Origin of the sequence: Robertmurraya dakarensis (genome assembly GCF_900156875.1) — a bacterium.
In the GTDB taxonomy this organism is placed as follows: Bacteria; Bacillota; Bacilli; order Bacillales; family Cytobacillaceae; genus Robertmurraya; species Robertmurraya dakarensis.
On the sequence record NZ_LT707409.1, the window covers coordinates 2212995 to 2270665 of the forward strand.

63 protein-coding genes and 1 other annotated feature (2 of these 64 cut by a window edge) are annotated in these 57671 nt (G+C 37.8%); of the genes, 12 read left to right on the forward strand and 51 right to left on the reverse strand.

Annotation, left to right across the window (positions count from 1 at the left end; genetic code table 11):
- Nucleotides 1–126: the 3' portion of a DUF2626 domain-containing protein gene (locus tag CZ487_RS19545; protein WP_077213959.1), read on the forward strand. The gene continues 117 nt to the left of window position 1, outside the view; the window shows 126 of its 243 coding nt (coding positions 118–243); its start codon lies beyond the left edge, outside the window; it ends in the stop codon at nucleotides 124–126.
- 69 nt (nucleotides 127–195) lie between these two features.
- On the opposite strand, the gene CZ487_RS19550 is transcribed toward CZ487_RS19545, so the two are convergent.
- Both CZ487_RS19550 and CZ487_RS19555 read right to left on the reverse strand, forming a co-directional pair.
- Nucleotides 196–1269: a class I SAM-dependent methyltransferase gene (locus CZ487_RS19550; protein ID WP_077213960.1), complete on the reverse strand. Its 1074-nt coding sequence runs from the start codon at nucleotides 1267–1269 to the stop codon at nucleotides 196–198.
- A gap of 156 nt (nucleotides 1270–1425) precedes the next feature.
- Nucleotides 1426–2058 carry an MBL fold metallo-hydrolase gene (locus tag CZ487_RS19555; RefSeq protein ID WP_077213961.1) on the reverse strand — a complete coding sequence of 211 codons (633 nt, stop codon included), beginning with the start codon at nucleotides 2056–2058 and terminating at the stop codon, nucleotides 1426–1428.
- 132 nt (nucleotides 2059–2190) lie between these two features.
- Here CZ487_RS19555 and CZ487_RS19560 point away from each other — a divergent pair, with 132 nt between their 5' ends.
- Together CZ487_RS19560 and CZ487_RS19565 are read left to right on the forward strand one after the other, a co-directional pair.
- Nucleotides 2191–2673 carry a hypothetical protein gene (locus tag CZ487_RS19560; protein WP_077213962.1) on the forward strand — a complete coding sequence of 161 codons (483 nt, stop codon included), beginning with the start codon at nucleotides 2191–2193 and terminating at the stop codon, nucleotides 2671–2673.
- 100 nt (nucleotides 2674–2773) lie between these two features.
- A complete protein-coding gene (locus tag CZ487_RS19565; RefSeq protein WP_077213963.1) occupies nucleotides 2774–2947 on the forward strand; it encodes a DUF2759 domain-containing protein in 174 nt (57 codons plus the stop codon).
- A gap of 35 nt (nucleotides 2948–2982) precedes the next feature.
- Here CZ487_RS19565 and CZ487_RS19570 read toward each other — a convergent pair whose 3' ends face one another.
- The 15 genes from CZ487_RS19570 to CZ487_RS19640 all read right to left on the reverse strand — a co-directional run bounded on the left by CZ487_RS19570 (nucleotide 2983) and on the right by CZ487_RS19640 (nucleotide 17421).
- Entirely contained in the window at nucleotides 2983–3300 is a 318-nt protein-coding gene (locus tag CZ487_RS19570) for an MTH1187 family thiamine-binding protein (RefSeq protein WP_077213964.1), read from the reverse strand.
- A gap of 65 nt (nucleotides 3301–3365) precedes the next feature.
- Nucleotides 3366–4460 (reverse strand): YqgU-like beta propeller domain-containing protein, encoded by a 1095-nt coding sequence (locus tag CZ487_RS19575; RefSeq protein ID WP_139339594.1) that lies wholly within the window; start codon nucleotides 4458–4460, stop codon nucleotides 3366–3368.
- 238 nt (nucleotides 4461–4698) lie between these two features.
- Nucleotides 4699–5889 carry a M14 family metallopeptidase gene (locus CZ487_RS19580; RefSeq protein ID WP_077213966.1) on the reverse strand — a complete coding sequence of 397 codons (1191 nt, stop codon included), beginning with the start codon at nucleotides 5887–5889 and terminating at the stop codon, nucleotides 4699–4701.
- Between the two features lie 181 nt (nucleotides 5890–6070).
- A complete protein-coding gene (locus tag CZ487_RS19585; RefSeq protein WP_077213967.1) occupies nucleotides 6071–7954 on the reverse strand; it encodes an LTA synthase family protein in 1884 nt (627 codons plus the stop codon).
- Between the two features lie 276 nt (nucleotides 7955–8230).
- A complete protein-coding gene (locus CZ487_RS19590) occupies nucleotides 8231–9205 on the reverse strand; it encodes an ROK family glucokinase (RefSeq protein WP_077213968.1) in 975 nt (324 codons plus the stop codon).
- A gap of 11 nt (nucleotides 9206–9216) precedes the next feature.
- A complete protein-coding gene (locus CZ487_RS19595; protein ID WP_077213969.1) occupies nucleotides 9217–9417 on the reverse strand; it encodes a YqgQ family protein in 201 nt (66 codons plus the stop codon).
- A 134-nt stretch (nucleotides 9418–9551) separates the two neighbouring features.
- Entirely contained in the window at nucleotides 9552–11012 is a 1461-nt protein-coding gene (locus CZ487_RS19600) for a spore germination protein (protein WP_077213970.1), read from the reverse strand.
- A 157-nt stretch (nucleotides 11013–11169) separates the two neighbouring features.
- The gene (locus tag CZ487_RS19605) at nucleotides 11170–12705 is read right to left on the reverse strand and encodes a rhomboid family protein (protein ID WP_139339595.1); all 1536 of its coding nucleotides are present in this window, start codon (nucleotides 12703–12705) and stop codon (nucleotides 11170–11172) included.
- 174 nt (nucleotides 12706–12879) lie between these two features.
- On the reverse strand, nucleotides 12880–13071 hold the full coding sequence (locus CZ487_RS19610) for a hypothetical protein (RefSeq protein ID WP_077213972.1): 192 nt from the start codon (nucleotides 13069–13071) through the stop codon (nucleotides 12880–12882).
- A gap of 74 nt (nucleotides 13072–13145) precedes the next feature.
- Complete coding sequence (locus tag CZ487_RS19615) at nucleotides 13146–14096, reverse strand: L-lactate dehydrogenase (RefSeq protein ID WP_077213973.1); 951 nt, start codon at nucleotides 14094–14096, stop codon at nucleotides 13146–13148.
- A gap of 30 nt (nucleotides 14097–14126) precedes the next feature.
- On the reverse strand, nucleotides 14127–14915 hold the full coding sequence (locus CZ487_RS19620) for a DUF92 domain-containing protein (protein ID WP_077213974.1): 789 nt from the start codon (nucleotides 14913–14915) through the stop codon (nucleotides 14127–14129).
- Nucleotides 14908–15477 carry a 5-formyltetrahydrofolate cyclo-ligase gene (locus CZ487_RS19625; RefSeq protein WP_077213975.1) on the reverse strand — a complete coding sequence of 190 codons (570 nt, stop codon included), beginning with the start codon at nucleotides 15475–15477 and terminating at the stop codon, nucleotides 14908–14910. Before CZ487_RS19625 ends, CZ487_RS19620 begins: the two co-directional genes overlap by 8 nt.
- Before the next feature lie 58 nt (nucleotides 15478–15535).
- Nucleotides 15536–15685, reverse strand: coding sequence for a 50S ribosomal protein L33 (gene rpmG, locus CZ487_RS19630; protein WP_019154508.1), 150 nt, complete (start codon nucleotides 15683–15685; stop codon nucleotides 15536–15538).
- An 87-nt stretch (nucleotides 15686–15772) separates the two neighbouring features.
- Complete coding sequence (locus CZ487_RS19635; RefSeq protein WP_237562919.1) at nucleotides 15773–16975, reverse strand: glycosyltransferase family 4 protein; 1203 nt, start codon at nucleotides 16973–16975, stop codon at nucleotides 15773–15775.
- The gene (locus CZ487_RS19640) at nucleotides 16975–17421 is read right to left on the reverse strand and encodes a DUF4912 domain-containing protein (protein ID WP_077213977.1); all 447 of its coding nucleotides are present in this window, start codon (nucleotides 17419–17421) and stop codon (nucleotides 16975–16977) included. The genes CZ487_RS19635 and CZ487_RS19640 overlap by 1 nt, the downstream gene beginning before the upstream one ends.
- A gap of 144 nt (nucleotides 17422–17565) precedes the next feature.
- On the opposite strand from CZ487_RS19640, the gene CZ487_RS19645 reads away from it, so the two are divergent.
- Nucleotides 17566–17943: a hypothetical protein gene (locus CZ487_RS19645; RefSeq protein WP_077213978.1), complete on the forward strand. Its 378-nt coding sequence runs from the start codon at nucleotides 17566–17568 to the stop codon at nucleotides 17941–17943.
- 33 nt (nucleotides 17944–17976) lie between these two features.
- On the opposite strand, the gene phoU is transcribed toward CZ487_RS19645, so the two are convergent.
- The 8 genes from phoU to sodA form a co-directional block, all read right to left on the reverse strand.
- Nucleotides 17977–18636, reverse strand: a complete 660-nt coding sequence (gene phoU, locus CZ487_RS19650) for a phosphate signaling complex protein PhoU (protein ID WP_077213979.1) — start codon at nucleotides 18634–18636, stop codon at nucleotides 17977–17979.
- A 19-nt stretch (nucleotides 18637–18655) separates the two neighbouring features.
- Entirely contained in the window at nucleotides 18656–19420 is a 765-nt protein-coding gene (gene pstB / locus CZ487_RS19655) for a phosphate ABC transporter ATP-binding protein PstB (protein WP_237562971.1), read from the reverse strand.
- Between the two features lie 94 nt (nucleotides 19421–19514).
- The gene (gene pstA, locus CZ487_RS19660) at nucleotides 19515–20399 is read right to left on the reverse strand and encodes a phosphate ABC transporter permease PstA (RefSeq protein WP_077213981.1); all 885 of its coding nucleotides are present in this window, start codon (nucleotides 20397–20399) and stop codon (nucleotides 19515–19517) included.
- Between the two features lies 1 nt (nucleotide 20400).
- Complete coding sequence (gene pstC, locus CZ487_RS19665) at nucleotides 20401–21354, reverse strand: phosphate ABC transporter permease subunit PstC (protein ID WP_139339596.1); 954 nt, start codon at nucleotides 21352–21354, stop codon at nucleotides 20401–20403.
- Between the two features lie 160 nt (nucleotides 21355–21514).
- Nucleotides 21515–22525, reverse strand: coding sequence for a PstS family phosphate ABC transporter substrate-binding protein (locus CZ487_RS19670; RefSeq protein ID WP_077213983.1), 1011 nt, complete (start codon nucleotides 22523–22525; stop codon nucleotides 21515–21517).
- 256 nt (nucleotides 22526–22781) lie between these two features.
- Nucleotides 22782–24866: a peptidoglycan D,D-transpeptidase FtsI family protein gene (locus tag CZ487_RS19675; protein ID WP_077215398.1), complete on the reverse strand. Its 2085-nt coding sequence runs from the start codon at nucleotides 24864–24866 to the stop codon at nucleotides 22782–22784.
- A 196-nt stretch (nucleotides 24867–25062) separates the two neighbouring features.
- Nucleotides 25063–26280 (reverse strand): MFS transporter, encoded by a 1218-nt coding sequence (locus tag CZ487_RS19680; protein WP_077213984.1) that lies wholly within the window; start codon nucleotides 26278–26280, stop codon nucleotides 25063–25065.
- A gap of 130 nt (nucleotides 26281–26410) precedes the next feature.
- Complete coding sequence (sodA, locus tag CZ487_RS19685; protein WP_077213985.1) at nucleotides 26411–27019, reverse strand: superoxide dismutase SodA; 609 nt, start codon at nucleotides 27017–27019, stop codon at nucleotides 26411–26413.
- A gap of 357 nt (nucleotides 27020–27376) precedes the next feature.
- Here sodA and CZ487_RS19690 point away from each other — a divergent pair, with 357 nt between their 5' ends.
- Nucleotides 27377–28078, forward strand: a complete 702-nt coding sequence (locus CZ487_RS19690) for a Crp/Fnr family transcriptional regulator (RefSeq protein ID WP_084783338.1) — start codon at nucleotides 27377–27379, stop codon at nucleotides 28076–28078.
- A gap of 55 nt (nucleotides 28079–28133) precedes the next feature.
- Here CZ487_RS19690 and CZ487_RS19695 read toward each other — a convergent pair whose 3' ends face one another.
- Entirely contained in the window at nucleotides 28134–29762 is a 1629-nt protein-coding gene (locus CZ487_RS19695) for a Na/Pi cotransporter family protein (RefSeq protein WP_202617859.1), read from the reverse strand.
- Nucleotides 29763–30002: 240 nt separating this feature from the next.
- Here CZ487_RS19695 and CZ487_RS19700 point away from each other — a divergent pair, with 240 nt between their 5' ends.
- Nucleotides 30003–30770 carry a DUF1189 domain-containing protein gene (locus CZ487_RS19700; protein WP_077213986.1) on the forward strand — a complete coding sequence of 256 codons (768 nt, stop codon included), beginning with the start codon at nucleotides 30003–30005 and terminating at the stop codon, nucleotides 30768–30770.
- A gap of 47 nt (nucleotides 30771–30817) precedes the next feature.
- Here CZ487_RS19700 and CZ487_RS19705 read toward each other — a convergent pair whose 3' ends face one another.
- Nucleotides 30818–31564, reverse strand: a complete 747-nt coding sequence (locus CZ487_RS19705; RefSeq protein WP_077213987.1) for a methyl-accepting chemotaxis protein — start codon at nucleotides 31562–31564, stop codon at nucleotides 30818–30820.
- A gap of 1 nt (nucleotide 31565) precedes the next feature.
- Nucleotides 31566–32321 (reverse strand): CHASE3 domain-containing protein, encoded by a 756-nt coding sequence (locus CZ487_RS19710; RefSeq protein ID WP_077213988.1) that lies wholly within the window; start codon nucleotides 32319–32321, stop codon nucleotides 31566–31568.
- Between the two features lie 184 nt (nucleotides 32322–32505).
- On the opposite strand from CZ487_RS19710, the gene CZ487_RS19715 reads away from it, so the two are divergent.
- Nucleotides 32506–32862 carry a hypothetical protein gene (locus CZ487_RS19715; protein WP_077213989.1) on the forward strand — a complete coding sequence of 119 codons (357 nt, stop codon included), beginning with the start codon at nucleotides 32506–32508 and terminating at the stop codon, nucleotides 32860–32862.
- A gap of 210 nt (nucleotides 32863–33072) precedes the next feature.
- Nucleotides 33073–34176 (forward strand): flavodoxin-dependent (E)-4-hydroxy-3-methylbut-2-enyl-diphosphate synthase, encoded by a 1104-nt coding sequence (gene ispG / locus CZ487_RS19720; RefSeq protein WP_161949691.1) that lies wholly within the window; start codon nucleotides 33073–33075, stop codon nucleotides 34174–34176.
- Between the two features lie 66 nt (nucleotides 34177–34242).
- Here the strand turns inward: ispG and CZ487_RS19725 are convergent, their stop codons facing one another.
- Complete coding sequence (locus tag CZ487_RS19725) at nucleotides 34243–34737, reverse strand: DUF4190 domain-containing protein (protein ID WP_337189759.1); 495 nt, start codon at nucleotides 34735–34737, stop codon at nucleotides 34243–34245.
- A gap of 117 nt (nucleotides 34738–34854) precedes the next feature.
- Between CZ487_RS19725 and CZ487_RS19730 the strand changes: the two genes are divergently transcribed.
- A complete protein-coding gene (locus CZ487_RS19730; RefSeq protein ID WP_077213991.1) occupies nucleotides 34855–35421 on the forward strand; it encodes a 5' nucleotidase, NT5C type in 567 nt (188 codons plus the stop codon).
- Nucleotides 35422–35447: 26 nt separating this feature from the next.
- Here CZ487_RS19730 and CZ487_RS19735 read toward each other — a convergent pair whose 3' ends face one another.
- The 3 genes from CZ487_RS19735 to CZ487_RS19745 are packed head-to-tail and all read right to left on the reverse strand — an operon-like array spanning nucleotide 35448 to nucleotide 37503.
- Entirely contained in the window at nucleotides 35448–35861 is a 414-nt protein-coding gene (locus CZ487_RS19735; RefSeq protein ID WP_077213992.1) for a Fur family transcriptional regulator, read from the reverse strand.
- A gap of 14 nt (nucleotides 35862–35875) precedes the next feature.
- On the reverse strand, nucleotides 35876–36718 hold the full coding sequence (locus CZ487_RS19740; protein WP_077213993.1) for a metal ABC transporter permease: 843 nt from the start codon (nucleotides 36716–36718) through the stop codon (nucleotides 35876–35878).
- The gene (locus CZ487_RS19745; protein ID WP_077213994.1) at nucleotides 36715–37503 is read right to left on the reverse strand and encodes a metal ABC transporter ATP-binding protein; all 789 of its coding nucleotides are present in this window, start codon (nucleotides 37501–37503) and stop codon (nucleotides 36715–36717) included. Before CZ487_RS19745 ends, CZ487_RS19740 begins: the two co-directional genes overlap by 4 nt.
- Nucleotides 37504–37688: 185 nt before the next feature.
- On the opposite strand from CZ487_RS19745, the gene CZ487_RS19750 reads away from it, so the two are divergent.
- Nucleotides 37689–37943 carry a DUF2624 domain-containing protein gene (locus tag CZ487_RS19750; protein ID WP_077213995.1) on the forward strand — a complete coding sequence of 85 codons (255 nt, stop codon included), beginning with the start codon at nucleotides 37689–37691 and terminating at the stop codon, nucleotides 37941–37943.
- Between the two features lie 106 nt (nucleotides 37944–38049).
- Here CZ487_RS19750 and CZ487_RS19755 read toward each other — a convergent pair whose 3' ends face one another.
- Both CZ487_RS19755 and CZ487_RS19760 read right to left on the reverse strand, forming a co-directional pair.
- Nucleotides 38050–38943: a deoxyribonuclease IV gene (locus tag CZ487_RS19755; protein WP_077213996.1), complete on the reverse strand. Its 894-nt coding sequence runs from the start codon at nucleotides 38941–38943 to the stop codon at nucleotides 38050–38052.
- A 22-nt stretch (nucleotides 38944–38965) separates the two neighbouring features.
- Nucleotides 38966–40276, reverse strand: a complete 1311-nt coding sequence (locus tag CZ487_RS19760) for a DEAD/DEAH box helicase (RefSeq protein ID WP_077213997.1) — start codon at nucleotides 40274–40276, stop codon at nucleotides 38966–38968.
- A 194-nt stretch (nucleotides 40277–40470) separates the two neighbouring features.
- Here CZ487_RS19760 and vrrA point away from each other — a divergent pair, with 194 nt between their 5' ends.
- Entirely contained in the window at nucleotides 40471–41091 is a 621-nt protein-coding gene (gene vrrA, locus CZ487_RS19765) for a VrrA/YqfQ family protein (protein WP_077213998.1), read from the forward strand.
- Nucleotides 41092–41233: 142 nt separating this feature from the next.
- Nucleotides 41234–42175 carry a 4-hydroxy-3-methylbut-2-enyl diphosphate reductase gene (locus tag CZ487_RS19770; RefSeq protein ID WP_077213999.1) on the forward strand — a complete coding sequence of 314 codons (942 nt, stop codon included), beginning with the start codon at nucleotides 41234–41236 and terminating at the stop codon, nucleotides 42173–42175.
- Between the two features lie 38 nt (nucleotides 42176–42213).
- Here the strand turns inward: CZ487_RS19770 and CZ487_RS19775 are convergent, their stop codons facing one another.
- From CZ487_RS19775 to ybeY, 17 genes are all read right to left on the reverse strand, one after another.
- The gene (locus CZ487_RS19775; RefSeq protein ID WP_077214000.1) at nucleotides 42214–43329 is read right to left on the reverse strand and encodes a Nif3-like dinuclear metal center hexameric protein; all 1116 of its coding nucleotides are present in this window, start codon (nucleotides 43327–43329) and stop codon (nucleotides 42214–42216) included.
- A complete protein-coding gene (locus tag CZ487_RS19780; RefSeq protein WP_077214001.1) occupies nucleotides 43307–44038 on the reverse strand; it encodes a tRNA (adenine(22)-N(1))-methyltransferase in 732 nt (243 codons plus the stop codon). Before CZ487_RS19780 ends, CZ487_RS19775 begins: the two co-directional genes overlap by 23 nt.
- A gap of 160 nt (nucleotides 44039–44198) precedes the next feature.
- Nucleotides 44199–44564: a cytochrome c550 gene (gene cccA, locus CZ487_RS19785; protein ID WP_077214002.1), complete on the reverse strand. Its 366-nt coding sequence runs from the start codon at nucleotides 44562–44564 to the stop codon at nucleotides 44199–44201.
- Nucleotides 44565–44841: 277 nt separating this feature from the next.
- A complete protein-coding gene (locus tag CZ487_RS19790) occupies nucleotides 44842–45366 on the reverse strand; it encodes a hypothetical protein (protein WP_077214003.1) in 525 nt (174 codons plus the stop codon).
- 81 nt (nucleotides 45367–45447) lie between these two features.
- Nucleotides 45448–46572, reverse strand: a complete 1125-nt coding sequence (rpoD, locus tag CZ487_RS19795) for an RNA polymerase sigma factor RpoD (protein WP_077214004.1) — start codon at nucleotides 46570–46572, stop codon at nucleotides 45448–45450.
- A gap of 137 nt (nucleotides 46573–46709) precedes the next feature.
- On the reverse strand, nucleotides 46710–48527 hold the full coding sequence (gene dnaG, locus CZ487_RS19800) for a DNA primase (protein ID WP_077214005.1): 1818 nt from the start codon (nucleotides 48525–48527) through the stop codon (nucleotides 46710–46712).
- A gap of 31 nt (nucleotides 48528–48558) precedes the next feature.
- Nucleotides 48559–49017, reverse strand: coding sequence for a YaiI/YqxD family protein (locus tag CZ487_RS19805; RefSeq protein WP_237562921.1), 459 nt, complete (start codon nucleotides 49015–49017; stop codon nucleotides 48559–48561).
- A 271-nt stretch (nucleotides 49018–49288) separates the two neighbouring features.
- Entirely contained in the window at nucleotides 49289–50107 is an 819-nt protein-coding gene (locus CZ487_RS19810) for a pyruvate, water dikinase regulatory protein (RefSeq protein ID WP_077214006.1), read from the reverse strand.
- A gap of 49 nt (nucleotides 50108–50156) precedes the next feature.
- Nucleotides 50157–50792: a transcriptional regulator CcpN gene (locus CZ487_RS19815; RefSeq protein WP_077214007.1), complete on the reverse strand. Its 636-nt coding sequence runs from the start codon at nucleotides 50790–50792 to the stop codon at nucleotides 50157–50159.
- A gap of 364 nt (nucleotides 50793–51156) precedes the next feature.
- A complete protein-coding gene (glyS, locus tag CZ487_RS19820) occupies nucleotides 51157–53229 on the reverse strand; it encodes a glycine--tRNA ligase subunit beta (protein WP_077214008.1) in 2073 nt (690 codons plus the stop codon).
- Nucleotides 53222–54112 (reverse strand): glycine--tRNA ligase subunit alpha, encoded by an 891-nt coding sequence (glyQ, locus tag CZ487_RS19825; protein WP_077214009.1) that lies wholly within the window; start codon nucleotides 54110–54112, stop codon nucleotides 53222–53224. The genes glyS and glyQ overlap by 8 nt, the downstream gene beginning before the upstream one ends.
- A 64-nt stretch (nucleotides 54113–54176) precedes the next feature.
- Nucleotides 54177–54359 (reverse strand) — a binding site (T-box leader).
- A gap of 54 nt (nucleotides 54360–54413) precedes the next feature.
- Nucleotides 54414–55169 (reverse strand): DNA repair protein RecO, encoded by a 756-nt coding sequence (gene recO / locus CZ487_RS19830; protein ID WP_077215403.1) that lies wholly within the window; start codon nucleotides 55167–55169, stop codon nucleotides 54414–54416.
- 35 nt (nucleotides 55170–55204) lie between these two features.
- On the reverse strand, nucleotides 55205–55345 hold the full coding sequence (locus CZ487_RS19835) for a YqzL family protein (protein ID WP_077214010.1): 141 nt from the start codon (nucleotides 55343–55345) through the stop codon (nucleotides 55205–55207).
- 160 nt (nucleotides 55346–55505) lie between these two features.
- Complete coding sequence (gene era, locus CZ487_RS19840) at nucleotides 55506–56429, reverse strand: GTPase Era (RefSeq protein WP_077214011.1); 924 nt, start codon at nucleotides 56427–56429, stop codon at nucleotides 55506–55508.
- Entirely contained in the window at nucleotides 56422–56820 is a 399-nt protein-coding gene (locus CZ487_RS19845) for a cytidine deaminase (RefSeq protein WP_077214012.1), read from the reverse strand. The genes era and CZ487_RS19845 overlap by 8 nt, the downstream gene beginning before the upstream one ends.
- A 219-nt stretch (nucleotides 56821–57039) precedes the next feature.
- The gene (locus tag CZ487_RS19850) at nucleotides 57040–57423 is read right to left on the reverse strand and encodes a diacylglycerol kinase family protein (RefSeq protein WP_077214013.1); all 384 of its coding nucleotides are present in this window, start codon (nucleotides 57421–57423) and stop codon (nucleotides 57040–57042) included.
- Nucleotides 57401–57671: the 3' portion of an rRNA maturation RNase YbeY gene (ybeY, locus tag CZ487_RS19855; protein WP_077214014.1), read on the reverse strand. The gene runs 200 nt beyond the window's last position; only the last 271 of its 471 coding nucleotides appear in the window; the start codon falls outside the window, past its right edge; its stop codon occupies nucleotides 57401–57403. Before ybeY ends, CZ487_RS19850 begins: the two co-directional genes overlap by 23 nt.

Below are 57671 nucleotides of genomic sequence, written 5' to 3' on the forward strand. Positions count from 1 at the left end.
CTGTTAAGCTACCTGAAGCTTTCCGAGCGTATGTATATTTATCTTTTTGGAGCATACTTAACTGTCTTCTTTGTTGGATTTACCTATTATACGACTTTCTTAATGGTTCCGGGTACAGGACATTAAGAAAAACAACTGAACTGTTCATTAATATTGTAAAAAAGCGATTGAATTCAATCGCTTTTTTATGTTCTCTTAAACATCTATACCTTTTTCCTGCAGCAGCACATGAAAGAAAGAACTAATACCTGATGGCATAATTAAACTCCGAATAGCTCTGTTCCTTCGGCTCACCTCAGAAAAAGGGTCAGGGTCGACATGATTTTGTAATTCTTCTAGGAGGCCAATTGATAGCAAAAATTCATCTTGTCTTTGCTGCTTTAAAAATTTCAATCCATTTTCTTCACCCATTCGAATGATGGAGTCGAATTGTACATGACTTGTAATATCAACATCTCCCGGGTTAAGTAAAATATCCTTTATCTGTTCATGTTTATAATACCCTCTTAGACTTCCATCCCGATGGACCGGCTCCATCCATTCTGCATCGTTATAGCCATAATCAACGGTTACTACTAATCCTTTTTGAAGAACATTCGCAATCTGAGAGATGATCGGCTCCATCGCTAACGGGACTTCAATTCTTTGATTGTTTCTTAGTTGGATATCACTCTGTTTCAAGTAGTTCACAATCTTTTCATTTGCTAAAGGAACTAATTTTTCAACTAACCGGCCCTGATCTTCATCAAAAGTAACCATCACTTCCATCAATTGACCGTCTTTCATCTCGACAACGTGTACTGGCAGAGCATCAAATAACTCATTTGAAAAAACAAAGCCATTAAATGGCGATATTTTCTCCAAGCTCTCGATTTGCTTTATGCGTTGATCAAAATGGATAATTTCCCTCTGTCTTTCACGGTGATAAGGGCTCTCTTCTACTATATAATAGTGAAGTTCCTTGTCACATATCCTTTGCCATTCAGCAATGAAAGCAGCTGCAAAACGACCGTTTCCAGCTCCTAATTCGCATACAGCTGGTTCTATGTTTTTTTCCTTGGTCAATCGTAAAAACCACTTAGCAATCGCAGAGCCAAATATGTCTGAAATATTACTCGTTGTAATAAAGTCTCCAGACCGTCCAATTTTTTCTCCTGATTTCATATAATAACCGTGGATAGGATGGTAAAGAGCCTGCTCCATAAATTCTTCATAGGTGATCATACCGCTTGATCGTTCGCCAATCCTCTGTTTGAAATACTGTAACATAATTTCTCCTTAAACTGTTTTTCACTATTGACACGGTGTAAACTTTATAATATTCTTGGAGTAGTAGCTAAAACTTATCCCCTCCCATTGAATGAATAGAACATCCCCCAGAAAAGCCCTTCTCTTTTTGAGAAGGGCTTTTCTATTAGAGATTTGTTAAAAGCCATTAAGAAAAGGATTATAGTCCATTTCAGCTCCAATGGTTGTAGTTAAACCATGACCAGGGAGTACTTGTGTATCTTCAGGCAATGTCAATAATTTGTCATGAATGCTTTTCAACAGCTGTTCATGGTTGCCTTCCCGTAAGTCTGTCCTTCCAATACTACCTTGAAAAAGTGCATCGCCAGCTGCGACCACACCATCTTGTTCAAAGTAGAAAGATACGCTTCCAGGGGAATGCCCAGGTGTCTCGAATACCTCAAATGTAAAATCACCAATAGATAACTTACCCTCAGCAGAAAAAAGATGATCTGCAGGATCAGCCTTAATTTGCCCCAATACAAAAGATTGAGAGCCGTTTAAAGCAGGGTCAGTTAACCACTTTGCTTCTCTTTCATGCAGATAAACTGGAATCTGATAACGCTCCCTAATATCATCCACTGCTCCAATATGATCAAAATGAGCATGTGTTAGCAAAATTGCCTGCGGCTTTAGATGTCTTTTCTCTATATGTTTTATCAACTTTTGTCCTTCTCCACCCGGGTCAACGATTAAACATGTTTTCTGGGATGAAGCAAGGATGTAGCAATTCGTTTGCAGGGGGCCAAGTGGAATTTGTTCCCAATTCAACGTTTCAACACCTCCATTGATGAAAATCCTAATTCTATATTACACTATATTTATGAAAGAATTAAGTTCTTTACAAATAACGTTATAATAGCAAGGATAAAAAGATTAAATAAAAGGTATCGGAGTATGAAGATGAAAAAAATGTTCGGAATTGAAGTCGATGAATTTATTGAGGAATTAAATGATTTTAAAATGTTTATAATAGAAGAAACACAATGCGCAGAGATTATAGGTTCAGTTTACCTTTATCATCTTGAACAAGATGCAGTGCAGGCAAAAGAAATTTTCACTGAAGCTGATCTTTACATTGACTTTCATAAGTTAATAAATAGCGAAACTGGCAGAAATGGTGAATGCTATTATGACTATTCTCTTCAATCCTCGCCAGGAAAGCACTACTTCTTTGCAGAATTACTAGAAGGCTTCGTGATATCAAAAGGCGAACAAGATTCGATTTCCATGTTCAAGCTGCAATTAGAAGAGCATTTGGTTTTTCAATCATCCTGGCAAAACAAAGACGTCTTCCTTATTGATGGGAAATTGAAGGAACTGATTCAAGGTCTTTCAAAAGCCTATGACATAGAAGTGTCATTTTTAGACCTCGACAAACTATAAAAAAAGCTATAAAATAAGATACGAATGAAATTATAATTTTTTACATACAGGTATATCCTGAATGGGAGATTAGTTTATTACATAAAAAGGGGGCTGCGTTATGGGATTAATGATTATTTTTGCATTAGTTAGTCTGTTTGGTGCGGCTGGAACTTTATCAGCGCTTAAAAACAAAAATGTTCTAGGCCTTTTATTTGGAGCCGGTACATTCCTTGTTTTTGGATGGTTTACAGTCATGACAGTCTTAAACAGCGGTTATCCTGCTGCGCACTAATCTGCAAGCAAAAAAAGGACTATATAGTCCTTTTTTTACTGCCCTTTTATTTGTTCCATCACTCTCTCTACTTTGTCTTCCATTTTTCGCTGTTTATCTCTCCGATCATCTATTCGAATACTCGTGCATACCCTGGCTAAGCCCTGTTCGAAAGGAACTTCATGCATAGCTTGTATTACTTCAAACAACACAGGAAGCTCTCCTTCAATAATGGTATTCATAGGAGTCAGCTGATATCTAATTTTTCCTTCTTCTTCGTATTTTTGGAGCACTCTATACACATCTGCTACATAGCTGCTTACGCTTGGACTGTCAGTACCAACTGGTATAACGGTCACATCCACAATAGCCACAATCGACCACCTTCCTTTCACTATTGTCAACAACATGTTACTAGCCTTGAAAGATTGTAACTAACTTAAGTCGTCACTATTGGTATTATCTCCTTCGTCTCTAAATTTAGAAGCTTTTCAAAATAATAACCATATAAACACAATTCCCCGTTCGGCGAACAGCTAATCGGTTCATTTTGCATACCCTCTAATAAAACAAACTCTTCATTGGACTTGACATTATGCAGTGCTAACTGAAAGCCATCCTCATAAATGTCTGCTTCCGTATAATAAAGAGGCTGAAAGGTAATAAATGTATCCTTATTGGGAAGATAATCATAATAAGGGATAAGCCAATCTGAAAAACGTGAAAGATGCGGGATGGTAAAAGAATAGATTTCCTCTAGGGAGTCTGAATAAAATGTGTAAGTTGCTTTCTCTTGATTTTCTTCCTGTACTGAAATGGTCAAAAAGTGCTCTCCAAAAGAATCTACCTGAAAAAGATTAGGCAGGATTTTTTTTCGAGAACCTTCACGTATATTGAATAGTTCAAGTGAAGCAAATAGCGACGGGGCATCCTCATCCCAATCTAAATAGACCAAGCTGCTTTCATCAATCCAGTAAGCAAAAGGCTGGGGAATTTCTACTTGGGTTAGAGAACCATCAGAAATATTTACTAAGAAAGTGTTGAAAGTCCAATCTTCTTTAAAGGATGTCACAAGAACACTGTCTTTATTGAACTGGTTCCATCTAAACTCAATTTCTGCTGAAACGATCTCCTTTGAAAACAGCTCCTCACCTTGATTGTTTACGAAAGCAATATTTGCTTTATTGCTTGCTGGAGAAGAGTGTACTAGGAAGTACTCTTTCGAGGGACTAATCTCCAATGAAATAATGGGATGGTTACTTTCGTACAGTAACTTGCTGCTGCCAACAGTTAAATCATATGCATAAACATTCGAACCATGGCTTAACTCTGATATGTATAAAAGGGTATGATCATCCAGCCAGCCGCTAACAGTATAAAAATCTCCGTTATTTACTTGTATTGGCAGTACGAACTCTTCTACATTAGAGTCCCCAGATGGAAGCTTTTTTTGCAGCTCTCTTTCTTGAGTGAGGTAAGGGATAGGTTCAGCTAAGAGGTTTTTTTCACAAGCAGCTAACATGAATAAGCCCATAATTAAACCCAGAAAACACATACACTTCCTATACTTCCATTGAAAAATCACTCCTACATATCCCCCCCTGTCTTTTTTGTCTAAACTAATCATACGATAATCCTCAGTGAATGTTTCAATTTTATTTTCATTTACGCACATTATAGGAAACTTACTATTAGCATACTTCTCCACTTTATCATAATTAAGAAAAAGCCGCTTAAAACGGCTTCTTGAAGAATTTCCTCTGCCAATTATTTTATTGCATATACAGTGATGCCAGAAAAATCCCTAATACTTTCTCATACATCTCATTAAATTGCGAGAGCGGCAGCGGGTTCGTTCCTTTTCCTAACTCAATAGTAAATCCTGGTTTACGAAATTCCTGAATAAACCAATCTTTATAGCCCGCATGGCTGTCAATATAACGAAATGCTTCATAGCCGCTCACCCGCTGGAATTCTTCCGCAAGTAAACGTGACTCTGGTGGTTCAAGCCCTTCATATCCCCAATAAAATTCTTCCCCCTGAGTGTGGAAAGCAAGCACAGTATCAAAAATATTCTCCCTGGCAAGTTCTGCCATTACGACAGCCTCTGGCTCTGTTAAAGGGGCATCCCCTGGATAATCTCTTGGAGCAGGCGCTTTTGGTTCTTTCCTTTCTTTCTCAATCTCCCAATTCGCCGGATATTGGTTATTCAAGTCTACACCGCGAATATTTGCCTTCCAATTTGAAAAATCTGTACTGCCCTCGTTAATGTCAATAACCTGCTGCCGCATTTCTTGAGGTGGACCATTTAACACTAAATCGACTCCGTCGGGGTTTACCATCGGAACAATCGATAAATCCACATTCTGATAAAGAGGAAGAGAAGAAAGACCTCTTATCGATGTACTATTAGTTAAGGATAAGAGAAATGTGTTTAACAGCGCCATTAAAATTGGTGTAGTAATCCATTCGTTCGCATGAAAGGATGCGTTAAAATGAACTTTTTTGCTTCCTCTCCCAAGCCTAATCTCTCTTATCGGTTTCCCCAAAACACTATAACCGATTGTATTCACTTTTATAAACGGAAACAGTTCTTGTAATTGATTTATATCTGCGGATAAAGCGGATAAATTATAAGGTCTCTGCCGGTTTTGCATCGGAGAAATCACTCTTGTTGGTAAGGAAATACTTTGACCGACCATTAATCTATTTGGATTAACGGCAGGATTTACTAAAGCAAGAGCATCTGCGGATAAATTCCTTGCTGCGGCTAACCTCCAAAAGGTATCCCCAGGTCTGACAGTATGTTGTTGAATATAAAACCCAGGTATACGAACCCTTTGGCCAATTTGCAGAAGGTTATGATTGATACCCGGATTCGAGTCGGCAATTAAATTAAAAGGAATCAAAAACAGCTGGCTATAGTACCATAATGAATCACCTGAACGAACTTGGACTTGCATCTTTTCTCCTCCTATAACTTGAGATCTTGCCAAACCTCTAACAGAAGCTTCATTATAGGATACATATGAGTCAAAATTAAAAAGATACCTCCCTAAACTAAAATAATAAAAGTGGCATGGTTTCATAAATTTCATTGAACAAGCAACACCATCTTTTCAGAAGATGCTGCTTGATTCACTATTATTTTAATTGTTTGGTTAAGTCCCCTCGATACTCGATATTTTCGTAGAATCGCAGTAAATCCCCATAAATTATTGCATCAGAATACTCGAGTTCATTTTTTGCCTTTTCTTTGTAACGATCACATACATTTTGATCGGTTTGTTTTCCAGTGGATTTGTCATAACAGATTTCTCTTGTAAAGACATAATCCTTGGTAATAAAACTGCCATCTCTTAGTACAGTAAACTCCATTTTATCGTCTAAAAATAAATCTGACCCAAAATCAATATTCTTTTTTGTATGGATCCCTAATAAATGGAGAATGGTGGGCTTTAAGTCTATTTGACCAGATACAGTCGAGATTGTTTTCCCAGCATGACCAGGGATATGAATAACTAATGGTACGCGCTGAAGCTGGGTGCTGACAAATGGGGTTATCTCTTCACCTAAATATTCCTCCATCGCTCTATTATGATTTTCGGAAATTCCGTAATGATCGCCATACAAGATAATAATGGAATCATCATAAATTCCTTCGTCCTTTAATTTCTGAATGAAGAGCTTTAAAGCTTCATCCTGATACCGAACCGTTGGAAAATAGTTATTTAGAGTTTGAGATCCCGAGTTGAAGGGTTCTATGAGTTGATCCTCTTCCTCCAATTCAAACGGAAAATGGTTGGTTAACGTAATCAATTTTGCATAGTATGGCTCTGGCATTTCCTTTAAGTGTTGAACCGATTGCTCAAAGAATTCCTTATCCTTTAATCCCCATCCGACAGAATTTTCCTCTTTAACATTAAAATCATTTATCTCATAGAAACGATCATAACCGAGTGACTGGTACATAATATCTCGATTCCAGAAACTTTTCTTGTTAGCATGTAATGATGCTGTAAAGTAACCATTCTCATCTAAAATTTCTGGAGTAGCTTCAAATTCGTTACCGGAATGTGTAAAAAATACCGCTCCTCTTCCTAAAGGGTACAGTGAATTTTCAACTATAAATTCCGAATCTGACGTTTTTCCTTGTCCCGTCTGATGGTAAAAGTTATTAAAGTAGTAACTTTCCTTGATAAAATCATTTAAAAATGGAGTAATTTCCTCACCATTAACCGTTCGATTGACCACAAAACTTTGTGTTGATTCCAACGAAATTAAAATAACATTCTTCCCTTTAGCAATTCCAAAGTATTCATTATTCGGTTCTTCATAATTCGCTTTAATATAATTGTCAATATCAACTAACTCACTGCCATCAGCGAATGCCCTTTGAGCAGACGATTTAGACTGCAAGAATAAATCATATAAATGATAATTATAGGTGCCAATATTTTTAATTAAAATTTCCCTGTCAAAGGTTCTCGTCAGCAGCTGAGGTCTTTCTGTTTCAGCTAAGCCAAGATTCAAAAAAGAAATGGCTACAGCAATCAACAAATATGTTCTACTTTCAACCTTACTGAAGGAACGATTCGTGATAAATGCCGGCTTTAATTTTATCAATGTGATTAAAATAACAAAATCAAGGAAGTACAAAGAATCTGTTACATTTAATAATGAATTGACACTGCTTCCCAAATCAGCCATATTACTTGTTTGAAATAAAACGGGCAGCGTTAAAAAATCATTAAAGAAACGGTAAAACACCACATTCCCATATAAAACCGATGAAACAATGAAACTAGCTATAATAATATATCGGTTTCGTTTTTTTTCATTGAAGTAAAGACTGATCCCAAAGATAAACATTAAAAAACTAAGCGGGTTCATAAATAAAATAAACTCTTGTTTCCAATTTTCAATTTCTATATCAAAACTAGTTTTATAGACTATATACGTTTTAATCCAGAGAAGTACAATCGCAATGGCAACGAAAGAAATCGAAGATGGATTAAACTTTCGCATGTTAAAGCCTCCTTAATGCTTAAAAGCTAAAGAAATCCATATATTTTACATTTTTAGGTAATAGAAGAAACTACAAAATATCTTAACCCTATTCCAACAAAGAATCAAATGAAAAACACCTTATGTGGTCAACAACATGTAATTGTCATTTTATTTCCATTACCCCTATATATGACGAGTAAACACATAAAAAGTTTCAGAGTTGTCCAATTGGATTTGTCCCCATATGAAAAAGGGACTCCATGTTATTTGGGAAGTCCCTTTTTCCTTTCATAATTAACGATTCCTATTTTTGGCTAACCAAGCAGCACCAATTACACCTGCATCATTCCCAAGTGTAGCGACGGATATTTCTGTGGACTTTTTCACCCTGGGAAAGGCATATTTACCGAAATATTCTTCCACCTTATTAACAAGAATATCACCCGCTCTTGATACTCCCCCTCCTATTATGATTTTATCTGGGTTTAGAGTATTCGCGATATTTGCTAAAGCCATTCCTAAATGGAAGGCTACCTCTTCCACAACTGCAAGTGCAGCAGCGTCTCCTGTTCTGGCACAATCGAACACGTCTTTTGCCGTTATTTTTCCTTCCCGCTGAAAGGTATTTAGCAGTTTGCCTGATTGAAGGTTACCATTTGTAAACTTTTCAGTTACAATTCGAACGATTCCGGTAGCTGAGGCAATAGTTTCTAGACAGCCCGTTTTCCCACAATTACAAGGGGCTCCCCCGTTCGGAATAGAGGTCACATGTCCAATTTCTCCAGCAGCTCCCATAACCCCTTGAATAATTTCACCATTGGCGATCACCCCTCCGCCAACTCCTGTTCCTAGGGTTACACAGACTAGATTATTATATCCCTCCCCTGCTCCTTTCCACATCTCACCTAAAGCGGCACAGTTGGCATCATTTTCAATGACTGTCGGCAGCAATGTTTGCCTCTCCATCATATCCTTTAGGGGATAGTTGTCCTCCCAAGCTAAGTTTGGGGTATTATAGAGCATTCCAGCCTCATAATTGACAGGTCCTGGTGCTCCCATTCCTATACCTGTCATCATCTCTATTTTCTTATCAAGTTTTGCTAATTGTAATTCAATGGATTCAGCAATATGTTTCGTAATATTTTTACCCTTTTCGCAATTATCCGTAGGAATTTCCCACTTATAAAGGATTTCACCATCAGTATTAATAAAAGCAAGCTTTGTTGTTGTGCCGCCAAGATCTACACCCACAAGCCACTTCTCCGTCATATTCCTCCTCCTTAATTTTGTTTCTTTTCCATCCGAATTTCATGTCTAATCAACATAATGGCAGTTTGAAAATCCTTAGTTTCGATTAGCTGGGACTCGTACAATTCCTTTAGTTCAAATTCCATAAGCTCCAAAGTAGCTACCCTATCGCCCACATAAATAATGGTTCCAAACTTCTTTAAAAATTGTTGTATATCATAAATGCTTTTCATGTTAGACCTCTTCATTTCCGTTTTATTACTTTCCGAATAAAGTATAATCGATAAAAACAGATGTCTCAACAATTGAATTGAAGATAAAATAAAATGCTCTCTCAAGGTTTAAGCTGAGAGAGCATTAGAAATGATTATCGATCAGGATCCTTCGTGTGTAGTATTCTCGGTCTCCGATTCTTAAGCGGAATTGGCGATCGAAGCAATACGTCCTTAAAGGCTCTATAATTAAACGGAATAAATGGCCATAAATAAGGAATACCAAAGGATTGCATTCTGACTAATAATATGATCACCAATAAGATTCCAATCACAAAGCCATATGTATGGAATAAAGCTGTTGTAATTAACAAGAATATTCTAATGAGTCGGTTTGCCAAACTCATTTCATAACTAGGAGTGGCAAACGTACCCAATGCAGCGATCGATAGATAAAGAATGACCTCATTCGTTAAAAGCCCCACTTCAACCGCGACTTGGCCAATCATTAAGGCTGCTACAAGACCGAGAGCCGTCGCTAATGCTGAGGGTGTATGGATGGCCGCCATCCTCAGCATATCTATCCCAACTTCAACAATTAGAAATTGGAGAAACAACGGAATTTGTCCGTCCTCATTTGGCCCCACAAAGGACATATTATCTGGCAAGAGTTCAGGATTAACTGCGAATAAGTACCATAGTGGCAGTAAAAAGATAGATGCCCAAACGGCAACAAATCGTACAAATCGTAAGTATGCCCCAATCAACGGCTTATTACGGTACTCTTCTGCATGCTGCATATGATGCCAATAGGTGACCGGTGTAATGATAACACTTGGAGAGCCGTCAACAATAATGCATACATGCCCTTCATATAAATGAGTAGCGGCCGTATCAGGACGTTCTGTATATCTAACCGTAGGAAAAGGATTCCAGTGTCGGCCTGAAATATATTCTTCAATCGTCTTTTCCGCCATCGGAACTCCATCTGTATCAATTTTTGAAATGGACTCCTTTAGTTCCTCTACCATTTTCGGATCTGCAATGTCCTCAATATAACTAATGACAATGTCGGTTTTTGACCTTCTGCCAACTTGCATGTACTCCATGCGAAGCGTCCGGTCTCTTACTCTTCTCCGCGTTAAGGCTGTATTAAACACAATGGTTTCAACATAACCGTCTCTAGAACCACGAACCACTCTTTCAATATCTGGTTCCTGGGGACCTCGAACAGGATAGGTACGGGCATCGATTATGATGACTTTATCGACTCCGTCGATGACAAGGGCGGTAGGTCCAGCTAAAACTTTATCGACTACATCATCAAGATTATCGGCAGTTTCTACTTCAACATATGGTATATACGTTTTCAATAATTTTTCCAGGATCTGATCTTCTAGTTGCTCTGGTTGCAGCTTTGCTAGAAATTTCATTAATAAATGTAAAATATCATCTTTTACAAATCCATCAATAAAATAAAAAGCCATATTTCTCTCGGTATATACAACATCCAATTGAATCACATCAAAGCTTTTTTCCACACCAAGAGCTGTCTTCAAATACTCTATATTTTCCTCTAAATTGACACTTACTGCTTTCTTTGCTGCTTTTTCCATATTCCACCTCATATGTTTTTCCAACTATTGCCTTAGATAACTATCAACAGCTTAGACATCGTTGTAAAAAAACATACCTTCAACGGGGAATTGTTTATAAATAAGAAAATTTGCTGAAAACTAGTTTTTATACTGCAGTAAACTTACTCTATTCCTATTAATACAAGTTATTATCCAGCTGATCCAGCAGCTCATTATAATCCTGCTGATTCGGTTCAATATCTACCGCTTTTTCTACATAATGCCTGGCCTTTTCTGCATCCCCTTGGTCCAAATAGACGAGTGCTAGATTAAAATAGGCTTCATGAAATCTAGGGTCTATTTCTATCACTTTCAGTAAGCTTTTCTCAGCTTCTGCGAGCTTACCGAGCTTAATTTCTGTAAAAGATAACAGGAAGTAATACTGCGCTGTTGGATTTTCTTCAACGGACTCCATTAACAAACTGTACGCTTTTTCATATTCCTCCGCTTGTATATACTCTTGTGACATCATTAATACAGATGGTTCATTCAAGACGGCAGAAGGATGTTGAAAACCATAGCCCAAAATACTGCTTGCCGTCAAAATAGAAAGAATGAAAAATAAAATCTGCAGCCCGTACTTTTTCTTTTTTGGAAAATGAACAATTCCTGTTGCCAGGAAGCCTCCAATTAACCCGCCGATATGACCAGCATTATCGATTCCGGGCACCGTAAATCCAAAGGATAGATTAATCGCAAGGACAATAAAAATATTCAAGCCCATTGTCCGAAAGAACAATTTTGGGTAGATAAGACCAAAATAAAGCAATGCCCCAAAACAGCCAAATATTGCCCCGCTCGCTCCTGCTGATAAATTGGGACTGAACATGAAGCTCGCGATCGACCCTCCAAAACCTGCTGCAAGATAGATGAAAAGAAATCTTGATCGTCCGTATATTTTCTCAACAGCAGTTCCTAAATAAAAAAGTGCAAGTGTATTCATAAATAAATGCAGAAAACCTATATGAAGAATAATTGGTGTAAAGAAGCGCCACCATTCACCTTCAAGGATCAGCGGGTTGAATTTTGCGCCAAATTGGATGAGTGTCTTGGTATTCGTACTTCCACCAAATGCCTCAAGAACAAAGAACATGGCAATTTGAATCATAATAAAAAAGTAAGTGAAAAATGGTTTTCCATACTCAAACAGTGACTCTTCCTCTTTTGCCTTCGTGGCCGCGATTGATAATGCCTCCCGCTTCAGCGCTTCAATCTCGTCAATATCTATATCAACAGAGGAAAATGGAATAGGATCGCCAAAACGTTCTTCTAAATAGGAGAGCGTATCCTGTTGTGACGCCCGATCTATGATTTTGGTTATAACCTTCGTCTTGACTCTATCTGGAAGCATATACGGCTCTTCAATTTTTGACTGATAATCATCTACGGGGGGATAAGCCGTTATATAAAGATTTAAGACATTCATTTCACCTTTTAGGACTTGTTTACGAATAGATTCCCCATTTAAGGCTGTTCTTTCAATATCTCGTTGCAGCCAATTGCTCCAATCTAAGTCATAACGAAGCAAACGAATACATTGAAATCTTTTATCTTCTGTTTTTTCCAGCCATAATTCGTTTTGGTCATTTGTTAGTTTAATGATCCGATAATCATGGTCAGATATTAAGTAGTAAGCCAACCTCCAAAATAAGTATCCTTCTCTGGTATTCAATATTCCCCCCACTTTCATACTTTCGTTTTATGTATTTTTTAAATAAAATGTTTAGTGACATTATTCCTATCTAAATGCATTATAAACGAGTTTTTTCTATATTAATAAGGAAATACCCTTTTAAACCATAAAAAATAGGTTTAGGGAATTCCCTAAACCACTCCTTCCTTATCCTTACCAATTTGCCGGTTCAGAAAATACCGTGCTCATCATTCGGCTTCTAAAAAACGGCAGGCTCATTAATGAAGTAACAAAAAATCTGCGAATCATTCTGTTTCCGAAAACAATATTAATTAGCCGGAAACGATTTTGAAAAGCTAAATATCCTCCAACACCAATTAGTAATATAGATATTAGACGTCCCATTTCTATCCCTCCTAGGAGTAGTTTGAGATGAATGATTGTCTTTTATCCGCGATTTTCATCAAAATAGAAAGGTATTATAACTTCATTACTGGTTCCATTATTTTCTTCAATACTTCAACAGAATGATCAAACTTACTTTTTTCCTCTTCATTCAATTCCAACTGAACGATCTGTCTAATTCCGTTACGATTTACGATCGCAGGGACACCTATATATACATCATTATGGCCGTAATCTCCGTCTAAATATGCAGAGACCGTTAAAACAGAATTCTCGTTCTGAAGTATTGCTTTTGTCAGCCTTACGAGCCCCATTGCTATACCATAGTATGTTGCGCCTTTTCTTTCAATAATATGGTATGCAGCATCACGAACGTTTAAGAAAATCTGCTCCAAATCTTCTTGCTTAAATTGTTCCTTTGATGAAATCCATTTTGATATCGATCTTCCAGCAATATCGGCATGACTCCATACCGGCAGCTCTGTATCACCATGTTCACCGATGATATACGCATGAACGTTTCTTGTGTCAACATGAAAATAATCACCTAACAAGAAGCGAAATCTCGCTGTATCTAAGATTGTTCCAGACCCTATTACTCTCTCCTTTGGTAATCCTGAAAACTTCCATACCGCATAGGTCAAGATATCTACAGGGTTTGTTGCTACTAGAAAAATCCCATCAAACCCGCTGGCCATAATCTGATCAACAATTCCTTTAAAAATTTTAGTGTTTTTTTCTACAAGATCTAAACGAGTTTCACCAGGTTTTTGATTAGCACCAGCACAAATGACGACTAAATCAGCGTCTTTACAATCTGCATAATCACCAAACCAAATCTTTGTTTGCGATGGTGCAAACGGCATGCCATGGTTTAAATCCATCGCATCACCTTCAGATTTTTCTTTGTTTAGATCAATTAACACTAGTTCTTCGGTAACACCTTGGTTAAGTAATGCAAAAGCATAGCTTGAACCTACAAACCCTGTACCAATTAATGCAACCCGATTTACAGTTTCTCTCAAAATGATGTCCTCCTTGCAGGCTTTCTTCCTTTATATTAAAACATTATAAACTGATAATCCTATTAACAACGCTAATAAACTTGAACAAAAATTGACAACATCATTATTTAAGAAAGAAAAGCCGTGAATTAATGTTGTTCTTTTTCCACAGTGTATTGTTTTTTCAGTCTCTAAATGGCAGGTTTCACATCTGTAAACTGCTTGTAAAGTAGCACCTAAAATCGAGTCAATGACATTTCCAAGAAAACCGAATAAAAATATAAGACCCGTAATATAAATGGACAGTCCGAATAGATAAGAAGAAATGCCAGCTATTAATAGTGATCCGAGAACAGCTGTTATTGTTCCCAATATACTGACAGCCCCAGAAGTTCCTTTCGCTACACGTGAAAAAGTTACAATTGAAATAGGCTGGGATCTGCTCAAAGTTCCAACTTCGGATGCCCATGTATCTGAATTTGAGCTGGCAATAAGAATTGAGAAAGCATATATCCAGATGTTATTATGATCAATTAAATAACATATGCTGATAATGGATGCCGCTCCACCATTGGCCATCACTTGCTGCCAGTCTCTTTGCGACCCCTTTTCGTGTCTTTCTTCTATTTTGCTTTTATACATCCTTTTATATTTTGACCAAAAACTAGATGTTGCGAAGAAAACACCTAAAAGAATCAATCCTTTTATCCCCAACCCTAACACTGTTAGTATACCGACTGAAAAAGCAGCTATACTCCCTGAAATTGAAAGGAACCTTAATTGATACCCTAAAAATGCCGTAACTATAATAATGAAAGTAAGAATCAGCAGATTACTCATTGATCGTAAGGATCTCCTGATCAGTTATAATTTTTAAGACAGGAATGTCATGCTCCTCAATCGGAAGTTCTTCAACCAATTGTTGATGAAAGGCCAAGGAGAGAGTCTTACCGTTATAGTTTTTTAGAAAACGATCATAGTAGCCTCCTCCAAAACCAAGTCTATAGCCATTCCGCGTAAAACCTAGTCCTGGAACAATTAACAAATCAATTTTTTCCTTCTCTGTAAATTCTGTTTGTGTTTCGATCGGTTCAAATAAGCCGTAGTAGACTGATTCTAATTGATTGAAAGCTGTAAGCGCCCGAAAATCCATCTCCTTTTGTTTAGGCAGACACTTAGGAATAACGATGGTCTTTTTCTCTTCCCAAGCCCTGCGGATAATTTGATATGTATCAACTTCTGGAAATTTTGAAATGGTAATGCCAATTGTTTCTGAATCCGTCCAATATGGGTCAGAAAATAAAGCTTGAGAAATTTTATACGATAAGTGTTCATACTCAGGCTTGGATATATCTTTAAGTTTCTGCTGAAGCTGCTTACGAAGGATTGATTTCTCTTTCATTAGGTTATCCCCCTCATTTATGAATATAAAAAAAACAGCAGGAATAAATCCCCACTGCTTACTTTGTTTCACGATGTGTTGTGCTTTTCTTATCTCTTGGGCAATATTTTTTTAGCTCAAGACGATCTGGATTGTTGCGTTTATTTTTCTTAGAAATATAGTTACGCTCTCCACATTCAGTGCAAGCTAAAGTAATGTTTACACGCATTATGATTTCCCTCCAAACTACGTTCAAACTAGTTCTAATACGACTTTTCTATAATATCATCTTTTAATAAGAAATGCTAGTCTGTTTTTAAAAAGTAATATTCTGAAGTTTTCCATTTGATTGTATGAGGTCATGATAGACAGAAACAGTTTCTTCTGCAATATGATTCCAGCCGAACTGTGCTTGAACGGCTTTTTTGCCAGCTGTACCAATACGGTGTGCTAATGCGTCATTCTCTAAAAGAAAGGATGCCTGCTCGATAAAACTTTGAGGATTATTATATTCCATTAACATCCCTGTTTCCATATGCTTTACAATACTTTTAAGCCCGCCTACGTTTGATACAATCGTCGGCTTACCAAAAGCCATCCCTTCAAGGGCAACAATTCCAAATGGCTCGTACCGGCTTGGAAAAACGGTAATTCTAGACTGATGATACAAAGCATTTCTTTCATCGTCCGTAACAAATCCAACAAAGTACACATGGTTGTTTAAGGAAAGCTTCCTCACTTTTAAGCGATATTCCTCTAAGAGCGGGCCCTTACCCGCAATAATAAAATAAACATCTGGATAAGTTTCTCTAAGCATAGCAGCGGCATCAATTAAAGTATCAAATCCTTTTTCATAAACCATTCGGCCAATTGAAAAAATCATTCTTCTTGATAAATCTACAGGGAATTTTTCGAGTATCTTCCTATTTATATCGTTTATATCCATCGTATCAATTCCATTTGGAATAACCGTTAATTGTTTATTCTCAACTCCGAATAAATGCGATACTTCCTTTTTCATATACTCACTGCAAACAATTATATGATCAGAATCAGAAGTAAGCGAACGTTCTTTTTCATGGATGAAATTCTGCAATTCTGTGAATATCCCATTTTTCCTTCCATGTTCTGTAGCATGAATCGTTGTAATGAGTGGAATATGCAAGGCTGCTTTAATGGATTGTGCAGCGGCACCCACAAGCCAATCATGCGCGTGTACAAAAATAAATGACTTTTGACGAGCCAGCTCTGTTGCTTTTTCAAAAATAGCAATGTTCAAGCCTGCAACCCATGTAATGAAATTAGGGTCATGTTCATGATACGGCTTCACACGATGAATATGAATAGATTCGCATTGCTCATATGGAGTGAGTCCTTCAATCTGTGTGGTAATAATATGTATTTCAAAATCCCTCTTAGCTAATTCTTCTGAAAGTCCATGGACATGCCTCGCAAGTCCGCCAACAATATTAGGAGGGTACTCCCAGGACAGCATTAATATTCTTTTCCTCAACTCCATTATAACTTCCATCCATCATTAAAATTTTCATATAAAGAATAGGTGCTTACACGTTCAGCCCAATCAGGCGAAGAATCGTTTACTTTGAAATAGTCTATTTCCTCCCGGACATACTCATCATGGATGCTGAACAAACTAGATCTTAACAGAGGGATAAACGTTTTCTCATCTAATTTGATCCCGACTTCAAAAATATAACTTTGTCCCATCGTAAAATTATTGTAAAGGCACGATGTGTCCTCTTGCTGAAGTTCCAATTCATAAAAGCACGCATGGTTTCCATTAAATTCATGATTCTGTAGCTGGTATATTCTTAGTGCCTTAACAAAAGTGTAAGGCAGTCTATCAAAAAATAATGAGATTAATTGTATCTTTTGCGGTGAGAGATGCCAAGTTATCTTTGCCTCACCATCATTTATGAGAGTTAATGAAAAACCTTCGTCCATTTTGCACCTCATTAGTAATTTATTTCCATAAAGAGTATGAATATTCTTTATATTACCATTGAAAGCAAAATTCGACAATGACCGTAACGACCGTTTTTATCTATGATATAATGTACATTATTGAATTCTATAGAGGTGCTTGAAATGGAATATGTCATTATTGGTTTACTAAGTTCTTCCATATTACTTATCATTTTCTCTTTCTTTACTAGAGACCCCTACAAGGAGTTGAAAGATGAATTTGATCAGTTTTCCATGCAGCAAATACAAGAACTTTACCAAATTAAAAAGAAACTAAAGGTGCTTGAAGAAGAACTATTAATAGAGGATGACTATTTTAATCCAGGTACACCAGTTAAAGAAGGAAGTACCCCCAGCAAAGAAATCCATGCGATTTTAAAAAACCAGGTCTGGTCACTTGCGCAGCAAGGGCTATCCATTGAACAAATATCAAAGCAATCTTCATTAAGACCAGATGAAGTTAAAAACATTATAAATGAATTTATGTATCCGAAATCGTAACAAAGGAGCAAGCCTCGCTTGCTCCTTTGTTTGTTACCCGTTCAAATCATAATGTCTTCCTTTAACAAGATAAAAGACACTTTCTGCAATATTGGTGACATGATCTGCTGTTCGTTCTAAATAGCGGCATGTAAAAAGCAGCTGAGTAATTTGTGATGTATACTCTGGCTTTTGATGGTTAACTTCTAGTAAGTCTCTAATCGTCTTGCCATATAAAGAATCTACTTCATCATCCATATCTTCTACCTTTTTAGCCATGATGACATCTTCTTCCCCAAAGGCCTTTAACGAAATTTCAAGCATTTCAGAGGTGATTTGATACATTTTCTTTATATTTTCAATAGGTTTCACATGCTCTTCATTGCCAATTCTTATCGTCGACTTCGCAACATTTACAGCAAAATCAGCAATCCTTTCAATATCGGTCGCAATCTTGATCGCGACAATAATGCGACGTAAGTCAATGGCAACGGGCGCTTGTTTAGCAATTAGTAAGATAGCAAAATCATTAATTTCTTCATATAAAAGATCTGCTTTTGTATCATCTTCCATAATTTCAAGCGCCAGCTCAATATTTTTTGTTTCTAAAGCTTCGAGAGATTTACTTAAGGCATTGTCGGCAAAATCTCCAAGCTCAAGCAGCATTGTTTGTAATTCATTTAATTCATCTTGAAATTTCTCACGCACAACCATTTATTAAAGCCCCTTCCTATTAACCAAATCGTCCTGTGATATAATCCTCTGTTCTTTTGTCAGATGGAGTAGAAAAGATCTTATTTGTATCTGTGTACTCAACTACTTCCCCATTAAGGAAAAAGGCTGTTTTATCAGAGATACGTGCTGCTTGCTGCATATTATGCGTGACAATAATAATGCTGTATTCTTTTTTTAATTCCTGAACAAGCTCTTCTATCTTTAACGTTGAAATTGGATCAAGAGCAGAAGTCGGTTCATCCATTAAGATAACATCCGGTTCAATTGCAAGACACCTCGCTAAACAAAGACGCTGCTGCTGACCACCTGATAGTCCGTATGCATTTTCATTTAGACGGTCTTTTACTTCATCCCATATAGCAGCCCCGCGTAAACTCTTTTCAACAATCTCATCAAGTATCTTCTTATTTTTAATACCATGTATTCTCGGTCCGTAGGCGATATTATCATAAATAGACTTTGGAAAAGGATTTGGCTTTTGGAACACCATTCCTACATGTGTTCGTAAATCTTCCACTTTAAAAGACTTATCTAAAATATTACGTTCCCTATATAAAATATCACCGGAAATCCTAACAACAGGAATTAATTCAACCATTCGGTTCAATGTTTTAATAAACGTTGACTTTCCACAACCAGAGGGCCCAATTATTGCTGTAACCTCATTTTCATAGATATCTAGATTAATATTTTTTAAAGCATGGTCGTCCCCATACCACAGGTTTAAATCCTTCGTATCAAAAACTAAATTCTTAGCTGTCATATTCTCAAATCCTTCTTTACCTTGATTCTTTAACCCCACTTGATTTTTACTAAAATCAGTTATAACTGCCATTGTTAAAACCCTCCATCATCCATTAAAATCTCTGTTGAAACTTATTTCTGATAAATATCGCAATTGAATTCATTAAGAACAAAACAAGCAGCAAAATCACAATTGTTGCAGCTGCAAGATTTGCATATTCAGCTACAAGTGCAGCATCTATTGTCCAGTAATAAATTTGCAATGGCATAACGGTAAATTTATCAAAAATGCCATCTGGCAGCGGAATTAATAATGCTGGAATTCCAATTACAGTAAGCGGCGCAGTTTCACCAATTGCGCGGGAAAGGGCTAAAATGACACCTGTTAAAATTCCAGGCAAAGCCGCAGGAAGTACAACGTTCTTAATCGTTTGCCATTTCGTTGCTCCCATTCCGTAAGAAGCTTCTCTTAAATATTGCGGCACAGCACGAATGGCTTCTTGTGCAGCAACCACCACCACTGGTAAAACAAGCAGTGACATTGTTAATCCACCAGCGAGGACAATTGCGCCTAAACTAATTCCTCGTACAAACACGGTCAAACCTAATAATCCAAATACAATTGAAGGTACACCTGCTAGATTTGAAATATTGGTTTGGATAAAGGATTGAAGCTTTCCTTTTTTGGCATACTCTTCTAAATAGATCGCTGTGCCGACACCTAGGAATAACGTGACCGGAGCAACAACCAACATGAGCCAGAGGGTACCCGTAATCGCACCCATAATTCCTGCCTTTTCTGGATCAGTTGATAATTTGTTCGTAAGGAAATTAAAATCTATCCAGCCGATACTATCAGCAAATACTCGGTAAATGAGAACAACTAAGACTACAAGCCCTATTAGCGTAGCGAGAAGGAAAATATTTTTCGCAAACATATTCTTTAATAGGCGGGAGCCCATTTTCTTTTCTACTTGAGCACTATCAATATACTTCATATTAATACTCCTCCCTAAACTTACGAGAGATATACCTTGCAATTAAATTCATGATGAGTGTAAATACAAATAGCGTCATTGCAACTGCATATAGACTGTAGTATAGGGTTGAGCCTGCTGGAGCATCTCCACCAGTAACTTCTACGATATATGCGGTCATCGTTTGCATCGATTGGGTAACATCGAATCCGAAGTTCTTTGTACTTCCACTCGCGATCGTAACGATCATCGTTTCTCCAATTGCACGGGAAATACCTAAGACGAATGATGCTACAATCCCGGAAATAGCTGCGGGTACCACAACGCGCCAAGTTACCTCAAGTTTCGTTGCACCAAGAGCCAAAGCTCCTTCTCTCATCGAGTTTGGTACAGAGCTCATTGCATCTTCTGAAAGAGAAGCTACCATTGGGATAATCATAATTCCCATCACGATCCCAGGACTAAGGATATTAGTAGGTTCTAGAGCCGGAATGAACGATCTTAATAATGGTGTTACAAAAGTGAGAGCAAAGAATCCATAAACAATAGTTGGAATTCCAGCTAAGATTTCAAGCATCGGTTTAAGGAATCTTCTAACTTTATCAGAAGCATATTCACTTAAATAAATGGCAGTCATTAAACCGATTGGAATTGCAACGATCATCGCAATACCCGAAGATATAAAGGTACCAGCTAGTAAAGGAAGCACACCAAATTGTGCATTCTGGCCTAATGGTTTTAATACTGTTCCTGTAAAAAACTCAACGAAAGGAACATCTTTAAAAAATTCAATTGTTTCCGTCAATAACGTAATAATGATCCCTAAAGTTGTTAATATCGAGATAGTCGCAATTAGAAGCAATGCCTTTGGAATTAATTTTTCTACATAATTCCCAAACGAGACAGTGCTTTTATTCTTTGCGATCAGTTCCTGAACATTTAAATTCTTTTCCTCGTTGCCAAATGTCTTTTCCAAAATCTGAAAACCCCTTTCACCCTTGCTTCACATTATGCAAAGTGAAATAATTCATCCATATAAAACATATTAAACTTTTAAATTAATAAAAACGCATATTAGAAGATGAGAAAACTTTCATCCCATCTTCTAATAGACCCGTGAGAAGTGTTTACTTTTATTACTTCAGCCCATTAAGAATTTCAAGTGAAGCTTGTACTTCTTCATCAGTTAACGGAGCGAACCCAGTTTCCGCAGCCACATCTTGAGCATTTTCCATTGTATAGATTGCGTAATCTAATACTTGCGGCTTTTCTTTTGCCATATTCACGTTCAGATATGTGAATACCGGACGAGTAAATGGAGAGTATGCAAAATCTTCACTTTCGCCAATTGTTTCTAGAGTTGGCTCAACCGGTCCATTTCCAAAGTCAACTTTTACAGCTTGAAGCTTATCTTGATTGCTTTCATAGTAACCATAACCAAAGAATGCGATTGCGTTCTTGTCCTTCGATACAAGATCAACTAAAATTGAGTACTCTTGCTGCAGGTTTGTATCAGCATCTAAATCTTGCTCATCAAGAATTGTTTCCCAGAAGAATTCATATGTTCCATGGTTTTCGTTTGGTCCCATTTTGTTAATTGGTTCATCTGGAAAATCAGGACGTACATCAGACCACTTTTCTTTTCCTTCACTTTCTAAGAAAATAGAGATGATTTCTTCTTTTGTAAGCTCAGCTGCCCAGTCATTTTCAGGATGAACAACAAATGTTAATCCGTCTAAAGCAACTTTTAACTCTTGAACTTCAATTCCTAATTCTTCAGCAGTTGCAGCTTCTTCTTCTTTAATTTGACGAGATGCATCATTGAAATCCGTTCCGCCTTCTTCAACTAAAAACTTTTTGAATCCTGCTGAAGTTCCTGAACGTCCAACTTCAACCGAAACATTTTCTTCTTTGTTAGTCATATAGTTTTCTGCCATTTTAGCCATGAAAGGATATACAGTACCAGATCCATCAACAACAACACTACCTTCTAATTCACTCGCTTCAGCTTGTTCCTCTGTTCCATCGCTTCCGCCAGTATTTTCTTCAGGTGCCTCTTCAGATGTTTCACCTGCACCACAAGCAGCCGCAATTGCCATGAATGCTGCCAGTAATAAGAACAGGCCTAATTTTTTTAAATTCTTCATTTTCGTTAATTCCCCCTAAGAGTTATGTTGTTTGTTTTCTTCCTTACGAATACTAGAATAAAGGTTAACTATTAATGAGGTTTTAACGGTTTGTAAAGTATTTGTAAATTAACATAAAAAGATGTCTAATTTTAACGAAATTGGGCACATACCTTCGTTTAAAAAGAAAGTTTCTGTGATATTAAAAAGGAATGAATACAAAAATGCCACTCATATGAGTGGCATTTTTGTAACTGGTTTATCGATTTTATAGTAATTATTGAATAGTGTTTTCATCTGTTTGACTTGATTCTGATGTTTCACTTTTTGGTTCGGACCGTGTCTTTTTTAGTTCAAAATACGCATCAAGCACTCTTCTCCCAATGTCTGTATTCACCGAAGGGCCGCTACTGCCAGTGTACGCCCAGGGAACAACGACAGCTATAGCCACTTCAGGATTATTATGAGGAGCATACCCTACAAAGCTAAGATTCATAACGCCTGGGGGCTCGTCATATTTGTATCGATCAGGACCATCGTAGAATGCTTGAGCTGTTCCGGTTTTACCAGCTGGAGAATAGGCAGCACTGCTGAACTTCCTATATGCAGTACCTTCAGGATGCTGTGTAACTTGACGAAATCCTTCTTGAACTCTTTCCATCCAGCCGTCTTGAAGTTCAACTCGATTTAGTACGGTTGGCTGAATTTCTTCAATAACTGGACCAAGCTCATCTACTTCCATGAGAGGTTCGCGAATTTCTCTTACGACACGCGGCTGAATGCGGTATCCTCCATTAGCGATGGTTGATACGTATTGAGCTAACTGCATTGTCGTATACGTGTCATATTGTCCGATTGCCATATCCATTAACAGTCCTGGAGTGGTTAAAGAGCCCTTGTACCCTGAAGCTTCGTTAGGAAGATCAATCCCCGTTTTTATTCCTAATCCAAATTGACTAAAAGAGTCTCTAAATGTATTGAAGGCTTCTTTTTTAATAGATAAGGGACGATTGTAGACATAATTTCCTTCACCCATGGCAATTGCTGTTTTAAACATATACACGTTTGACGAAACTCGGAGAGCACGAATATCATTCAGGCTTCCGAAATTTTTCCAAGAACTTTTTTCCGGGGTGTCTTTTATTTTAATCGGTGAGTCATAAAGGACAGTACCAGGACGGATAACTCCGGATTTAAATCCAGTTAATATCGTTGCACCCTTAACAGTTGAACCAACTGTATAAGAAGTGGTTATATTTCCAAGTGCAAAATCCTGCATCTCTCTCTTACCTGTTTCTTTATCTCTCACCATTTGTTTCCCAGCCATTGTCAAGACTTCTCCTGTATGAGGATTCATCAAAACAACAAAAGCTCTATCCAAGAAATGAGTTCCTCCAGCGCTTTTAGCTTTTGAGAGTTCTTCTTCAATAATCTTCTCAACTGCTAGCTGTAAATCCATATCAATGGTTAAAACAAGATCTTTTCCCCGTTCACCTTCAGTGATCACTTCTGTTTCCAGAATATTTCCTGCTTTATCTGTTATATTCTTGACCTTTGCTTTTTGACCGTGCAAAACATCTTCATATTGCATTTCAATATAGCTTTTTCCCACACGATCATTTAAATTATAACCCCTCGCAAGATAGTAATCTAACTGCTCTTTCGGAATTCCTTCATCTGTATCCGAAACCTTTCCGAGAACCGTTCTTAATGTATTACCAAATGTATAAGATCTCTCCCAATCAGTTGTCGTATTGACTCCTGGTAAGTATTGTAGGTTTTCACTTACTCTTGCAAATTCTTCTTCTGTGACCCCTTCATTTTTTACTATTTGAGGGGTTAACGCGTAACCGCTATTAAAGGACCTATAGATAGCCAGTATTTCCAACTCGGCTGCTGTCAGCTCATTTAATTCTTCGTCCGTTATTCTAGCTAGTGTCAAATTATATATCTCTTTGTTATACTCGTCTGATTCAAGTTCTTCTTTCAGCTTTTTTCTTTCTTCTTCAGAGACCTTTTCATCAGCACGATCAGGGTGCTTCATAATCCAAAAATCTTTTTTATCTCTTTCCTGCACTTTATCTGGTTTTACCTCAATTAGTGCCGCCAGCCTCTCCGCAACATCGAGCATTTCCTCCTGATCCGCACCGAAATTAGTGTACGTAATCGCATCTTTAGGGGTGTTATCAACAATGACTTGTCCATTTCGGTCAAACATCTTTCCTCGAGGAACCGGGTTATTGACCGTAATATCTTCTGTTCTCTCCACTTCTCGTTTATAATCTTCACCGTACACAATCTGAACAATTCCTAACCTCAGAATGAGGACGGAGAACAGGAGAAACACCGCAAAAAACAACATATTCAAGCGAAAAGGAATTTGCTTTTTCTTCTTTTTCTTTTTCTGATTCAATGTAATGCCCCACTTCCTAAACCAACCTTTTCTAACCCCTATCTATTCTAACGAAACCAAAAGGAATTTTCTATTATAATGCTGTGAAATCTATTTTTACTAAAATTTAACACAAACAAAGGAAAGGCATATACCCTTCCTTTGTTTAGGTAGAGGCAAACTGAACTTTCCTAACGAAGAAATATATTAACGTGTGTCCAGCACCTAATATAACCAATAAATAGGGAATCACTGTCTCGGCATCAAATATCGAAATTCCTGCTAAAAAGATCAGAATTGAAAATATTCGCCCTGCATTTAGAAAGATTTCTTTGACGACAATATACTCAACTCTCATCTCAGCAGCTTTCCAGCCTCGTCCAATTACATCATAGGTCGTCGAATAATAAGGTACAAGCAATAGCGGGTAGGCAAAGGCTATGATCCCTGCGTAAATTAACAACCTAGTGAACGTGACATCGAAAACAATTAAGAAGATCGCCAAGAACAACGCAATGCCCCCAGTAAGAATTGCTTTTTTTCGCATATTCGGTTTAATCATTCGGGAAACAAAGTAATAGGCGATAAAGGAAATTCCCGAGTTTAACAGCCCATACCCGCCTAGTGCAAGCTCGCTTCCTGTCGAGATAAACACAAATACCGAAATGATAAACACAAAGGTTCCTTCTCTAAGCCCTTGAAAAAAATGGGCGTTCGTAATGAGACGCCAATTTCCGTTGTTCTTTCTTTCAGTTAAAATCCGCTTAAAAAAATATTTTCCATGAGCAGGCCGTCTTTTTAGAGAAAAACTTAAAAACACTGCTACAGAAAATAAGCCTAAGGAAATTCCAAAGATAATCGAATAACCGGTAAACTTCTCTAATTTTGAAATAATGAAACCTGCAGCAATAGGTCCTATCATGCCGCCTACAGAAGATAGGATCCCTTGAAAGCCGTTAAAAAAGTCTCTTGTTTCAGGTTCCGTTATTTCAAATGTCAGCACATTATAGGCCAGCCAATAGAACCCATATCCCATACCAAGAAGTCCGCCAAGAAGTAACAGAAAATCGGAAGCATTTGTCCCTACAGTTAGGACCGTTAAATAAAATAAAGCTAAAAAAATGACACCGATCCTTAATACAATCACTCTGTCAATTTTTTTAGCCCACCTACCTGCTAAAATAAAGGTTAATGGTTGTAATACAACCACCGCTAAGTTATACAGCGCTAGATCATGATATTCACCAGATTGCTTCCACAGGTAAATATTCACAAACGTATTCGACAAAGCCACACTAAGGGAATACAAGCCCCCAATAGTGAGTAATAACGTAAGATCTTTCGTTAATTCCACATCACCAATCAATTTTTTTATTTTAGCCATAAATAAACTCCCCTTTGTATCTAAAGGGTAGTCTCTAACAAAAGAAAGGTGTTTATTCATTTTACCGGGAGGTTTAGGACCTCAAAATAAAAAAGAAAGCAGATAGAAATCTGCCTTCCTTTGTATTTTCTTATTTTGCTGCATTATAGCGCTTAGAAACCTCTTCCCAGTTAACAACATTCCAGAAAGCACCAATATAGTCTGGACGACGATTTTGGTAATTTAAATAATAAGCATGCTCCCAAACATCAAGACCTAAAATTGGAGTCTTTCCTTCCATTAATGGTGAATCTTGGTTTGGAGTACTTGTTACTTCTAATTGTCCATTATTCACTACTAACCAAGCCCATCCTGAACCAAAACGAGTTGTAGCAGCTTTTGCAAATTCTTCTTTAAAGCTTGAATAGCTTCCAAACTTGCTGTTAATCGCCTCAGCTAGTTCACCAGTAGGCTCTCCTCCTCCATTTGGAGAAAGAATAGTCCAGAATAATGAGTGGTTTGCATGCCCGCCGCCATTATTGCGGACAGCTGTACGTGCTGCTTCTGGTACTGCGTCTAAGTTAGAAATAACTTCTTCAACTGATTTAGCAAGAAATTCGCTGTTTCCTTCTAAAGCATTGTTTAAGTTCGTTACATAAGTATTGTGATGTTTTGTGTGATGAATGTTCATCGTCTCTTTGTCAATATGTGGTTCTAGTGCATCATATGCGTAAGGTAATTGCGGTAATTCAAAAGCCATAATAAAATTCCTCCTATGTATTATCATAATTTTTCCACTCTCATTAAATTGAGAATGATTTGAAAACTCTTATTTAAGATTACCAAATTTGGGTAACCCTTTCAAATAATATGCATGAAGCAACATAAGTAATATTCCTATATTAATTTGAGTTTATTCATAAAAAAGCTAAAAGAGAGATTACCGAGGTCCAAAAAGGAAGTTTCGATAATTTGTCAAGAATCTCAACAAGCCAGATATGTCAACGATAAAAGTCATGATTTGCTAGTTTACTGGTACGACGGACTGTTTTGGTTTATTGACTTTAACCCCGACTTTTTATTAAATCAACTTATAGAGAAGATTGGGGTGACATTTTTGAAAGAATTTAATATCAATATCTCTCTTTATAGTCTATTAATTCAAGAGTTTATAGATAAAGAAAATGTTCAAAAAGTTAACGCAGGGACTATTTTGTTTAATGAACGGGACCCTGTCAAACATATTTATATTTTACTTCAAGGAAGTGCAGCCATCGGCAGAGTTCATATGAAAGGAAAAGAATTTATTTTAAAGATTCTTAGCGGTGAAGAGATAATCATAGAATACCAGCTATTCAAACATCAGCCAAAATATCACTTTTATGCTAAAGCGATAACTGATTGTGAACTGCTTATGATTAAGCGCGAAGATTTTGAACAATTTGCCTTAAAACATGAGACGGTAATGAATACGCTAACCTCTTGGCTAAGTACCCGCTATCTTAAGGCACAAATGAAATGTCAGGATCTTTTGATGAATGGTAAAAAAGGCGGCCTATATTCCATCCTTATCCGTCTTTGTAACAGCTACGGGGTAATGACCCCAGAAGGGATTTTGATTGATATACCCTTAACACATCAGGAACTGGCCAATTTGACTTATGGTACGAGAGAAGTTGTGCAAAGGATGTTGAAGGACCTGCGAGAAAAGGACATCCTATCCTATGATCAGCAAAAATTCACGATTAAAAACATCAATTATTTAAAAGAAACGGTCGATTGTCAGAACTGTCCTTTTGAAATTTGCGGAATTAATTAAAAAAAGAGAAAGATTAGTGTGATGACTAATTCTTTCTCTTTTTTTCTTCTAACCTTTAACGGTCGCCTATTACGGCTTCTGCAATATTCACTGCATGGTCTCCGACACGTTCAAGGTTGCTGATAATATCGACAAAAACAATCCCTGATTGACCTGAGCATAGTCCTTCATTTATGCGGAGAATATGCTGTTTCCTAAGTTTTCTTTCCATTTTATCAATCGTTTCTTCTTTCTTAACCACATCTAAGGCAAGCTGACGATCCTTATGATCAAGCGCTTGTACTGCTTCCTGAACGGTTGTTATCGTTAACTCAAACATTTCATCCAGTTCTTTCATTGCTTGATCTGTTAATTTTACTTTGTTCGATTGCTGGTATTCCACTAATTCAAGGACGTTTTCGTAATGATCGCCGATTCGTTCAATATCACGAATTGTGTCAACCAAAATACTGTGTTCTTCTGATTCATTTTCAGATAAAGAACTTGACGCCAGTGCCACTAAATAATCAGTAATTTTTCTGTCTAAATTATTAATGGCATCTTCTAACTGAGTAGCAGTATCTGCGTGTTTTTGCTGCTTTGTTCTTAGATAATTATGCGTCTCTTGTAACCCTAATACAGCAAACTGTCCCATCCTTAGTACCTCTTCCTTTGCTTGACCAAGAGCGATAGATGGGGATTGCTCAATAAATACAGGGTCTAAATGTTTTGCTTTATATTCAATGACAGAGTCCTCGCCAGGAATTAATTTTGTAACAATTAGTGCCAATAAGCCTATAAACCAAAATTGGATTAGAGTATTCGTTACATTAAACGTTCCGTGTGCGAACGCAATCACCATTTCGGGGTTTAAATTTAACACTCGTTCAAACCATTGAATAAGCATTGTAAACGGCTGTAATAAAATCAAGAAAATAGTTGTTCCGATTAAATTAAATAATACATGAGTCGCTGCTGCTCTTTTTGCTGCAACAGAAGCACCGATTGATGCAAGGACAGCGGTAATCGTTGTACCGATGTTATCACCAAATAATACCGGAAGCGCTGCATCTATATTGATAAGCCCTTCTGCGAAAAGACCTTGCAGGATCCCAATTGTTGCACTGGAACTTTGTACAATAACCGTAAATACCGTTCCAATGACAACACCTAATATAGGATTAGAGCTCATACTAACCGTAAGATCATGAAAAGCTTCAAGACTTCGAAGTGGTTTCATACCTGCACTCATTAGTTCTAATCCATAAAACAGGGCCCCAAAACCTAGGACAATTTGCCCGATATTATGTACTTTTTTACTTTTAAAGAAGAACAGCATGATAGATCCTACAGCAAATATTGGCAATGCATATGCACCAATATCAATCCCAATAATGAATGCGGTAATCGTCGTTCCGATATTCGCACCCATAATTACACCAATAGCTTGTCTTAAATTCATAAAGCCAGCACTTACAAGACCGATCGTGATCGCAGTTGTTCCGCTGCTGGTTTGCAGCAATACTGTAACAAAAATCCCAGCCAGAACTCCCATAAAGGGATTCGTTGTGAACCGGTCTAGAATATCTCTTAGTTTATCGCCAGCAGACTTTTGGAGTCCATCTCCCATAAAGCTGATACCAAATAGGAAGATACCCAGTCCACCAATAAACTCAAATAACATTTGTTGAACGTCAAGTTCCAAAACCTTTCAACCCCTAAAAGTAGATTTTTCGACAATTTTCTCGAAACCCTTTTTTATTATGGATTAGAGGGTATAAGAATGTAAAGAATTTATTTATGAATTTTACAATTCCTTAACAATGCTCCTTTATGTTACAAAAAGATTACAAACAATAATTAATATACAAAGTTTACTTCCTTGTACTATGCCGCTAATACAAGCTAGAATAATAAAAGAAATTTAACTGCGGGGGTGTACGATTTGAATATTTTTAAGCAATTAATTGTAAGTTTGTATTCACCAAAACATATTTCTTCTTTTCGTTCCCAAGGAATTGGGAAAACCATTCTATACGTATTTATATTAACGTTTCTGTCTGTCATTCCTACTATTGTTTATTTCAGCACCGCTTTAGTAAATGGAATTAATTTAGCTCAGGAGACTATACAACAGAAACTCCCTTCTTTTCTCATTGAAAACGGTCAACTTACCTCCTCCCATAATGAAACTATTACTATTCATCAGGGGGGATTCACAATTATTTTTGATCCAAGCGGAGACCTAAGCGTCAATGACTTAGATTCTTCGATTGATTCCCTTGCGCTATTACAAAATGAGTTGGCTGTTACAGCTGGAGGAACAATTGATTCTTTTTCATATTCTATGCTAAGCGATATCTCTTTATCAAAGGATGATATGCTCCAATTCGTCGATACGATTGACTCCCTTTTAGTTATTATTATTTCGATTTTTTCGATAGTTATTTATCTTTTTGCTAGCGGAATAAAGTTTATTGGAGTAACGATTCTTGCACTAGTCGGACTCATTCTCAAAAAAGATAACGGCAATACATTGCCTTACAGATACATATGGAGAATGGCTGCTTACAGCATGACCTTGTCAACCGTCTTCTTTATGATTATGGACTTCCTTCATACAGTTGTTCCGTTTGGATTTGTACTTAGCTGGTTAATTTCAGTTTTAGTTTTATACTTAGCACTTAAAGAAATACAAAAGGAACAAATATAATAAAAGACCGGCCACAATCTTTACGTGTGAGCCGGTCTTGATTTTACTTAGATTTTAAATTTTTGCAGGACTTGTATCAGCCTTAGTGTCATATCATTTACGGTTTGAGCTGAAGCAGTTATTTCTTCAATTGTTGCAAGCTGCTGTTCCGCCGATATCGCTACAGTGCGTGAATATGCTGAGTTATCCTTAGCTGCTTCTGTAAGCAATTGGATATTTGCATTCACCCTATCAAAAGAGTTAGTCATCGTCTCAACAAAATCATTGATCGAATTAATCGAGGTGCTGATTACTTCAACGAATTGAGTAAACTCTCCAAAAGATTCTCCTGCCTTATTTACAACCAGTGTTCCCTTTTGGACATCTTTCGTACTTTTGTTCATGGCTTGAATCACATTTTGAGTATCCTCCTGGATTTGAGTGATAACATGAACAATTTGATTTGAAGATTCCTTGGACTGCACCGCAAGCTTTCTAACCTCATCAGCTACCACTGCAAAACCCTTACCATGCTCCCCTGCCCGTGCAGCTTCAATTGCGGCATTGAGAGCAAGCAGATTCGTTTGCTCAGCAATCCTTGTGATTACTTCTGTGATTTTACTGATTTCATTTGAGCGTTTTCCTAAAGTTTCAAGGACAAGAGAAACTTCACGAACAGAATGATTAATTAAATACATTTGATCAACCGCTTGATGAACAACATCATTCCCGTTATTCGCACCGACTGCGACTTGAGTGGCAGAGCTTTCTAATTCATTTATGGACGCAGTCAATGTAACTAAGCTTTTATTCAATTCATTCATCCCTGATCGGATTATAGATAGACCTTGATAAAACAAATGCTACATTTATGAATATGACACCGGCTGCGACCGTAAAGATTATTGTCCATACACTCACTTTATTGCCGCTCGCAATCATGTTGCTGCCCATTAATTCTACTCTTTGTTGTTTTTCTTCCGCCAATGTTTTCATAGCAAGCATGGTTTGTTCTGCTTTAAATTGTTCCGCGCCTAAATTTAAAAATGCCTGTCTTTGTTCTCCTTGTTCATAGACATTCACTACGTTTGCGATAATAATTTCATTCCATTTTGCACCGTCAGCGATTAGCTTTTGTATTTCTGCTTCCGTTTCATCACCTGTTATCCTCACCAACAGCTCCTCTTCAAGAGCTTGGCTGGCTTTCATATTTTCTTGAAACTTATCAATTGAAACTGGCGCACCATCTAATAAATAGTTATTTACAAGCATTAATCTTTCAGCCATATTAAATCGCAGGTTCTGGAGAAGTGTAAGTTCCCTTGAATCCTCTAAGATTAATTCCTCTGCTAATGCATTTGCTTTGACTGTATTTATAATCGAATAAACAGCAAGCCCTCCCGAGACTAACAAGATGGTACAAAAACTAATAAAAATTTTCCCTCTAATCGTCGAAGGAATGAAAAAACCTATTTTTTTAAATTTGCTCCCCACAAATCTTGCAGATATGATCTTTCCGAAATAGTTCTTCCTACTCATTTTATTTGTGATAAATTTTACAAGCCTTTTCAACAAATACATCCTCCCCAATCCTTAGAAGTCATTATGTCAAAACAATATTAAGGAAATGTAAATGCATTGTTATTTTTATGATAATTATACTAGTTCTAAATCACTACCTTTTTCAGGTCTAATCCGTTTTGTACAGGCATATCTATTAGGAAGTGCTCATAATAAGACGGGGAGGAGTTCCTTCATGAAACGTTTTCTTGGACTAGTTGCCTTTATTATTGTTGTATATGTCATTTATTTCGACTTAACCACGGGAACGCTTCCCGTAACGACTAAAGCGATTGCCGAAGAAGAGATAAAGAAAACGGAAGAAGCTGTGAAGAGTGATAACGACAACTTGGATCTGGCTTATTTTGAAAAAGAAGTAAAGAACGGGGATACTGTCTTGTCCATAATCGAAAGTCACTTAAATGATGCTGTGCCCGTTCCTATACAAGATGCAGTAGTCGATTTTAAGAAATTAAACAACGGATTAGCACCAGAGAAGATCCAACGAGGCAAAACGTACAAATTCCCAAATTATCAAGATTTAGCTGATTAATCCATTAAAGACAACAAGTTTCTTGTCAATTTGAACATTTCACTGATACAATAAATTCATATGCATGATAATATGAATACTTCTCGTGCATTTCTTTACATTAAGGCTTTATTATAGGTTGTATATTGTTTTGGGTTTATAACTTACCCTTTAGACCAACATGGTAAATCATATAGCCGAAATAAAAGGAGCGAATCACTGTTGAGTGAAATGATACATCGTACAAAAACACGGCCCGTCAAAGTAGGACCCCTTACCATTGGCGGCAGTAATGAACTATTTATTCAAAGTATGACAACAACTAAAACTCATGATGTCGAAGCAACTGTTGCTGAAATCAAGCGGCTCGAGGAAGCAGGCTGCCAAATTGTTCGTGTAGCATGCCCGGATGAACGTGCAGCAAATGCTATCCCAGAAATAAAAAAACAAATCAATATCCCACTTGTGGTTGATATTCATTTTGATTATAAGCTAGCACTTAAAGCGATTGAAGGCGGTGCAGATAAAATCCGCATCAACCCCGGGAATATCGGTAAAAGAGAAAAGGTAGAAGCAGTGGTAAAAGCTGCTAAAGAAAAAGGAATTCCGATCCGTATCGGTGTAAATGCCGGCTCTTTAGAAAAAAGGATTCTGGAAAAATACGGATACCCTACTGCCGATGGAATGGTAGAAAGTGCTTTGCACCATATCAAAATTTTAGAAGACTTGGACTTCCATGATATTATCGTATCAATGAAAGCATCTGATGTTAATCTTGCAATTGAGGCATACGAAAAAGCTTCAATGGCTTTTGATTATCCGCTTCACTTAGGAATTACGGAATCAGGAACATTGTTTGCCGGAACGGTCAAAAGTGCTGCAGGACTAGGGGCAATTCTTAGTAAGGGACTTGGAAATACATTGCGTATTTCATTAAGTGCCGACCCTGTTGAAGAAGTTAAAGTTGCTAGAGAACTTTTAAAGGTCTTTGGACTTTCTTCGAATGCAGCTACTCTTATCTCATGTCCAACATGCGGCCGTATTGAAATTGACCTCATAAGCATCGCAAATGAGGTTGAAGAATATATCCAAAAAATTAAAGCTCCAATTAAAGTGGCAGTGCTCGGTTGTGCTGTTAACGGGCCTGGAGAAGCAAGAGAAGCCGACATAGGGATTGCAGGAGCACGTGGAGAAGGACTTCTTTTCCGCAAGGGAGAGATCGTCCGTAAAGTGCCTGAGGAAACGATGGTTGAAGAGTTAAAGAAAGAAATCGATCAAATTGCTGCAGAATATTTAGCAAAAAAGGAAGCAGAAGCAGCAGCTGAAAAGGTCTAAATAATAAAGGCTTGGCGAGTATTTCGCCAAGCCTTTTCTTTTCAAGTGCTCCTTCCTTGAAAAGTTCTAGAAAAATGGCACTATAAACATGCCGACAATAATTGATACTGCGCCAAGACCGATCGCCCAGCTGCCAAGGCTCCGTGCTCCTCTTTTTCGAGCTACGAACCCTAACACGATTCCAGCTGCACCAAAAAGAATTGGAGAGACAAACAGAGAAATAATCGACAAGATCAATGCCGCAAAACCAATTCCACGACCAGCAGATTCAGTTTCGCGATTGTCTTCCGCATTATATTTTCTCTCAAATGAAACAGGTGCCGCCATCTCAGCTGCAGTTTCTTCTCTATAATCAGCAGCGCCATAACGTTTAGGTTCCTTACTTGCATAGGTCTGATTATTTTCCATGCTATTACTTCTTTCAGATGAAACAGGTGCCGCCATTTCAGCTGAGGTTTCCTCTAGATAATCCGCAGCACCGTAACGCGTCGTCTCTTCATTCGGTTCAGTTTTACGAAGATCCACTACTTTATTGTTTGTGCGTTCTTGATCTGCCATCATGATCCCTCGCTTTCTTTATGGAGCCTTTATATTGTTTGCTTATATCGTAATTTTACATCTGTAAATGTCTGTCACTTCTCTCATTGTTTTGATAAACTCTTCTATGGAGGGATCAGCATGAAAAAAAAATTCGGCATTGATATTGATGGAACAGTTACTCATCCTGCCACTATTATTCCTTACATGAATAAATCATTTAATGTTAATTTAACCTTAGATGACATTAAGGATTATAATTTGTCCCTATTTCTGGATGTATCAGAGGAAGATTTTTCAAAATGGTGGTTAGAACATGAAGCATTGATTTATTCCGAGTCACCATTAGCAGAAGGGGCCAAAGAGGTGCTAGTACAATGGGGAAAGGAGCATGAACTTTATTTTATCAGTGCTCGAAGTATTCATTTAGTAAAAGAAACCACAGATTGGTTCAAATTGCACGGAATCCCATACCAACATATTGAGCTGCTTGGCAAACATAATAAGGTAAATCAAGTCAAAAAGTATAACCTAGAAATTTTCTTAGAAGATAAACATGACAATGCGGTCATGATTCACGAGGAATGTAAGATTCCAGTAATATTATTTAATACACCCTATAATCAAGACCCTGTTCCAGATGGAGTCATTCGCGTCAATAACTGGGCTGAGGCTCGCTCTTGGATAGAACATTGGCTTAAAACATAAAAAACGGCTTGTCTCAAACAAGCCGTTTATCCATTACACTCAGGGCAGCGTCCGTAAATTTCAAATTTATGTCCTGAAACGTCAAACCCTTTTAGACTTTCTTGTAATTCTTTCATCGGACAAGTCTCAATCTCTTCTGTCTTCCCGCACTCCAAACAAATAAAATGATGATGATGCTCTTTATGTGAACAGGAAATGCGAAAGCGTTTCTCCCCAGACAATTCTGTCATCTCAAGTATTCCTAAATCAACAAACATCGATAAATTTCTGTAAATCGTATCAAAGCTTAATCCTGGATAATCCTCTTTCATACAATCGAGTACTTCTTTAGCTGTTAAATATTTATTGCTGCTCGAGAAAAGTGCCAGCATTTCTTCTCGTTTCCCCGTATGTTTATATCCTTTTTCCTTTAAAATATTTAACGCTTCATTTACGTTCAAAATTTCTCACCTCATTATGCAGGTCTTGCGGAATATATTTTTTTAATAACAATCGTCGCGATCAAGATAAGAACAGCGATCATCACAATCGTTCCACCCGGTGCTAAATCTAAGTAGTAGGACAGAATTAATCCCCCTAACACAGATGTTTCGCCAAACAAAACGGAAAATAGGATTGTCTGTTTGAACCCTTTTGCAAATCTGATGCTTGCGGCCACTGGCAGTGTCATAAGCGATGATACTAGAAGGATCCCCACCACTCTCATCGAAGCAGCGATCACAAGCGCAACCATGACAATGAAAATAAAATGAATTCGTTTAACAGCAATACCAGAAGCTGTAGCATGCTCTTCATCGAAGGACAATAAAAATAATTCCTTATATAAGAGTACGATTAAGGTGATAACAATAATGCTGATAGCTAGAATCACATAAAGATCCATTCTGCTCACAGCACTCACGCTGCCAAATAAATAACCAAATAAATCGGTGTTAAAGCCTTCCGCTAAAGAAATAAAAATCACACCAAGCCCAATTCCCCCAGAAAGGATGATTGGAATCGCCAGCTCTTGATAATCTTTATAAACACTCCGCAGTTTTTCAATTAATACCGATCCAAAAACAGAAAAGATCATCCCCATGTACAACGGATTTAACCCCGAAAATAGCAGGAATTTTTTTTCAATAAATAGACTTGCCGCAATTCCGGCTAGTGTTACGTGGCTAAGTGCATCTGCAATAAGGGATAAACGTCGGACAACAATAAATACACCGAGCAAAGGAGCAATAATCCCAATTATAGCCCCTGTCAAAAAGGAATTTTGTAAAAACTCATATTCAAATATCGCTTCTATCATCGCTTTACTCCTTCATGGTGATGATGATGCTCATGCGTAAGAAGATTTACATCATAACCATAAAACTCTGACACTCCATGTTCTTGGAAATGTTCAAATTCATGTGAATTCCCGTGAAAATACAAATGCTTATTTAGGCATGCCACATGGGTGACCTTATTCGAAATGGTTCCTATGTCATGAGTAACTAACAGCAATGTAATACCGAGATCTTTATTTAATTGTTCAAGCATTTCGTAAAATGACTGAACGTGCTGTGCATCCACACCTACGGTCGGTTCATCTAATATCAGAAGTCTTGGATCACTGACAAGAGCCCTTGCAATAAACACCCTTTGCTGCTGCCCGCCAGATAAATCACCAATATTTCGATTGATAAATTTCGTTAAACCAACCGATTCAATCGCTTCAAAAACTTTTTGTTTGTCTCCACTGGTCAAGAACTTAAAAAGTCCAACCTTTTTCGTGAGGCCGCTCGCCACCACCTCATAGACCGTCGCAGGAAAACCCGTGTTGAAGGAATTTGCTTTTTGTGAAACAAATCCAATTAAATGCCGTTCTTTAAAGCGATTAATGTCTTCGCCAAACACTTTTATTTCTCCTGTTTGGACTTTTAGAAGTCCTAATATAAGCTTTAACAGCGTCGATTTACCGGAACCGTTTGGTCCAACAACCGCTAAAAATGCTCCCGAAGGAATGCTCAAGTTAATGTCTTCAAGGACATTCTCTTTCTCATAACGGTAGTATAAATCATGTATTTGAATAATGGGTTGATCTGTATTCAAAACTATCACCTAATTTAAAATGGAATCATTACGATTTAACAAAATGAGTATACAGGAATTGGTTGTTAAAGTAAAGAAATGAGCCTCACTTTTTAAGCAGGGATACGTTCTCCCCATTTTAGTTAAAAAATTTCCGTCACGAATGTATTTCACACCACATAGGTTAAAATTGAGGTGGTGAAAGTATGAAAATTTTTGAGAACATTATCAATCACAAAATTAACACCATAACAGGTGATGAACTAATTAAATACGGAAACCAGTTTCAAATTTCCATAACAAAAAGCCAGGCCAATAAAATAGCGTCATACTTAAGAGGAAGACATGTAAATATTTTTAATGACACCGAGAGAGCAAAACTCATCAAAGAAATAGCCAAAATCGCAGGTCCAGAAACAGCCAAATCCGTAAACCAAATATTCATCCAATTCACAAAATAGGTACCAGGTACCTAAAAAAGACACTGTCCGCCTCAGGTGTACAAAGGAGCAAAAAAAAAGCTGACTCCAATGAATCACTTAATAGTGTAGTTGGAGTCAGCTTTTTCTATCCTGCTGTGATTGCTTCTAATAAATTTTCATTAAATTCTTTTGAACGAAGCATTTCAATTTCGTGTTTATATGGCGGTTTTTTATCCTTCTTATCTTCACCTACAAAAGGCGTTTCCAGGATTTTAGGAACGTCGGCAAGCTGTGGGTGATGGACAATGTAGCTTAATGCTTGAAATCCAATATGACCAAAGCCGATGTTTTCATGTCGGTCTTTTCTTGCTCCCTTTGTATTTTTACTATCATTGATATGCAATACCTTCAAGCGGTCGATCCCGATTATTTTATCAAATTCTTCGAGAACCCCATCAAAATCTTCAACGATATTATAACCTGCATCATGCGTATGACAAGTATCAAAGCAAATGGACAATTTCTCATTATGTGTGACGCCATCTATGATTTGCGCCAGCTCCTCGAATGACTTTCCGCATTCAGATCCTTTTCCTGCCATGGTTTCAAGAGCAATTTGCAGATTTTCCTTTCCAGTTAAAACTTCGTTTAAACCTTCAATGATCCTTTTTATTCCAACCTCTTCTCCTGCCCCAACATGTGCTCCAGGATGAAGAACAATTTGTTTTGCTCCAAGCGCCTCCGTCCGTTCAATTTCACTTGTCAAAAATCGTACCCCTAAATCAAACGTATCTGGATTTGTTGTATTTCCAATATTAATAATATACGGAGCATGAACAACAATCTCATCTATGCCATTTTCCTGCATATGAAGACGTCCTGCTTCAATATTCAAATCCTCAATTTTCTTTCGTCTCGTGTTTTGGGGTGCACCAGTATAAATCATGAATGTATTAGATCCATAAGATACCGCTTCTTCACTGGCTGCTAACAGCATCTTTTTACCACTCATCGAAACATGTGAACCAATTTTAATCAAGAAACATCTCTCCCCTGCCGCTCTATTTCTTTTTTATCCGCTTTTGTCTTTTCTTAAATTTATCCACTTCTTGCTGCATTTTCTTTTTATAACCCGGTTTTACTTTTTTCGGTTTTTTAATCACGCTTCTAGCTGCAACATCCACTTCGTCGATGACGCGTTGACGTTTTTTTCGCTTATTGCGATCACCAATCTCAACCAATTCATCTTGTTGGAGATCTACATGCTTAAATTCAATTCCTAGTTTTTCTAAACGGTTCAAAGCATCCTCATCCGACGGGTCATAAATCGTCAATGCCGTTCCTGAGAACTCAGCTCTGCCAGTTCGTCCTACACGGTGTACGTAAAAATCCAGGTCTGTCGGCAGTTCATAGTTAATGACATGACTGACACCTTCAATATCAATCCCTCTTGCAGCTAAGTCTGTTGCTACAATATATTGAAACTCCAAATCTTTAATTTGCTTCATCATCTTCTTACGTTCTCTTGGGGATAGGTCACCATGAATCCTGCCGACTTTCATCCCCTTACTGACTAATGCATCAGCCACCTCATCCGCCATTTTTTTCGTGTTTGTGAACACAATCGCTAGATAAGGATTTAAGATCGATAACGATTCGAAAACCAGATTCTTTTTATTACGATGTCTGGAAGGAATGAGCAAATGATCAATTTTGACTGCTGTTAGCTGCTTTGGTTCAATATGAATAAATGCTGGGTTTTCCATATACTTTTTTAAAAACGGTTTTAATTTTTCTGGGATGGTAGCAGAAAATACGAGCATTTGCAGTTTTTCCGGCATTCTAGAGGCAATCTGATCAATATCCTCAATAAAGCCCATATCCAGCATCAAGTCTGCCTCATCTACAACCAGCTTCGCAGCTCGATGAACAAATAGCGCCTGTTCCTTTACTAGGTCATTGATTCTGCCCGGTGTCCCTACAACAATATGCGGCTGCACTTTAAGCTTTTCGATCGTTCTTTGTTTATCTGTTCCGCCTATGTAACAGCGTGTCATAATTTGTTCGTCTTCGCCTGCCAGCTCTGTAATTTTTAAAATCTCATGATATATTTGATCCGCTAACTCCCTCGTAGGAGCTGTTATAACAGCTTGTACTTCCTTTTTCGCTGGCACAATCTGATCTATGATTGGAAGAATATAGGAATGTGTTTTTCCTGTTCCTGTCTGGGATTGACCAATCGCACTTTCCCCTTTAAGGACTAAGGGGATGAGCCTTTCCTGTATTTCTGTCGGTTCAAAAAAACCGATTTTTTTTAATGCATCCATTATAAATGGTTTTAACTGATATTCCTGAAATTTTGCTCCAGTCATTGAACTGCTCCTTCGTAATTGTTTTCCACAAGTCTAAATTATAATAAAGTTTCGTTTAAAGCGCCACTTATGTCCATTTTCACCAATACCTTACTACTTTATAGCAAAAATTCATGATATCCGCAAAAACCTAAACCAATTAACTAAAAGTGCATAAGTTAATAAGAGTGAGATGTTAGAAAGGAGGCATCCATATGTTGCCAAGACCACAAGGACCATTTCCAGGAAGAGTACCCCCGCGAATGATGCACTCTGGTATGAGCAGAGGTAACTTTCCACCGATGAGCAGAATGGGGATGGGCCAAGGAATGCAGAGAGGTATGCAGCAGCGAAGCGGAGGTCTGCTTGCAAAACTCCTTGGTAAAGGAGGAACCCAAGGGGGAGCAGTCAATCCATTCGGTCCAGCAAATGCTAGTCGTGCCTTTACCGGCGGAACTGGAAGCGGGGGTGGAGGAGGAATACTAAAAGCCCTCAGTAATCCTCAGAACATTAGCGGATTCCTATCCAATACCCAAAAGGTGCTCAATACAGCTCAACAAATTGGTCCGATGGTTCAGCAATACGGTCCACTTGTTCGCAATTTACCTGCTATGTGGAAGCTATACAAAGGATTTAAAGACCTGCCATCTGATTCTCAAGAAGAAGAAAAGCCAACAGAAAGTTCAAGCTTAGAAGCAGCATCTGAAGCTTTTCCTAAGAAACAAACTCATAGAAAAAGAAAGCAAAAAGCTTCAACACCTAAAAAGGAGGAAGAAATCCCTGCTATGAAAAAACAAAGCACTAAGGGTACTTCTACTCCAAAATTATATATATAAACTTTAGAATGCCGAACAGCGCATTCTTTTTTCTTTGGTGCTAACTATTTCTACCAATCAACCACAAATTGAGGTTTTGTGAAAAGTCCTATATAATGAAATCATAGATTAAGAGCAAACCTGTTATTAGGAGGTACCAAATTTGAAAGTAATAAAATTATCGCCACGCGGTTATTGCTATGGTGTTGTCGATGCTATGGTCATTGCCAGAAACGCGGCATTAGATAAATCTTTACCAAGACCAATCTATATCCTCGGAATGATTGTTCATAATAAACATGTAACAGATGCCTTTGAAGAAGACGGCATTATCACGCTGGATGGAAATAATAGAAAAGAAATTCTCGAAGAAGTGGATGGCGGAACCGTTATTTTTACCGCACATGGAATTTCACCTGAAGTAAGGGAATTAGCGAAGCAAAAAGGTTTAGTTTCGATTGATGCCACCTGTCCTGATGTGACGAGAACACATGACCTGATACAAGAAAAGACATCACAAGGTTACCAAATCATCTATATTGGCAAGAAAGGTCATCCTGAGCCTGAAGGAGCCGTTGGTGTGGCTCCACACGCTGTTCACCTTGTGGAAAACCTGGATGATGTCAAAAATCTAACCCTTAAAGATGAAAAGCTTGTTGTAACCAATCAGACAACTATGAGTCAGTGGGATGTAGGGCATATCATGGATAGCTTAAGAGAAAAATATCCTAATGCTGAATTCCATAATGAAATTTGTAATGCCACACAAGTTCGTCAAGAAGCGGTTGCTACACAAGCAGGTGAAGCTGATGTTACGATTGTGGTAGGTGATCCTAAAAGCAATAATTCAAATCGCCTAGCTCAAGTTTCTGAAGAAATTGCTGGTACAAAAGCATATCGAATTGGTGATTTGTCAGAGCTGGATATCAATTGGATCAAAGACGCATCCACGGTTGCTGTTACATCTGGAGCATCTACGCCGACACCAATCACAAAAGAAGTGATTTCATTTATTGAAAAGTTTGATCCTAATGACGAATCCACTTGGAAGGCTGAGAAAAAGGTTCCATTAAATAAAATACTTCCTAAGGTGAAAAGAGCATAGTAGATAAGAAACCAGGCTAAGGCCCGGTTTCTTTTTTCTTAAAGAAATTGAAAAGGATCTGTGTGGAGTTCTGAAGGGAAAATTGAAACGTCGTACCCCTTTTCTTTAAACATATTTGATAAAATGCTTGCAACACCCTTCTTCATTACTTTTTCGACATTATGACCAGGATCAATCATATTTAACCCCTCCATCATAGCATCATGTGCTACATGGTAATAAATATCTCCTGTCACATACACATCCGCACCTTTAAATTTAGCTGACATAAAATATTTGTTCCCATCGCCGCCTAAAACGGCCACTTTCTTTACTTTGTCATTTAAATCTCCAACTACACGGACTCCTTTTACATCTAGTGCCTCTTTGACATGTTGCGCAAACTCTTTTAAAGACATCTCTTTGATGGTCCCAATTCTCCCTAAACCAAGCGACTCCCCTTTATTATCTAAAGGATATATATCATAGGCAACTTCCTCATATGGATGGTGTTTAAACATGGCAGAAAGAACCTTTTTCTCAAGATGTTCTGGATATATCGTTTCGATACGAACTTCATTTACATGTTCAAGCTTTCCACTGGTTCCAATATGAGGATTTGTCCCCGCACCAGGAAGGAACTGACCAGTTCCAGAAGCGGAGAACGAACAATGACTATAGTTGCCAATCGCCCCTGCTCCAGCATTGCCCAGCGCCTCTCTCAGACCATCTGCGTTCTCCTCAGGTACAAAGACAACCAATTTTTTTAACTTCACATCATATGTAGGTGAAAGTACTTCTATGTTAGATAAACCAAGAGCTTCTGCCAGCAAGTCGTTTACACCGCCCTTAGCCACATCTAAATTAGTATGGGCGGCATAAACAGCAATTTCATGTTTGATTAGTTTTTCAATAATTTTACCAGCCTTTGTCTCCGTATTAATTTTTTGCAATGGACGATAAATAAGCGGATGATGCGCAATGATTAAGCCAACATTTTTTTCAATAGCTTCATCCACTACTTCATTCGTAACATCGAGAGCGACTAATACATTTTCAATCTTTTGACTTAAAGACCCAATCTGCAAGCCAATCTTATCTCCTTCCATAGCATAACTCTTAGGAGAAAATTGCTCAAAACATTGAATAATCTCATGGCCGTTTACTTTCTTCATTATCAACTGCCTCCTCCACCATCTTTATCTTTTCCTGCAGTTCTTCTCTCTTTTTATCGTTTTCCTCTGACCGTGACGCACGATCTAATTGTTGCAAAATTCTCTTCCAGTTTTTCAGTTCACCTTGCCATTTTGTTTGAAAAGCAGGCTCCATTTCTTTCTTTAAAAAAGGCCCGAGTAATAGACCTGTTGAAAGGTCATCGTTTACATAAGGTTTTTTCGGATCTCCCTTTTCAGCGATAAGTATCTCATAAATTTTGCCATCTTCCTCCAAAATCTCTTCGGCAATTAATTCCCAGCCTGATTCAAGAAGCCAAGTTCTAATCGAAATGGCACTAAGATTAGGCTGCAAAATCAGCCGTTTTACATTCTCGAGTTTTTCTTTCCCATTCTCAAGAATGCTAGCAATTAGAGCTCCACCCATTCCTGCAATTGTAATGCAGTCTACTTCTCCAGGTTTGATTACTTCGAGCCCGTCTCCTTTTCTTACCTGAACCTTTTCAGTCAGCTCTTCCAGCTGTACCTGTTTTCTTGCTGATTGAAACGGACCTTCTGCAACTTCCCCAGCGACCGCGTAAGGAACCTTCCCGGCTTGGACTACATGACATGGCAAATAAGCATGATCTGAACCAATATCGGCTAGTGTGTATCCTTCTGGTATATACTTTGCCACCGTTTCCAGCCGATTGGATAACTTTTCTGTATTCATTTTCTCACCACTTCGTTGTATTTACATTTTAGAAAACACGTACTGCCGCCATAATGGGCGGGTATTGATGTCTTTTCCTACCATTAGAGAGTTAAACCTTCTTAAAGTATAAAAAAAGTCCTTTACTTATGCAAAGGACTTTCCTTAATTCTATAAATGATTATTTTAAACCTGCCAGCCATTCAGCCATTTCTGGAGCTTGTTCAGCTGTAACTAAACCACCAGGCATGGAACCCTTACCATTTACAAGAATGTCTTGAATTTCTTCAGGGCTTAATTTATCGCCAACACCAATTAGAGCTGGACCTACACCACCTGAATAATCTCCGCCGTGACAACCAATACAGCCTGCTTGCTGGTAAAGCTCTTCTGGTGTCGCAGCTGCAGTATCAGTCTGCTCGCCACCGCCTTCTTGTTCCGCAGCGATTTCTTCCATATCGCCAAGTCCCTTAAAGGACATCAAGAACATAGCAGCTATCCCAATGACCATAATTAGAACGAATGGAATAATTGGATTTCGATTCATGCTTTAACCTCCCTTATGTACGTACACTTAATCAGATGATAAATATATGTGCAAACAATCTTTATTTTACTCGAAAATCGTCAGAAGGAAAAGCCCTAAAGTAAACTTTGTCACAGAAGTTCGGAAAAAAGACAAATTTTCAGTCTTTAATATGCCTTATTAAGATTTTTAACATCATATAAAAAAAATATTAGCTAAATTTATTTTAAAATTATTTTAGTACATATTTTATAACAAAGATTTAAGTATGTGAATCTTTCATTTACGGCATTAACTTTTAAATAAAAATAGAAATAATTAAGAGTCCCAATCCTAAAGTCCCTGATATCGAAAAATAAATCAGCTTCAGCCTCCATCCTGCTAACAACCACAGCAAACAGTTAACAACTAGTACCGCATACAGGATTCCTGCGCTTTCCGGAAAGATTGCTGTCGTTAATTCAACAGTTGATAGCAACAATATCATCGCAGTAACTGCGAGCGGAACTTGATAGAACATTCCTTTTTTAGAAAAGTAATAAACAAAAATAATTCCTGTTATCATAAAAATGATAGAAAGACCTATTTGCAAATCGATAGACAATTCTGTAAAATAAAGAAAAAACACAGATATTGGAATTAAGACTAAAGGCAGCAAACTTATTGCAGTTTGATGATTCCTCTTAGGTTTGGAAGATTGTGTCGGCTGATTTCCTTCCGTATACAATGCTAAAAGATAATCACAGTACTGCTCTGGAAGCATGCGATTTTCCTTCCAGTATAAAATTTCTTGAATGATCATTTTTTTACGGTCATGGTCCATAATTTTATTCCTTCCAAAGTAAATAATTACAAAAAAATAGTTTACTTCAATTGTATGAAGTAAACTATCGTCTGGCAATGCCTATTCTAAAAAGTCTTTTAAACGTTTGCTTCTGCTTGGATGTCTTAATTTACGCAGCGCTTTTGCTTCGATTTGTCTGATTCGTTCACGTGTAACGCCGAAGACCTTACCGACTTCCTCAAGCGTGCGTGTTCGTCCATCATCGAGTCCGAAACGAAGTCTTAAGACATTTTCTTCCCGATCTGTTAACGTGTCTAATACATCTTCCAGCTGCTCTTTAAGCAGCTCATAGGCAGCGTGCTCAGAAGGAGAAGTGGCATCTTGGTCCTCGATAAAGTCTCCAAGGTGTGAATCATCTTCCTCACCAATTGGTGTTTCAAGGGAAACAGGCTCTTGTGCAATTTTTAATATTTCCCGCACCTTGTCCGGTGTCAAATCCATATCTTCAGCAATTTCTTCAGGTGTTGGTTCTCTTCCTAGGTCCTGTAGTAATTGGCGCTGAACACGTATTAATTTATTAATCGTTTCAACCATATGAACCGGAATACGGATCGTTCTTGCCTGGTCTGCAATGGCTCTTGTGATAGCTTGGCGGATCCACCATGTAGCATAAGTACTGAATTTAAATCCTTTACGATAATCGAACTTTTCAACAGCCTTGATAAGACCCATATTCCCTTCTTGAATTAAATCAAGGAAAAGCATGCCGCGTCCAACGTATCGTTTGGCAATACTTACTACAAGACGCAGGTTTGCTTCAGCAAGACGTCTTTTTGCTTCTTCATCGCCTTCTTCTATTCTTTCCGCTAAATTAATTTCTTCTTCTGCTGATAATAAATCCACACGTCCGATTTCCTTTAAGTACATCCTAACAGGGTCATTAATTTTCACTCCTGGCGGCACACTTAAATCGTTCAAATCGAATTCTTCTTCTCCCTTGGCTAATTCTTGAACATTTGGGTCTTCATCTTCGGCATCATCAACTAAGTCAATTCCCTGCTCACCCAAAAATTCATAGAACTCATCCATCTGCTCTGATTCAACCTCAAAGCTTGAGAGTTTCTCCGCTATATGATCATAGGCTAGGACGCCGGTCTTCTTTCCAATTTCTAATAATTGATCCTTCACTTGTTCTAGGGTCAAATCTGAATCAACCTCTTTTGAACGGGCTGACTTTTCAGCCATATGTACCCCTCCTTCTAAAATACAAACACAACTTTTTCCTATTCATTACGGCAGAGCAGCTAATAAATGCTATCGCCTTATATCAACATCAATATCAACCTTTTTTAAGCTTAACAATCGATTGTATTGATGGAAGTTCATGTTTTTAAAGATTTTCGTAATTGAATAATTTCCATTGCGATTTGAGCCGCTTTAATAAAATCTTTTTGCCGCTCCGCTTCCTTCTCCTCAGCTTCTTTTTCTTTTATTTTTAACATCTTTTGATGATTCAACACCTGCTTAATGTAATCAGATAATTCTTGTTCAGTTAACTCTTCACTGATAGACATCATCTCAATATTTGCCACAATTCTTCTTAAATGATCGTCTTCGAGAAAATTAATGAACTGACTCGGATCTGGTTCCATTCCTTTTTCATAATATCCATATAAATAAGTAATAATAGCTTGATGTTCGTCAACATTAAAGGGATGACCATTTAGCATGTCCTGTACTTTATATGCGATATTAGGGTCTCTCATCATATATGAAATTAAACGTCTTTCTGCATTATGAAAGGCAGGTCTCAGCGGTTCTGCTGATTTTTGCGGTACAAATGATTGGTTCAATCCAGAAGCCTGTTTTCCGCGATTGTTTTTTCGATTTGCGTAGTAAATCTGTTTTTGTTGTTCCTTTAAGGCTTCTAGTGAAATCGAAAATTCTGATGCGAGCTGTCGCAGATAATGATCCCGCTCAACCGCTTTATCCAGCTGACTAATTTCCCTTAATACTTCTTCGATATATTGGAGCCGATTTCCTTCGTTTTGAAGATCTTTTCCCCTTTTTAAGTAAAGCAGCTTAAAAGCCATAAAGGTCAGGCTAGAACCAATTACTTCATGATTAAATTTGTCTGTTCCATATTTTTTTATATAATCATCAGGGTCGTTCCCGTCAGGCATGACGGCAATTTTCACTTGCGTACCGGACTCCGTAAGCAGTGTTGCCGCTCGGTATGCAGCTTCAATCCCAGCATTGTCAGAGTCATAGCAAATCGTTACTGATTCGGCATTACGGCGAATCAGTACCACATGGTCATCTGTTAAAGATGTACCCATGGTTGCGACACCATTTTCAATGCCAGCGCGATTAGCTGCAATGCAATCGGCAAAACCCTCAAAAAGGACCATTTGACGGGATTTCCTAATTGCAGCCCTAGCTAAATGAAAATTGTAAAGTATTTTACTTTTATTAAAGATTGCCGTTTCTGGGCTATTTAAATATTTGGGCTCGCCGGCCCCGAGTGACCTTCCAGAAAATGCAACCGTATTTCCTTTTGCATCAAGAATAGGAAACATGATCCGATCACGAAACCGATCAAAATAGCTTCCATCCTTTTCACGTTTAATGATTAATCCTGCCTTTTCAAGTATGGCAGGTTGATAATTTCTTTTTGAAAGAAATTTAAAAACAAAATCCCATGAATTTAAAGCATATCCGATTTGAAACTTTTCAATTGCCTCCAGCGTAAATCCCCTATTCAGAAGGTATTCTAAAGCATGCTGACCGTCTTTTGTATTCACAAGTAAATGATGATAGAATTTACGTAATAAGTCATGTGCTTCGACCATCAGTTGAAAATCATTCGGTACTGAGGATTCCTTTGAGAATGAAGATGACGGAAGATCTAGTTCAATATTTGCTTTTTTAGCAAGCATGACAGCAGTCTCTTGGAACGAGTAACCTTCTAGCTCCATTAAAAAGGAAAATACATTTCCGCCTGCTCCGCAGCCAAAACAATGAAAAATTTGTTTATCAGATGACACAGAGAATGAAGGTGTATTTTCTCCATGAAATGGACATAAACCAAAATAGTTTCGCCCCTGTTTCTTTAATTGTACATAGTCGCTAATTACTTCAACTATATCAACAGCTTGGCGAATTTCATTGATTTTTTCTTCAGCAATTCGCTCCGCCATGAAAACAACTCCATAATTTATTCGTCAAAAATTAAAGATCCCCTTCATTTTTCGACAAAAGTTTTATAAAAAAATTCTTAAACCTTACTATATCTTCTTTGCTATAGGGCTTTGGTCCTTTCCCATAATGTCCCCTTCGCCGCGCTTTAGCAGCAAGGTACCTCATATGTAATGCAGATTGGATATCTTTCTCCTCATATAAATTCCCTCTTGGATGCAGGACCTTTACATTTTTAAGGAGCAGTGTGGAGGCAAGACCAGTATCTTGCGTAACTACAATATCTCCACTTTTTACATAATTCATAATAAATAAGTCTGCAGATTCTTTCCCAATGTCCACATAATGCCAGGTTCCCCCCAATGAGTCATTTTTGACGTGATCATAGGAAGCAACGAACACAACCTCAACCCCAAAATCACCAGCAATTTCGACAATTTCCTCTTTTACGGGACAGGAATCTGCATCCACAACAACAGTTGGTTTGCCCAATGTACTATTAATTCTACATCACTCCACATATTCCTTCTAAAAAAGAATAACTTTTGGGAACTATGAACTTGTCGAATTTTTTTCGGGTACTATTCTTGACTTCTAACAATAAATAGTTTATTCGTTCACATGTAAGTCTAAACCTATAATGAACATTTTTATCACAATTTTTTATTATAGTATAAAAATATGGTATTTACCATTATTTTTTTCCCCATATTCAACTTTATTTTCGAACAAAAAGAAAACTAGCACAATGAAAAAGCTTGCACTAGTTCCTCGCTATATTTTTGTAGTAGTGATTTAAAATGACATTAGCCGTTTCCTCTACTGCTTTGTTGGTGACATCGACAATCGGGCAGCCAATCTTGGTAACGACTTGATCAAAGTATGTCAGTTCTTCCTTAATTCGATCTAAATTGGCGTAACTCGCTGTATCATTTAATCCTAAAGAAATTAACCTTTCTCTGCGAATTTGGTTTAACTTCTCTGAACTGATTTTTAGACCAAAGCATTTTTCAGCTGTAACCTTGAACAACTCTTCTGGAGGGTCTACTTCAGGTACCAAAGGGACATTAGCCACTTTTAAGCGTTTATGTGCCAAGTACTGTGACAGAGGTGTCTTAGACGTTCTAGAGACTCCGACAAGTACAATATCAGCCTTTAAGATCCCGCGCGGATCCCGGCCATCATCATATTTAACAGCAAACTCGATTGCCTCAACCTTTTTAAAATAATCTTCATCGAGTTTCCGAACGAGACCTGGTTCAAAGAGAGGTTTTTTCCCGCTCGCTTGTTGAATCTGATCTATTAATGGGCCTACGATATCACAAGTGTAAATTCCTTCTCTTTGACTAAGTTCTTTCATATATTCTCTCATTTCAGGTTTAACTAGCGTGTAAGCAATCATTCCCTGATCCATTTTAACCAGCGAGATCACTTCATCGATATCTGTCATGTCCTCTACATATGGAAACCTCTTAATGGTTGTGCTATTGCCATTAAATTGGCTAACAGCAGCTTTTGTAACAAGCTCCGCTGTTTCCCCGACAGAGTCTGACACGACATAGATGATCGGCATATTTCCCATTCCTTACTCATCCCCTCATACATTTAATCCGCTGCAATCTTGGTGCTTTTTAGTGATCCGTTGCCAGCGCTACGAGAGCCTTTGTTAAATTAGTCTTTGTTACACGGCCAATTACCTCAAAGCCTTTTTCCGTTTCTTTCACTACTGGCAAGGAATCAATTTGTTTTTCGATCAACTTTTTTGCTACGTCTATTAATAAATCATCTTTTTCACAGACCGTAATATTCGGCATTCTTGTCATAATGATATTAACTGGAAGAGTATTTAGCTCCTGTTTACCAATGCTTGCTCGAAGCAGGTCTTTTCTTGATAGGACACCGGCCAGGACATTTTTCTGGTCTACTACAAATAGCGTTCCCACATCTTCTAAAAACATCGTAACAATCGCATCATATACTGAAACATTTTCATTAATGACTACCGGAATAGATTGGTAGTCTCTTACAAATAATTTATTTAAGTTATCTGTCAGCAGCTGCACTCCTGATTTTCCAGTATAAAAATACCCAACCCTCGGACGTGCATCCAAGAAACCGGCCATCGTTAAAATGGCTAAATCTGGTCTCAATGTGGCCCTTGTTAAATTTAATCTTTCCGCAATCTGCTCTCCTGTAATAGGGCCATTATCCTTAACGATTTCTAATATCTGCTCTTGCCTTTTATTGAGTTCTATTGTACTCACCACCTAACACTGCTAATAAGAAAAGCGCAAGCGCCTTGCTCACCCCCGACAAGCACAAGACAAGCCTCACGGAAAGGTGTTCTTTACCTTTCTGGGAGGATTGGCTTGTGACCTCGAGGGGGTAGGCGCTGGAGCTAGACCGCTTTCTAAATTCAAGAAGTTATAATTGCTTATCTCGAAAAAACGAATAAGACATACTTTATATTAATTATTATATACTTATTAGCCAAAATGAAAAAGAAGTTTCACTCTAATAGGGGAGTCACAATAGTACTATTTTTAGCTCCTATTAGGGAGAAGAGCCTTATCCCCAAAAAGGGACAGGCTCTACAACCTAATAGATCCTATTTAGCTTCTTTAAGCGTTATTACTTAACGAGAATCTCTCTTACATTTGCAAAACTCTTAATCATGTCAGCAAGGCTTGCCATGAAGCTTAAGCGATTATTCTTTAACTTCTCATCCTCAGCCATTACCATCGTATGATCAAAATATGCATTGATGTCTTCTTTCATAGAGAGAAGTAGGCGATAGTAGTCTTCCTCTGTCACACCATTTGAAATGGTTGTCTTCACCTCTAGATATTTATTATAAAGGTTATGTTCATATTCATTCTCAAATAGATCTGTTTCTACTTTTTTAGCTCCCTCTGCTTTAGAAGAAATATTGAGCACCCTGCTCAAAGCTTCCATACTTTCCTTAAAGCCCTCTTCTTCTTTTTTCAAGTTCAGAATATCCGCCTTGCGAACTAATGAAGGAACACTATGAAGTTCACTTCCAAGCGTCGCATCGATCAAGTCATAGCGAATGCCTCGCTCTTGAAGCACGTGTTTAACGCGCAGTTTAAAGAACGTAATAAGCTCATCCTTTAATTCATTATTTTCAAGCTTTGAAAACCCAGCATTTTCAACTAGTTCAACGGCTAAATTAATCAGCTTTTCAAGATGAATATCCCAATCCATACTAATCAATGTTTGAACAATTCCTGTTGCTTGTCTTCTTAAGGCATATGGATCTTGCGAACCGCTAGGAATTTTTCCGATAGCAAATGTAGACACAATGCTATCAAGCTTATCGGCAATTGCCAGCGCAGCACCGGCCTCTGACCCAGCTGTTGAATCTTCAGCGTTACGCGGCATATAGTGTTCATTAATTGCCTTTGCAACTGCTGGTTCTTCTCCCTTTTGCAGAGCGTATTTTTCACCCATAAAGCCTTGTAATTCAGGGAATTCATAGACCATATTTGTCACAAGATCAAACTTACAAATTTCAGCTGCACGATCTGCCGCTTTTTTGTCTTGATCAGGAAAATTCATTAAATCTGCAAGTTGATTTGTCAGCTTGCGTACGCGCTGGCCCTTCTCAGCAAGCGTTCCTATTTCTTCGTGATAAACGATGGTTTCAAGCTTTGCCAGCGCCTTGTTAATGTCCATTCTTTGATCTTCTTTATAGAAAAACGCAGCATCAGCAAGTCTAGCTCTAAGAACTTTTTCATTCCCTCTTGCCACTGTTTCAATATGCTCGTCATTTCCATTTCGAACAGTGACAAAATATGGAAGAAGCTTTCCATCTTGGGATTTAACTGGGAAATATCGCTGATGTTCCTTCATTGACGTAATCAGAACTTCTTCAGGCAGCTCAAGGAATTCCTCTTCAAAACGCCCGAAAAGAGCCGTTGGATATTCAACTAAATTTGTGACCTCTTCCAATAAATCTTCATCAACTGGAATGCTCCACTTATTTTCTTCTTCAATCTTCTTTAACTGTGAAACAATAGCTTCTTTCCGCTCTTTCGCATTAACCATAACATATTGACGCAGTAATTCTGTTGCATAGTGCTCTGGAGAGGAAATCTCTACTCGATCACCTAAGAACCGATGTCCGTATGTGATCTTTCCAGTTGAGACATTAGCAATCTCAAACGGAACAACGTCAGAACCGAATAATGCTATCAGCCATTTAATCGGTCTAATATATCTTAAATCCTGATCAGCCCAGCGCATATTTTTCGGGAAAGTAAGATGCGTAACAATATCTTTAATTTCAGGTAGAATGTCAGCCGTTTTCGACCCTTTTATGAATTTTTGAACATGCGCATATTCAATACCGTTAATTTCTTTAAAATATATATCTTCAACCGTCATTCCCTGACCACGTGTAAATCCAATAGCAGCTTTCGACCATTCCCCATTTTCAGTTAAGGCAATTTTCTTTGCTGGTCCTTTTGCTTCTTCATGAAGGTCTTCCTGTGCTTCAGAAACACCCTGTATTAATACCGCTAACCTTCTTGGGGTAGAAAAAGTTTGCACATCATCAAAGTTAATTTTCTTATCTTGCAGCCAGGCTTGCATTTTTTCCGCAAGTTGTTGAATTGAACTTGTTACAAATCTAGCAGGCATTTCCTCTAGGCCAATTTCTAATAACAAATCACGTTTACTCATGGCTGTTCTCCTCCTTCGCCATCAAAATTGGAAAACCTAATTTTTCGCGTTCTTCATAGAAGGTCTTTGCTACTTTTCTAGCTAGGTTTCGGCACCGGCCAATATACCCTGTTCTTTCTGTAACAGAGATCGCTCCTTTTGCATCTAGAAGATTGAAGGCATGAGAACATTTTAGAACATAATCATATGCAGGATGTACAAGCCCTTCCTCCATTTGTCGATGCGCTTCTTTTTCATAGATAGTAAAAAGATTAAAAAGCATGTCCGTGTCGGAAGTTTCAAACGTATACTTTGAATGTTCATATTCCGGTTGAAGGAAGATATCTCTGACTGTAAAACCATCTGTCCATTCTAAGTCAAATACATTTTCTTTATCCTGAATGTAGGAAGCTAGTCTTTCTATTCCGTATGTAATCTCAACTGATACTGGTTTACACTCCAGACCGCCTACTTGTTGGAAGTAGGTGAACTGCGTAATTTCCATCCCATCTAACCAAACTTCCCAGCCTAATCCAGCACAACCCAGTGAAGGGTTTTCCCAGTTATCTTCAACGAAACGGATATCATGTTCTAATGGATTGATCCCCAAAGCTCGCAATGAATCCAAATATAACTCCTGGATATTGTCAGGTGAAGGTTTCATAATCACTTGAAATTGGTGATGCTGATAAAGCCTGTTTGGATTTTCCCCATAACGACCGTCAGCAGGGCGACGGGAAGGTTCAACATAAGCAACGTTCCATGGTTCAGGTCCAATCGCCCGCAAGAACGTATAAGGGCTCATAGTGCCCGCCCCTTTTTCCACATCGTACGCTTGCATAAGAATACAACCTTGATCAGACCAATGCTTTTGCAGTGTTAAAATCATATTTTGAATGTTCATCATCTACCATCCTTTCATTTATTTTTCCACAGCACAAAAAACTCTCATCTCTATGCTGTAGAAGCATAGGGACGAGAGTTACCCGCGGTTCCACCCTATTTGCTGCAAGAAGCAGCCACTTTATATGCCTGTAAATTCGGCGATTGCTCAGGAACGCCCTTCCTTAACATTCTATTTCCCAGCTTGCACCATCCTGGGATCGCTTGTATAGAGGCTGCTAAGTACTCTTTTCCATCAACGCAATATTCATTTTAATTTAATTTAATTTGAATCATAGCTAAAAAAAATCACATTGTCAATATTATTGTCTTAAATTGTCTAATTGATTCATTTGATTAAGGAACTTTTTTGTTTTCAATTGCAATCCAGAGTATTCATCATAGTAGGCTGAAATAACCCGCTTTAATTCTCTCTTTGTTTCTTCCTTAACGGAGATATTTCCTAATCTTGATAAGTCAATGTAATAAAACAATCTAAGAAGTTTAACTGTCGCTTGCGAAATTTTAAAATGATAAGGATCTTTATGCAGACATCTATGACATATAAGGCCGTTTTCTCTTATCGAAAACGAGAAATTACCATCTCCACTGCCGCATACAGCACATTTATTAAGAACAGGATATAAACCAATTGTGTTTAACATTTTCATTTCAAAAATATTGGTCAATATTTCTGGGTCATAGCCCTCATTTATATAATTAAGTGTTTGGTGGACTAGTTCGAACAAAAAAGGATTTGGCTTCTTTTCTTCGCAAGATTTATCAGTTAAATCAACAATATAGCTGGCATAGGCTGTAAGAAATATATCTTCCTTTATATGACGCATGGAGGATATCATATCACCCTGCTGCAATCCTCCTAGTCCCTTTCCTCTTTGAACAAGGAAATATCCATATGTAAAAGGTTGGGTGATAGCAGCCAGCCTGCTATTCGGCTTTTTAGCTCCACGCGCCATCACACCAACCTTGCCCCACTCACGTGTATATAAAGTAACAACTTTATTTGTTTCACCATAATGGTTTGTGCGAATTACGATGCCTTCACATTTTTCAAGCATCTGCTTGGTCACCATCCTGTTCACAGGACAAAAACCTAGAGATATGGAAACTCCTCTGCTAGTTCTGCATCGTGGTCATCGGGTATTTCTTGATTCTCCTTCTCTAATTCCTTAAAAAGAAGATACATGTCAATATTACCTGTTTGCGAAAACACTTTCCAGGTAAAATCTAACATCAAAAATCCCACCTTTCAAATTTTCGACTAGCATTTCTATCCCAAATCCTTACCTTTATCTTAGCCCTGTCTTATTGAATTCATGAGACGAAAATATTGTAAATCAAAAACGTGCATAATTTTGAACAACCATTAATATTTTAAAAGGGTGTGAGATACATCAATATTCATCTTCACGAAAGCCAAAATCTCTTAGTTGTGACATACGATTTCGCCAATCCTTTTGCACCTTAACCCATAATTCTAGAAATACCTTTGATCCTAGAAGATTTTCAATATCAATACGTGCTCGTTTACCAATTTCCTTTAACATACTGCCTTGTTTTCCAATGATGATTCCTTTTTGCGAGTCTCTCTCAACAATAACAGTAGCCATTACATGAACAACATCTCTTTCGCCGTCACGTTCCATTTTTTCAATAACAACCGCTAAGGAGTGAGGAATCTCTTCCCTGGTTAAATGCAGCGCTTTCTCCCGGATAAGTTCAGAAACGATAAACCTTTCTGGATGATCTGTCACTTGATCAGCTGGATAGAACTGCGGGCCCTCAGGTAGGTATTTTTTTATTTGTTCAAGTAGTTTTTCTACATTATTCCCTTGTAATGCAGATATCGGGACGATTTCAGCAAAAGGATACTTTTCCTTATAAGAATCTATTAGTGAGATTAATTGTTCAGGATGGATTTGGTCTATCTTATTGATAACAAGAAAAATTGGAGTTTTTACCGATTGAAATTTTTCAATGATAAATTCTTCTCCACGTCCAAACCCTTCTTCTGCATTAACCATGAATAAAACGATATCAACTTCTTTTAAAGTATTCTGCGCAACCTTCATCATAAAGTCGCCAAGTCGATGCTTCGGCTTATGGATACCTGGTGTATCAATAAAAATTAACTGTGCATCATCTGTCGTTAAAACGCCTTGGACTTTGTTTCGCGTTGTTTGTGGTTTATCACTCATAATGGCGATCTTTTGCCCAATGACACGATTAAGGAAAGTTGATTTTCCCACATTAGGCCTGCCAATAATCGATATAAACCCTGATTTATGCTGATTTTGATTACTTTGTTCCTTATTCATTTAAGTCCTCCGGTGAAAAAGCTCCAGGGAGTAATTCTTCTACTGTTAATTCTTTTATATCCCCTTTTAAGTTCGTCAAAACGACTTTCATGTCTTTTGGGCACAATTCTGAAATGACTTGGCGACATGCTCCACACGGCGCAACTGGGCCATCTGTATCTGCAATAACTGCCAACATTGCAAACTCTCGATCTCCTTCAGAATAAGCCTTAAATAATGCAGTTCTTTCTGCACAGTTCGCCATGCTATAGGCAGCGTTTTCAATATTACAGCCTCGATACACTTTGCCATCTGTTGTCAGAAGTGCTGCACCTACTTGGAATTTAGAGTATGGAACATAAGCTTTTTCTCTTGCTAATTTTGCTTCTTGTATCAAATTTCCGAGATCCAAAAAGATTCTTCCTTTCCTTAGAAGACTACCGCTTCTTTTATTTTACCTTAATCATCTTATCATTTCATCGTTTGTTGCAAAAATGTAATAAATAAGTTTGAATTTTCTAATAATTATTCTTTCCTTTTCAAAGAAAGATATTGTCATTTTACTGTTTTTTAGTTCATGATTCAAATTTCATGAAAAAAGAAGGAGAACTGCTTTTGTAAGAGTTCTCCTTTAAATAAGTCTCGGCAGAAATATAATCATTCCAACAATTACGGACAGGATCGCATAAATAAATACAGCTCCTGCAGCCAGGTCTTTTGCTTGCTTCGCCAATGGATGATACTCTTTCGTAACTAAGTCTACAACCCTTTCAATCGACGAGTTGATTAATTCTAGGGAAAAGACACCCCCAATAGCGATTAACACAAAAAGCCATTCTGTGGCAGTAATTTTTGTTATCAAACCAAGAAGAATTACTGCAATTGAAACGGAAAAATGGATTCTCATATTCCTTTCTTCTGCTAAAGCTGTTTTTATGCCCTTTAACGCATATTGAAATGAATGAATAACTCCTTTTGCCCTAAATGGACGCCTATCTTTGTAGTCCGAATTCATCTAAGATAACCCTTTGTCGTTCGAACATAATTTTCTCTTCTTCTTCTACCATATGATCATAGCCTAAAAGATGAAGGAAGCCGTGAACAACCAGAAATCCAAGTTCCCGGTCGAATGAATGTCCGTATTCTTTCGCCTGTTCTTCAGCCTTCGCTAACGAAACAATGATATCCCCTAATACCCTTGGCATTCCGCTTCCGCTGACTTCAATTTCCCCCTCACCCATTTCCTCTAGTGCGAAGGAAATT

Coding starts and splice junctions, on each gene's coding strand:
- CZ487_RS19575 (WP_139339594.1), bottom strand. CDS start 4,460: ATGGGCTTATTCATGTTAGCTGCTTGTGAAAAAAACCTCTTAGCTGAA.
- CZ487_RS19835 (WP_077214010.1), bottom strand. CDS start 55,345: ATGTTAGATTTTACCTGGAAAGTGTTTTCGCAAACAGGTAATATTGAC.
- CZ487_RS19730 (WP_077213991.1), top strand. CDS start 34,855: ATGAAAAAAAAATTCGGCATTGATATTGATGGAACAGTTACTCATCCT.
- glyS (WP_077214008.1), bottom strand. CDS start 53,229: ATGAGTAAACGTGATTTGTTATTAGAAATTGGCCTAGAGGAAATGCCT.
- CZ487_RS19610 (WP_077213972.1), bottom strand. CDS start 13,071: ATGGGACGTCTAATATCTATATTACTAATTGGTGTTGGAGGATATTTA.
- CZ487_RS19640 (WP_077213977.1), bottom strand. CDS start 17,421: ATGGACGAAGGTTTTTCATTAACTCTCATAAATGATGGTGAGGCAAAG.
- CZ487_RS19725 (WP_337189759.1), bottom strand. CDS start 34,737: ATGATGGCAGATCAAGAACGCACAAACAATAAAGTAGTGGATCTTCGT.
- rpmG (WP_019154508.1), bottom strand. CDS start 15,685: ATGCGTGTAAACATTACTTTAGCTTGCACTGAATGTGGAGAGCGTAAC.
- CZ487_RS19620 (WP_077213974.1), bottom strand. CDS start 14,915: ATGAGTAATCTGCTGATTCTTACTTTCATTATTATAGTTACGGCATTT.
- recO (WP_077215403.1), bottom strand. CDS start 55,169: ATGCTTGAAAAATGTGAAGGCATCGTAATTCGCACAAACCATTATGGT.
- vrrA (WP_077213998.1), top strand. CDS start 40,471: ATGTTGCCAAGACCACAAGGACCATTTCCAGGAAGAGTACCCCCGCGA.
- CZ487_RS19625 (WP_077213975.1), bottom strand. CDS start 15,477: ATGAAAGAGAAATCAATCCTTCGTAAGCAGCTTCAGCAGAAACTTAAA.
- CZ487_RS19680 (WP_077213984.1), bottom strand. CDS start 26,280: ATGGCTAAAATAAAAAAATTGATTGGTGATGTGGAATTAACGAAAGAT.
- CZ487_RS19580 (WP_077213966.1), bottom strand. CDS start 5,889: ATGCAAGTCCAAGTTCGTTCAGGTGATTCATTATGGTACTATAGCCAG.
- glyQ (WP_077214009.1), bottom strand. CDS start 54,112: ATGAACATTCAAAATATGATTTTAACACTGCAAAAGCATTGGTCTGAT.
- CZ487_RS19590 (WP_077213968.1), bottom strand. CDS start 9,205: ATGACGGAGAAGTGGCTTGTGGGTGTAGATCTTGGCGGCACAACAACA.
- CZ487_RS19810 (WP_077214006.1), bottom strand. CDS start 50,107: ATGGGAAATATGCCGATCATCTATGTCGTGTCAGACTCTGTCGGGGAA.
- CZ487_RS19780 (WP_077214001.1), bottom strand. CDS start 44,038: ATGAATACAGAAAAGTTATCCAATCGGCTGGAAACGGTGGCAAAGTAT.
- CZ487_RS19760 (WP_077213997.1), bottom strand. CDS start 40,276: ATGACTGGAGCAAAATTTCAGGAATATCAGTTAAAACCATTTATAATG.
- ispG (WP_161949691.1), top strand. CDS start 33,073: ATGATACATCGTACAAAAACACGGCCCGTCAAAGTAGGACCCCTTACC.
- CZ487_RS19850 (WP_077214013.1), bottom strand. CDS start 57,423: ATGAATTCGGACTACAAAGATAGGCGTCCATTTAGGGCAAAAGGAGTT.
- sodA (WP_077213985.1), bottom strand. CDS start 27,019: ATGGCTTTTGAATTACCGCAATTACCTTACGCATATGATGCACTAGAA.
- pstA (WP_077213981.1), bottom strand. CDS start 20,399: ATGAAGTATATTGATAGTGCTCAAGTAGAAAAGAAAATGGGCTCCCGC.
- CZ487_RS19740 (WP_077213993.1), bottom strand. CDS start 36,718: ATGATAGAAGCGATATTTGAATATGAGTTTTTACAAAATTCCTTTTTG.
- CZ487_RS19635 (WP_237562919.1), bottom strand. CDS start 16,975: ATGGAGTTGAGGAAAAGAATATTAATGCTGTCCTGGGAGTACCCTCCT.
- CZ487_RS19775 (WP_077214000.1), bottom strand. CDS start 43,329: ATGAAGAAAGTAAACGGCCATGAGATTATTCAATGTTTTGAGCAATTT.
- CZ487_RS19595 (WP_077213969.1), bottom strand. CDS start 9,417: ATGAAAAGCATTTATGATATACAACAATTTTTAAAGAAGTTTGGAACC.
- CZ487_RS19560 (WP_077213962.1), top strand. CDS start 2,191: ATGAAAAAAATGTTCGGAATTGAAGTCGATGAATTTATTGAGGAATTA.
- era (WP_077214011.1), bottom strand. CDS start 56,429: ATGAATAAGGAACAAAGTAATCAAAATCAGCATAAATCAGGGTTTATA.
- CZ487_RS19645 (WP_077213978.1), top strand. CDS start 17,566: ATGGAATATGTCATTATTGGTTTACTAAGTTCTTCCATATTACTTATC.
- CZ487_RS19675 (WP_077215398.1), bottom strand. CDS start 24,866: ATGTTGTTTTTTGCGGTGTTTCTCCTGTTCTCCGTCCTCATTCTGAGG.
- pstB (WP_237562971.1), bottom strand. CDS start 19,420: ATGACAGCTAAGAATTTAGTTTTTGATACGAAGGATTTAAACCTGTGG.
- CZ487_RS19565 (WP_077213963.1), top strand. CDS start 2,774: ATGGGATTAATGATTATTTTTGCATTAGTTAGTCTGTTTGGTGCGGCT.
- phoU (WP_077213979.1), bottom strand. CDS start 18,636: ATGGTTGTGCGTGAGAAATTTCAAGATGAATTAAATGAATTACAAACA.
- CZ487_RS19670 (WP_077213983.1), bottom strand. CDS start 22,525: ATGAAGAATTTAAAAAAATTAGGCCTGTTCTTATTACTGGCAGCATTC.
- CZ487_RS19600 (WP_077213970.1), bottom strand. CDS start 11,012: ATGGAAAAAGCAGCAAAGAAAGCAGTAAGTGTCAATTTAGAGGAAAAT.
- dnaG (WP_077214005.1), bottom strand. CDS start 48,527: ATGGCGGAGCGAATTGCTGAAGAAAAAATCAATGAAATTCGCCAAGCT.
- CZ487_RS19585 (WP_077213967.1), bottom strand. CDS start 7,954: ATGCGAAAGTTTAATCCATCTTCGATTTCTTTCGTTGCCATTGCGATT.
- rpoD (WP_077214004.1), bottom strand. CDS start 46,572: ATGGCTGAAAAGTCAGCCCGTTCAAAAGAGGTTGATTCAGATTTGACC.
- CZ487_RS19750 (WP_077213995.1), top strand. CDS start 37,689: ATGAAAATTTTTGAGAACATTATCAATCACAAAATTAACACCATAACA.
- CZ487_RS19715 (WP_077213989.1), top strand. CDS start 32,506: ATGAAACGTTTTCTTGGACTAGTTGCCTTTATTATTGTTGTATATGTC.
- cccA (WP_077214002.1), bottom strand. CDS start 44,564: ATGAATCGAAATCCAATTATTCCATTCGTTCTAATTATGGTCATTGGG.
- CZ487_RS19550 (WP_077213960.1), bottom strand. CDS start 1,269: ATGTTACAGTATTTCAAACAGAGGATTGGCGAACGATCAAGCGGTATG.
- CZ487_RS19790 (WP_077214003.1), bottom strand. CDS start 45,366: ATGGACCATGACCGTAAAAAAATGATCATTCAAGAAATTTTATACTGG.